Source organism: Loktanella sp. DSM 29012 (assembly GCF_900110705.1).
In the GTDB taxonomy this organism is placed as follows: domain Bacteria; phylum Pseudomonadota; class Alphaproteobacteria; order Rhodobacterales; family Rhodobacteraceae; genus Loktanella; species Loktanella gaetbuli.
Map to the genome: position 1 here is coordinate 170,849 of NZ_FOEJ01000005.1, position 56,724 is coordinate 227,572.

54 protein-coding genes, 1 tRNA gene and 1 riboswitch (2 of these 56 only partly in view) are annotated in these 56,724 nt (G+C 61.4%); of the genes, 29 read left to right on the plus strand and 26 right to left on the minus strand.

The annotated features are described in order from the left end of the window. Window positions 1-318, minus strand: the 5' portion of a protein-coding gene (gene metZ / locus BMX27_RS12540) for an O-succinylhomoserine sulfhydrylase (RefSeq protein WP_090160157.1). Its footprint begins 864 nt before the window's first position; the window shows 318 of its 1,182 coding nt (coding positions 1-318); it begins with the start codon at window positions 316-318; its stop codon lies off the left edge, out of view. Window positions 319-363: 45 nt separating this feature from the next. Then, a riboswitch (SAM riboswitch) is annotated at window positions 364-441 on the minus strand. Window positions 442-552: 111 nt separating this feature from the next. Between metZ and BMX27_RS12545 the strand changes: the two genes are divergently transcribed. Together BMX27_RS12545 and BMX27_RS12550 are read left to right on the plus strand one after the other, a co-directional pair. Then, window positions 553-1,203 (plus strand): glutathione S-transferase N-terminal domain-containing protein, encoded by a 651-nt coding sequence (locus BMX27_RS12545; protein WP_090160158.1) that lies wholly within the window; start codon window positions 553-555, stop codon window positions 1,201-1,203. A gap of 54 nt (window positions 1,204-1,257) precedes the next feature. Beyond that, window positions 1,258-1,587, plus strand: a complete 330-nt coding sequence (locus BMX27_RS12550) for a PilZ domain-containing protein (protein ID WP_090160159.1) — start codon at window positions 1,258-1,260, stop codon at window positions 1,585-1,587. Here the strand turns inward: BMX27_RS12550 and BMX27_RS12555 are convergent. Both BMX27_RS12555 and ftsY read right to left on the minus strand, forming a co-directional pair. Further along, window positions 1,584-2,204, minus strand: coding sequence for an inner membrane-spanning protein YciB (locus BMX27_RS12555; protein ID WP_090160457.1), 621 nt, complete (start codon window positions 2,202-2,204; stop codon window positions 1,584-1,586). The genes BMX27_RS12550 and BMX27_RS12555 overlap by 4 nt on opposite strands. A gap of 25 nt (window positions 2,205-2,229) precedes the next feature. Next, window positions 2,230-3,327, minus strand: coding sequence for a signal recognition particle-docking protein FtsY (ftsY, locus tag BMX27_RS12560; RefSeq protein ID WP_090160459.1), 1,098 nt, complete (start codon window positions 3,325-3,327; stop codon window positions 2,230-2,232). Window positions 3,328-3,429: 102 nt separating this feature from the next. On the opposite strand from ftsY, the gene BMX27_RS12565 reads away from it, so the two are divergent. Next, entirely contained in the window at window positions 3,430-4,311 is an 882-nt protein-coding gene (locus BMX27_RS12565) for a lytic transglycosylase domain-containing protein (protein ID WP_090160160.1), read from the plus strand. Here the strand turns inward: BMX27_RS12565 and BMX27_RS12570 are convergent. Then, the gene (locus tag BMX27_RS12570; protein ID WP_090160161.1) at window positions 4,308-5,993 is read right to left on the minus strand and encodes an NAD(P)H-dependent oxidoreductase subunit E; all 1,686 of its coding nucleotides are present in this window, start codon (window positions 5,991-5,993) and stop codon (window positions 4,308-4,310) included. The genes BMX27_RS12565 and BMX27_RS12570 overlap by 4 nt on opposite strands. A gap of 178 nt (window positions 5,994-6,171) precedes the next feature. On the opposite strand from BMX27_RS12570, the gene BMX27_RS12575 reads away from it, so the two are divergent. Together BMX27_RS12575 and BMX27_RS12580 are read left to right on the plus strand one after the other, a co-directional pair. After that, window positions 6,172-7,188 (plus strand): alkane 1-monooxygenase, encoded by a 1,017-nt coding sequence (locus BMX27_RS12575; RefSeq protein WP_090160461.1) that lies wholly within the window; start codon window positions 6,172-6,174, stop codon window positions 7,186-7,188. Next, window positions 7,185-7,565, plus strand: coding sequence for a hypothetical protein (locus tag BMX27_RS12580; protein ID WP_143056820.1), 381 nt, complete (start codon window positions 7,185-7,187; stop codon window positions 7,563-7,565). Before BMX27_RS12575 ends, BMX27_RS12580 begins: the two co-directional genes overlap by 4 nt. On the opposite strand, the gene xseA is transcribed toward BMX27_RS12580, so the two are convergent. Then, window positions 7,562-8,986, minus strand: a complete 1,425-nt coding sequence (gene xseA, locus BMX27_RS12585) for an exodeoxyribonuclease VII large subunit (RefSeq protein WP_090160163.1) — start codon at window positions 8,984-8,986, stop codon at window positions 7,562-7,564. The two genes, BMX27_RS12580 and xseA, sit on opposite strands and share 4 nt — an antisense overlap. A 71-nt stretch (window positions 8,987-9,057) precedes the next feature. Between xseA and purD the strand changes: the two genes are divergently transcribed. Continuing rightward, complete coding sequence (gene purD, locus BMX27_RS12590) at window positions 9,058-10,320, plus strand: phosphoribosylamine--glycine ligase (protein ID WP_090160164.1); 1,263 nt, start codon at window positions 9,058-9,060, stop codon at window positions 10,318-10,320. 211 nt (window positions 10,321-10,531) lie between these two features. Here purD and BMX27_RS12595 read toward each other — a convergent pair whose 3' ends face one another. The 5 genes from BMX27_RS12595 to BMX27_RS12615 form a co-directional block, all read right to left on the minus strand. Then, window positions 10,532-11,038 (minus strand): CarD family transcriptional regulator, encoded by a 507-nt coding sequence (locus BMX27_RS12595; RefSeq protein WP_056034090.1) that lies wholly within the window; start codon window positions 11,036-11,038, stop codon window positions 10,532-10,534. Between the two features lie 189 nt (window positions 11,039-11,227). Next, entirely contained in the window at window positions 11,228-11,563 is a 336-nt protein-coding gene (gene fdxA / locus BMX27_RS12600; RefSeq protein ID WP_056034093.1) for a ferredoxin FdxA, read from the minus strand. A 50-nt stretch (window positions 11,564-11,613) separates the two neighbouring features. Next, a complete protein-coding gene (locus BMX27_RS12605; protein WP_090160165.1) occupies window positions 11,614-11,988 on the minus strand; it encodes an RNA-binding S4 domain-containing protein in 375 nt (124 codons plus the stop codon). Continuing rightward, window positions 11,985-14,756, minus strand: a complete 2,772-nt coding sequence (locus BMX27_RS12610) for a helicase-related protein (protein WP_090160166.1) — start codon at window positions 14,754-14,756, stop codon at window positions 11,985-11,987. The genes BMX27_RS12605 and BMX27_RS12610 overlap by 4 nt, the downstream gene beginning before the upstream one ends. A gap of 24 nt (window positions 14,757-14,780) precedes the next feature. After that, on the minus strand, window positions 14,781-15,329 hold the full coding sequence (locus tag BMX27_RS12615) for a tetratricopeptide repeat protein (protein WP_256212514.1): 549 nt from the start codon (window positions 15,327-15,329) through the stop codon (window positions 14,781-14,783). A gap of 76 nt (window positions 15,330-15,405) precedes the next feature. Between BMX27_RS12615 and BMX27_RS12620 the strand changes: the two genes are divergently transcribed. From BMX27_RS12620 to BMX27_RS12650, 7 genes are all read left to right on the plus strand, one after another. Continuing rightward, window positions 15,406-15,702, plus strand: coding sequence for an SCP2 sterol-binding domain-containing protein (locus tag BMX27_RS12620; protein WP_056034103.1), 297 nt, complete (start codon window positions 15,406-15,408; stop codon window positions 15,700-15,702). Window positions 15,703-15,706: 4 nt separating this feature from the next. Then, on the plus strand, window positions 15,707-16,642 hold the full coding sequence (locus BMX27_RS12625; RefSeq protein ID WP_090160168.1) for an alpha/beta fold hydrolase: 936 nt from the start codon (window positions 15,707-15,709) through the stop codon (window positions 16,640-16,642). Between the two features lie 153 nt (window positions 16,643-16,795). Next, window positions 16,796-17,818 carry a ligase-associated DNA damage response exonuclease gene (locus BMX27_RS12630; RefSeq protein WP_090160169.1) on the plus strand — a complete coding sequence of 341 codons (1,023 nt, stop codon included), beginning with the start codon at window positions 16,796-16,798 and terminating at the stop codon, window positions 17,816-17,818. After that, window positions 17,815-19,404, plus strand: a complete 1,590-nt coding sequence (locus BMX27_RS12635; RefSeq protein WP_090160170.1) for an ATP-dependent DNA ligase — start codon at window positions 17,815-17,817, stop codon at window positions 19,402-19,404. The genes BMX27_RS12630 and BMX27_RS12635 overlap by 4 nt, the downstream gene beginning before the upstream one ends. Before the next feature lie 3 nt (window positions 19,405-19,407). Next, the gene (locus BMX27_RS12640) at window positions 19,408-20,487 is read left to right on the plus strand and encodes an endonuclease/exonuclease/phosphatase family protein (RefSeq protein ID WP_090160171.1); all 1,080 of its coding nucleotides are present in this window, start codon (window positions 19,408-19,410) and stop codon (window positions 20,485-20,487) included. Between the two features lie 67 nt (window positions 20,488-20,554). Next, complete coding sequence (locus BMX27_RS12645) at window positions 20,555-22,375, plus strand: M3 family oligoendopeptidase (protein ID WP_090160172.1); 1,821 nt, start codon at window positions 20,555-20,557, stop codon at window positions 22,373-22,375. Beyond that, window positions 22,372-22,845, plus strand: a complete 474-nt coding sequence (locus tag BMX27_RS12650) for a GNAT family N-acetyltransferase (protein ID WP_090160173.1) — start codon at window positions 22,372-22,374, stop codon at window positions 22,843-22,845. The genes BMX27_RS12645 and BMX27_RS12650 overlap by 4 nt, the downstream gene beginning before the upstream one ends. Here the strand turns inward: BMX27_RS12650 and BMX27_RS12655 are convergent. The 7 genes from BMX27_RS12655 to BMX27_RS12685 all read right to left on the minus strand — a co-directional run bounded on the left by BMX27_RS12655 (window position 22,842) and on the right by BMX27_RS12685 (window position 29,758). Next, a complete protein-coding gene (locus BMX27_RS12655) occupies window positions 22,842-23,525 on the minus strand; it encodes an NAD(P)-dependent oxidoreductase (protein WP_090160174.1) in 684 nt (227 codons plus the stop codon). The genes BMX27_RS12650 and BMX27_RS12655 overlap by 4 nt on opposite strands. Before the next feature lie 44 nt (window positions 23,526-23,569). Then, window positions 23,570-24,535 (minus strand): Gfo/Idh/MocA family protein, encoded by a 966-nt coding sequence (locus BMX27_RS12660; RefSeq protein ID WP_090160175.1) that lies wholly within the window; start codon window positions 24,533-24,535, stop codon window positions 23,570-23,572. An 86-nt stretch (window positions 24,536-24,621) separates the two neighbouring features. Then, entirely contained in the window at window positions 24,622-25,518 is an 897-nt protein-coding gene (gene rpoH, locus BMX27_RS12665) for an RNA polymerase sigma factor RpoH (RefSeq protein WP_056034130.1), read from the minus strand. A gap of 144 nt (window positions 25,519-25,662) precedes the next feature. Next, complete coding sequence (locus tag BMX27_RS12670; protein ID WP_090160176.1) at window positions 25,663-26,694, minus strand: RluA family pseudouridine synthase; 1,032 nt, start codon at window positions 26,692-26,694, stop codon at window positions 25,663-25,665. Window positions 26,695-26,739: 45 nt separating this feature from the next. After that, a complete protein-coding gene (locus BMX27_RS12675) occupies window positions 26,740-27,765 on the minus strand; it encodes an ABC transporter substrate-binding protein (protein ID WP_090160177.1) in 1,026 nt (341 codons plus the stop codon). Beyond that, window positions 27,735-29,096 (minus strand): sensor histidine kinase, encoded by a 1,362-nt coding sequence (locus BMX27_RS12680; RefSeq protein ID WP_090160178.1) that lies wholly within the window; start codon window positions 29,094-29,096, stop codon window positions 27,735-27,737. Before BMX27_RS12680 ends, BMX27_RS12675 begins: the two co-directional genes overlap by 31 nt. Beyond that, window positions 29,093-29,758 carry a response regulator transcription factor gene (locus BMX27_RS12685; protein ID WP_090160179.1) on the minus strand — a complete coding sequence of 222 codons (666 nt, stop codon included), beginning with the start codon at window positions 29,756-29,758 and terminating at the stop codon, window positions 29,093-29,095. Before BMX27_RS12685 ends, BMX27_RS12680 begins: the two co-directional genes overlap by 4 nt. Window positions 29,759-29,880: 122 nt before the next feature. On the opposite strand from BMX27_RS12685, the gene BMX27_RS12690 reads away from it, so the two are divergent. Genes BMX27_RS12690 through BMX27_RS12710 form a run of 5 tightly spaced genes read left to right on the plus strand, consistent with a single transcriptional unit; the run spans window position 29,881 to window position 34,422 of the window. After that, the gene (locus tag BMX27_RS12690) at window positions 29,881-30,846 is read left to right on the plus strand and encodes a Bug family tripartite tricarboxylate transporter substrate binding protein (RefSeq protein WP_090160180.1); all 966 of its coding nucleotides are present in this window, start codon (window positions 29,881-29,883) and stop codon (window positions 30,844-30,846) included. 1 nt (window position 30,847) lies between these two features. Continuing rightward, entirely contained in the window at window positions 30,848-31,291 is a 444-nt protein-coding gene (locus tag BMX27_RS12695) for a tripartite tricarboxylate transporter TctB family protein (RefSeq protein ID WP_090160181.1), read from the plus strand. After that, window positions 31,291-32,802, plus strand: a complete 1,512-nt coding sequence (locus tag BMX27_RS12700; protein ID WP_090160182.1) for a tripartite tricarboxylate transporter permease — start codon at window positions 31,291-31,293, stop codon at window positions 32,800-32,802. The genes BMX27_RS12695 and BMX27_RS12700 overlap by 1 nt, the downstream gene beginning before the upstream one ends. Beyond that, complete coding sequence (locus tag BMX27_RS12705) at window positions 32,795-34,126, plus strand: acyclic terpene utilization AtuA family protein (RefSeq protein ID WP_090160183.1); 1,332 nt, start codon at window positions 32,795-32,797, stop codon at window positions 34,124-34,126. Before BMX27_RS12700 ends, BMX27_RS12705 begins: the two co-directional genes overlap by 8 nt. Continuing rightward, entirely contained in the window at window positions 34,123-34,422 is a 300-nt protein-coding gene (locus BMX27_RS12710; protein WP_090160184.1) for a DUF4387 family protein, read from the plus strand. Before BMX27_RS12705 ends, BMX27_RS12710 begins: the two co-directional genes overlap by 4 nt. A gap of 12 nt (window positions 34,423-34,434) precedes the next feature. Here the strand turns inward: BMX27_RS12710 and BMX27_RS12715 are convergent. Further along, window positions 34,435-34,511 (minus strand) — tRNA-His (locus BMX27_RS12715). A gap of 83 nt (window positions 34,512-34,594) precedes the next feature. Between BMX27_RS12715 and BMX27_RS12720 the strand changes: the two genes are divergently transcribed. Continuing rightward, entirely contained in the window at window positions 34,595-34,786 is a 192-nt protein-coding gene (locus BMX27_RS12720) for a DUF6324 family protein (RefSeq protein WP_056034162.1), read from the plus strand. A 126-nt stretch (window positions 34,787-34,912) separates the two neighbouring features. Here the strand turns inward: BMX27_RS12720 and BMX27_RS12725 are convergent, their stop codons facing one another. The 5 genes from BMX27_RS12725 to BMX27_RS12745 form a co-directional block, all read right to left on the minus strand. Then, window positions 34,913-35,389, minus strand: a complete 477-nt coding sequence (locus tag BMX27_RS12725; protein ID WP_090160185.1) for an MmcB family DNA repair protein — start codon at window positions 35,387-35,389, stop codon at window positions 34,913-34,915. A gap of 427 nt (window positions 35,390-35,816) precedes the next feature. After that, on the minus strand, window positions 35,817-36,284 hold the full coding sequence (gene nusB, locus BMX27_RS12730; protein ID WP_090160186.1) for a transcription antitermination factor NusB: 468 nt from the start codon (window positions 36,282-36,284) through the stop codon (window positions 35,817-35,819). Then, window positions 36,281-36,808, minus strand: coding sequence for a 6,7-dimethyl-8-ribityllumazine synthase (locus tag BMX27_RS12735; protein WP_090160187.1), 528 nt, complete (start codon window positions 36,806-36,808; stop codon window positions 36,281-36,283). Before BMX27_RS12735 ends, nusB begins: the two co-directional genes overlap by 4 nt. After that, on the minus strand, window positions 36,808-37,938 hold the full coding sequence (gene ribB / locus BMX27_RS12740; RefSeq protein WP_090160188.1) for a 3,4-dihydroxy-2-butanone-4-phosphate synthase: 1,131 nt from the start codon (window positions 37,936-37,938) through the stop codon (window positions 36,808-36,810). The genes BMX27_RS12735 and ribB overlap by 1 nt, the downstream gene beginning before the upstream one ends. A 72-nt stretch (window positions 37,939-38,010) precedes the next feature. After that, window positions 38,011-38,616 carry a riboflavin synthase gene (locus tag BMX27_RS12745; RefSeq protein WP_090160189.1) on the minus strand — a complete coding sequence of 202 codons (606 nt, stop codon included), beginning with the start codon at window positions 38,614-38,616 and terminating at the stop codon, window positions 38,011-38,013. A gap of 149 nt (window positions 38,617-38,765) precedes the next feature. Between BMX27_RS12745 and BMX27_RS12750 the strand changes: the two genes are divergently transcribed. From BMX27_RS12750 to BMX27_RS12760, 3 genes are all read left to right on the plus strand, one after another. After that, entirely contained in the window at window positions 38,766-40,052 is a 1,287-nt protein-coding gene (locus BMX27_RS12750) for a capsule biosynthesis protein (protein ID WP_090160190.1), read from the plus strand. A 289-nt stretch (window positions 40,053-40,341) separates the two neighbouring features. After that, window positions 40,342-41,427, plus strand: a complete 1,086-nt coding sequence (locus BMX27_RS12755; protein WP_177172729.1) for a polysaccharide biosynthesis/export family protein — start codon at window positions 40,342-40,344, stop codon at window positions 41,425-41,427. Window positions 41,428-41,430: 3 nt separating this feature from the next. Next, a complete protein-coding gene (locus BMX27_RS12760) occupies window positions 41,431-43,434 on the plus strand; it encodes a capsular polysaccharide biosynthesis protein (protein ID WP_090160191.1) in 2,004 nt (667 codons plus the stop codon). A 91-nt stretch (window positions 43,435-43,525) separates the two neighbouring features. Here the strand turns inward: BMX27_RS12760 and BMX27_RS12765 are convergent, their stop codons facing one another. Both BMX27_RS12765 and BMX27_RS12775 read right to left on the minus strand, forming a co-directional pair. Beyond that, the gene (locus BMX27_RS12765; protein WP_090160192.1) at window positions 43,526-44,515 is read right to left on the minus strand and encodes a response regulator; all 990 of its coding nucleotides are present in this window, start codon (window positions 44,513-44,515) and stop codon (window positions 43,526-43,528) included. A gap of 745 nt (window positions 44,516-45,260) precedes the next feature. Then, window positions 45,261-47,069: a sensor histidine kinase gene (locus BMX27_RS12775; RefSeq protein ID WP_090160194.1), complete on the minus strand. Its 1,809-nt coding sequence runs from the start codon at window positions 47,067-47,069 to the stop codon at window positions 45,261-45,263. 1,145 nt (window positions 47,070-48,214) lie between these two features. Between BMX27_RS12775 and BMX27_RS12780 the strand changes: the two genes are divergently transcribed. Both BMX27_RS12780 and BMX27_RS12785 read left to right on the plus strand, forming a co-directional pair. Continuing rightward, on the plus strand, window positions 48,215-49,906 hold the full coding sequence (locus tag BMX27_RS12780) for a P-loop NTPase fold protein (protein ID WP_090160195.1): 1,692 nt from the start codon (window positions 48,215-48,217) through the stop codon (window positions 49,904-49,906). A gap of 260 nt (window positions 49,907-50,166) precedes the next feature. Further along, the gene (locus BMX27_RS12785) at window positions 50,167-50,679 is read left to right on the plus strand and encodes a hypothetical protein (RefSeq protein ID WP_218144662.1); all 513 of its coding nucleotides are present in this window, start codon (window positions 50,167-50,169) and stop codon (window positions 50,677-50,679) included. 707 nt (window positions 50,680-51,386) lie between these two features. Here BMX27_RS12785 and BMX27_RS12795 read toward each other — a convergent pair. Beyond that, the gene (locus tag BMX27_RS12795) at window positions 51,387-52,052 is read right to left on the minus strand and encodes a S24 family peptidase (RefSeq protein WP_143056821.1); all 666 of its coding nucleotides are present in this window, start codon (window positions 52,050-52,052) and stop codon (window positions 51,387-51,389) included. A 358-nt stretch (window positions 52,053-52,410) separates the two neighbouring features. On the opposite strand from BMX27_RS12795, the gene BMX27_RS12800 reads away from it, so the two are divergent. The 5 genes from BMX27_RS12800 to BMX27_RS12820 form a co-directional block, all read left to right on the plus strand. Next, window positions 52,411-52,641, plus strand: coding sequence for a hypothetical protein (locus tag BMX27_RS12800; RefSeq protein ID WP_090160198.1), 231 nt, complete (start codon window positions 52,411-52,413; stop codon window positions 52,639-52,641). A gap of 87 nt (window positions 52,642-52,728) precedes the next feature. Continuing rightward, entirely contained in the window at window positions 52,729-53,577 is an 849-nt protein-coding gene (locus BMX27_RS12805; protein WP_090160199.1) for a ParB/RepB/Spo0J family partition protein, read from the plus strand. Beyond that, on the plus strand, window positions 53,574-55,712 hold the full coding sequence (locus tag BMX27_RS12810) for a transposase domain-containing protein (protein ID WP_090160200.1): 2,139 nt from the start codon (window positions 53,574-53,576) through the stop codon (window positions 55,710-55,712). The genes BMX27_RS12805 and BMX27_RS12810 overlap by 4 nt, the downstream gene beginning before the upstream one ends. Window positions 55,713-55,770: 58 nt before the next feature. Further along, complete coding sequence (locus BMX27_RS12815) at window positions 55,771-56,526, plus strand: AAA family ATPase (RefSeq protein WP_090160201.1); 756 nt, start codon at window positions 55,771-55,773, stop codon at window positions 56,524-56,526. Continuing rightward, window positions 56,526-56,724, plus strand: partial view of a hypothetical protein gene (locus BMX27_RS12820; protein ID WP_090160202.1) — the 5' end (the start) only. It continues 365 nt past the right edge of the window; only the first 199 of its 564 coding nucleotides appear in the window; the start codon lies at window positions 56,526-56,528; its stop codon lies beyond the right edge, outside the window. Before BMX27_RS12815 ends, BMX27_RS12820 begins: the two co-directional genes overlap by 1 nt.

Below are 56,724 nucleotides of genomic sequence, written 5' to 3' on the forward strand. Positions count from 1 at the left end.
CGACGACACAACGTGATCGCCCGCCTTGAGCGTGGCCATCAGCGCGCCCGATACGGCCGCCATGCCGGATGCACAGGCAAATGCGTCCTCGGCCCCTTCGATCGCGGCGATCCGGTCCTCGAACATCGCTGTGGTGGGGTTGCCGTAGCGAGCATAGATGAATTCATCATCGCCAGCGGCCTCGAACCGGGCCTGCGCGTCCTCGGCCGTGGGATAGACAAACCCCTGCGTCAGGAAAATCGCCTCGGATACTTCGCCGTATTGGCTGCGGCGTGTGCCTGCATGGACCGCCTTGGTCCGCTTGTTCCAGTTCGACATATCAGGCCCTTTCAAGGCAAAGAAAAACCCCGACACCACAGGTATCGGGGCAAACCCCTCACCCTTTTAGCGGAATGTTTAACGTGGTCCGCAATCCGGCATCAAATCACCACGCGCATCGCATACGCCCGACCGCCCCGTGGGTCAAGCAGGCGGCAGCGTTGCCTCGGGCCGCGTTTTCGCAAATAGTCGGTCGCGCGGCAGGCACGCCGCCGATTGCAGACAGGCTGGACCATGCCGGACCCCATCGACCTTTACTTCTGGCCAACCCCGAACGGGTGGAAGGCCTCCATCATGCTCGAGGAATGTGGCCTGCCCTACGTGACGCATCTGGTCGACATCGGTGCAGGCGACCAGCACGCGCCCGCGTTTCTGGCAATCAGCCCCAACAACCGCATCCCCGCAATCGTGGACCCTGACGGGCCGGACGGTGCGCCGATTTCGATCTTCGAGTCGGGCGCGATCCTGCGCTACCTTGCGGACAAGGTCGGACGCCTGGCGGGCGAGACACCCCGCGACCGGGTCGCGGTGGACCAATGGCTGATGTGGCAGATGGGTGGCCTTGGCCCGATGGCAGGTCAGGCGCACCATTTCCTGAAATTCGCCCCGCGTGCGGGCCACGACATTCCGTATGCCCAGGACCGGTACCGGGCGGAAACCGGGCGCCTGTATGGCGTCATGGACCGGCAGTTGTCGCGCACGGAATTCCTGGCCGGGGACCAGTACAGCATCGCGGATATCGCCTGCTGGGGCTGGGCGTCCCTGTGGCAAGGTCAGCAACAGACGCTGGATGACAAACCCCACCTTGCACGCTGGCTGGAAACGGTCAGCGCGCGTCCCGCCGTCCAGCGCGGCAGAGCCCTGCACGCGGAACTGCGGGGCTAACGCCGCCTTCATCATTTCGACCTAGCGTCTCTCTATAACCGTAGAGGGACCGCCATGACCCAGATTTACCGCCACCACCGTTATCCGACAGATTTTCCCACCATCGCAGGTACGGCCCACGGCAGGTCCAGTGCCCAGATCACGGACATCAATCAGGCAGGCGCACGCCTGCGTGGCCTGATCAACGTCCAGCGTGGCGACCAGATCATGCTGGAGGTGCTGCATCAGCGGATTAGCGCCCAGATCAGGTGGGTCCGGGGCGACATCTGCGGCATACGTTTCACGCAGACCATGGCAACGGCCATCGTCGATACCGTCAGACAATCACCCTCGCGCATTACAGGTTGGCGGCATGTCTCGTCACATCTGCACGAAATGCGCTAGGCGTCGGTTTCCTCGGCATCCTTGTCCTGCTGGATCATGTAGGGTTCCAGCCCCATGATCTGCCAGACCATGAACACCATCATAAGGGCCGGAAAACCAAAGGTTTCGACCTTGACCCAGACATCGGTCGACTGCGTGCGCCACAGGATTTCGTTGAACACCGCGAGAAAGATGAAAAACGCTGTGATCCGCCGGGTCAGCAGCATCCAGCCTGCAGTCCGCATCGGGATCAGTTCGCCCATTACCCATTCCAGATAGGACCGCCCCCGCAACAGCCCGAACCCAAGGATGGCCGCGAGGAACGTATAGACGATGGTGGTCTTCATCTTGAAAAACCGCTCGTCGTTGAAATAGCCCGTCAACCCGCCGAAAAAGATCACCATGACAGCGGTGAATACCTGCATCCGGCTCAGTTTGCCGGTCAGCGCCCACAGGATCGCCATTGCGACCAACATGATCGGCACAAACAGCAGGGTCGCCACGATGAACCCCGAGTAGGCGGTGCCGCCTATGTCAAAGGTGCGTTCATCCAACCGCTGGTAGATGATGAAAAACGCCAGTGTCGGTCCCAGTTCCAGCACCTGTTTCAGCACCGGATTGATCTTGCGTTCACTCATTGACTTGCCTTCCTTGCGGCCTGCATCACGGTCGGTCCAGCCCGACCAATGCTGCGGCAAAATCCTCTGGATCGAACGGTGCCAGGTCGTCGATCTGTTCGCCCACGCCGATGGCATGGATGGGCAGGCCGAACTTGTCCGCCAGCGCCACCAGCACGCCGCCCTTGGCCGTGCCGTCCAGTTTCGTCATCACGAGGCCCGACACATCGGCCAGTTCCTGAAACACCTTCACCTGTTGCAGCGCATTCTGACCGGTGGTCGCATCCAGCACCAGCAGGGTGTTATGCGGCGCATCGGGGTCTTTCTTGCGGATCACGCGCACGATCTTGGACAGTTCTTCCATCAGGTCGGCCCGGTTCTGCAACCGCCCCGCCGTGTCGATCATCAACAGATCAGCGCCGTCCGCCTGCGCCTTGGTCATCGCGTCAAAGGCCAGTGACGCGGGGTCTGACCCCTCTGGCGCGGTCAGTACCGGCACGCCGGCCCGGTCGCCCCATACCTGAAGCTGCTCGACCGCCGCGGCACGAAACGTGTCGCCCGCCGCGATCACGACCGATTTGCCCGCCGCCTTGAACTGGCTCGCCAGCTTGCCGATCGTTGTGGTCTTGCCCGACCCGTTCACGCCAACCACCAGCACCACCTGCGGGCGATGCGCATACAGCGGCATCGGACGTGCGACGGGGTCCATGATCCGCGTCACCTCGTCCGCCAGCAGCTGTTTGATTTCCGACACGGACAGTTTCCGGCCCAAGCGTCCCTCGGCCATGTTGGCGGTGACGCGCAGTGCCGTATCAACCCCCATATCGGCGGCAATCAGCAGCTCTTCCAGCTGTTCGACCATGTCGTCATCCAGGGTGCGACGTACCACCGGGGCCGCATCCTTACCCTTGAACAGCCCGCCAAGGATACCGGGCTGGCTGGCAGAGGCAGGAGGCTGGGGCGCGGGGTCATCCATGACCGGCGCGGGTGGCGTTTGCGGGTCCGGGCGCACATGCGGTTCAGGCGCAGGCACCAGTGTATCCGGCTCTGCAGCACCTCCCTCTGACACGATGGCATCCAGTCCCTCGTCCAGTTTTGACGACGACCGGAACATCTTGTCCTTGAGTTTCTTGAAAAATGCCATCGGGTCCGCCTTGATCAGTTGCACCCTAGCTAGTCCCTCGCGCAGTCAAAGAAAAGAGAGCGACGCTTGACCGGGCCACCTGCACTGGCTCTAACCTGTGGCATGTTGCGTATTGTCCTGTTTCTGATCGCCCTCGCGGGGCCTGCGGCCGCCCAGTCAGAACCGGGCACGATGTGCAGCAGCGGCAAATGGGGGAACGTCCAATGCATCCGACCGGCGCATTTTGCCCACGACACCTGTCAGGCCATCGCGCATTTCGCCGATGAAAATGCACTGCCACCGGGGTTCTTCGCGCGCCTGATCTGGCAAGAAAGCCGCTTTGACCCCAACGCACTCTCGCCGGCCAACGCCCGTGGCATCGCGCAGTTCATCGACAGTACGGCACAGCTGCGCGGTCTGCGTGACAGCCTGAACCCGGCGCTGGCACTCGAACATGCCGCACGCTATCTGGGCGAGATGACCCAGACCTACGGCAATGTCGGCCTGGCTGCCGTCGGGTACAACGGTGGCGAACGCCGCGCCGAGGGGTTGATCGCGCAAACCGCAGGACTGATGCCAGAAACCGTGGACTATGTGCAGATCATCACCGGTCACGCCGCCGAAACCTGGCGTGACGCACCGCCAGCCGACCCTGATTTCAGGCTACAGGGCGACATGCCGTTCCAGCAGGCCTGCGTCGTATTGGCCCGCGACCGCATCATGACCCGCTATCCGCCACCGGAACCCCGGTTTGCGCCATGGGGCGCGCAACTGGCTTTTGGCCGGACGAAAGCAGAGGCAACACGCGCCTACAGCCGCCGCGCCGGCGATTGCGGGTTCGACAGGGGCGGCCGCGCATTGGACCTTGTTTTCGTGCGCAATCGCGTCTCGGGGCGTCAGGGCTACTACATGGCACGGGTCGCCGCACAATCGTCATCTGACGCAAACGGGGTTTGCCAGACGGCGCGTGCTAGCGGTTGCAGCTGTGCCGTCTACAGCAACTAGACCTCGTCCGGAAAGAACTTGATCGTGGACCGAATGGCATTCGGGGCCGCCTGACCCAGCCCGCAGATCGAGGCATCGACCATGACCTGGCTCAGATCCTCAAGCAGATCCTGATCCCAGCGATCGGCCTGCATCAATTTGACCGCCTTTTCGCATCCGACCCGGCAAGGTGTGCATTGCCCGCAGGATTCGTCGGCAAAAAACGCCAGCATGTTCAGCGCCGCCGCGCGCGCGCTGTCCTGATCGGACAGGACCACGACCGCAGCCGATCCGATAAACGTGCCGTAGGGTGCCAGGGTGTCGAAATCCAGCGGCACGTCATCGATCCGTGCGGGCAGCAGTCCCGATGACGGTCCGCCCGGTTGATACGCCATGAACCGGTGACCTGCGCACATGCCCCCTGCCGCGGCGATGACATCGGTGATCGTAGATCCGGCAGGCAGCAGGTAGACACCCGGCACCCTGACACGGCCCGACACCGAATAGTTCCGCAACCCGCGGCGACCGTTCTTTTCCACCGCCGACAAGACCTGCGGCCCTTCACGGCAGACGCGCGCGACCCAGATCAGCGTTTCGACATTATGGACCAGCGTCGGGCGATCAAATATGCCACGCTGCGCGACATAAGGCGGCCTGTGACGCGGAATGCCACGCTTGCCTTCGATGCTCTCGATCATGGCAGATTCCTCGCCACAGATGTAACTGCCCGCCCCGCGCCGCAGATCGACATAGCCCGGCGCGATGATCCCCGCCTGTTCCAGACGCGCCAATTCATCCCGCAGGATCGCGATGGCGGTGGGGTATTCGTCACGCATGTACAGATAGATGCGATCCGCCGCGACCGCCCAGGCCGCGATCAACATCCCCTCGAGGAACAGATGCGGCGTGCGTTCCAGATACCAGCGGTCCTTGAAGGTGCCGGGTTCACCTTCGTCCCCGTTGACGGCCATGTAGCGCGGTCCGGCCTCAGCCCGCACAAAACCCCATTTCTTGCCGGACGGAAAGCCGGCACCACCAAGTCCGCGCAAACCCGATTCTGCGACCTGCGCCTGAACCGCCTCCCAGTCGCCGTCCGACCGCAGGGTCCGCAACGTGTCATAGCCGCCTGCGTCCTGATACGCCTCCAGCCCCTCATATGCGGGTATTTCGGCGTGAGTATGACCTGCATCGATCGCCGCGCGCACCTTGGCCACGGTCGCGTTGTCGATCGCATGATGCCCCAGATGCAGCGCGGGTGCAGTGTCGCAGCGCCCCATGCAAGGCGCACGCACCACGCGCACACGGTCCGCCGGCAGATCGTCGATCAGCGCCTGTTTCAGCGCCTGCGCCCCCGCCAGTTCGCACGACAGCGACTCGCAGATGCGGATCGTCAGCGCGGGCGGCGGTGTCTCACCCTCCTTTACCACGTCAAAATGCGCGTAGAAGGTTGCGACTTCGTAAACTTCGGTCTGGGACAGTCGCATTTCCTCGGCCAGCGCGCGCAGATGGGCAGCAGACAGACAACCGTAGGCATCCTGAACAAGGTGCAGATATTCGATCAACATGTCGCGCTGGCGGGGCCGGTCGCCCAGCAGATCGCGGATCTGATCCCAGGCCAGATCGTCCAGCTGCCGACCCTTGGGCGTGCGCCGCCCCTTGCCCTTGCCGGATTTCCAGACACCCTTGTCCTGATCAAGTGCCATGCTGTCTCTCCCGTGCGCGTTTCCTCGGGAACCTAACCTGCACCCGACCTGTTGCAACATGCAAAAGCGACGGATCATCGGCATCCCGCGCAGCGACGTCGTGTCATGCGGCAATCTGGGCCGCGACAGCGCCCCGCGCCCCATGTTACGTCTTGACCCAGGAAACCCGGACAAACTGATGCCTGCACTTGCGCTCTTCTCATTTGCGACACTGATTCCGCTGCCACTGCTGTTGGCCGGGGCGTTTTGGGGCGGGGTCTGGGTCTGGCTGGCCCTGTTTTACATCAGCGTGTTCACCTACCTGATGGACCAACTGGTCCGCATCGTGCCTGCTGCAGCGCAGGACCGCGAATTTCCGTCAGCCGACCCGCTCAGCATTGTGCTTGCCCTTGCGCATTTCGTCCTTTTGGGACTGGCCGTCTGGTCCATCGGCACTGGTCAGATCGGGCTATGGCAGTCCATCGGCCTGATCATCGCGACCGGACTCTATCTTGGGCAGGTCAGCAATTCGAATGCGCACGAATTGATCCACAAGGGAGCCCGCCCCCTGAACATGCTGGGCCGCTGGATCTATATCTCGCAGCTCTACGGCCACCATACATCTGCCCATGTGCTGATCCATCACCGACTGGTGGCGACCCCGGATGACCCCGCCACCGCACGCCTTGGCGAAGGCTATTGGTCCTATGTGCCACGCGCCTGGTTGGATGCCTTTCGCAAAGGGTATCGCGCGGAAAAGGCGCGACTTGACCGCGTGGGCCGCGGTCTGTGGCACAACCCTTATGTGACCTACGTCGCAGGCGGTCTGGGGTTCTGTGTCGCCGCAGCCCTGCTGGGCGGACCGCTGGGCCTGCTGACCTATCTCGTCATCGTTGTCTATGCGCAGGGCCAGCTGATGCTGTCGGACTACGTCCAGCACTACGGCCTGACCAGACGCATCATCAACGGCAAGCCAGAACCGGTCGGCCCCCAGCACAGCTGGGACGCACCGCAGTGGTTTTCCAGCGCGCTGATGCTGAACGCACCCCGCCACGCGGACCACCACGCCCATCCTGCCCGTCCGTTCCCGGAACTTCAGCTTCATGCGGATGCGCCCAGATTGCCCCGCAGCCTGCCCGCAATGGCAAGCCTTGCGCTGTTTCCGCCGCTATGGCGCCGCGTGATGGACCGCCGTGTCGCCCGCTTGACCGCATGAGAACCGCCGCAGCCATCTTGTGCATGCTGACGGCACCCGCGCTGGCCGATCCCATGACAGGCCCCGAATTCGACGCATATGCCACCGGCCGAACCCTGTCCTTTGCAGCCCCCGACGGCACGGTATTCGGCATCGAGGAATATCTGCCGGACCAGCGCGTGCGCTGGTCAGCGGCCCCCGGCACCTGCGTTGACGGCAGATGGTTCGCATCTGGCGGTGCCATCTGTTTCGTCTACGACGGTGACCCGATCCCGAAATGCTGGGATGTCACACTGACTGAAACAGGCCTGCGCGCGGTCTCTGCGCAATTCGGCACCGTGCTGGTCGAGGCGCAGGAAACCACGCTGTCCTGTCCCGGCCCGGATCTGCTGTCCTAGACAAGCGTGCCTTGCAGATCGTCACCGACCACCATCCGTCCGTCCGCGAATTCGATCTCAATCTCACGGGCCTTGGCGGCCGCCTGCGTGCTGGTCACCACCGCACCGTCTCCTCGGACCACGGCATAGCCCCGGCGCAGGGTCTCCTTGTAACCCACCGACTCGCGCACGCGGTCCAGCGCATCCAGGCGGGAGCGTCGCCGTTCCAGATCGCGTCCTGCCCGGTCCGACAAACGCCCCAGGACATGCACCAGACGATCCTGTGCCCGCCCCATGTCCGGTGCGGCCAATCGGGCGGCCAGCGCATCTAGCCTGCGCCGCTGTTCCGCCACGCCGCGCGCCAGCAGGGCAGGCCGCAGGGCCGCATCGGCCAGTTGCACCCGCTTCTTGTTCGCCGCAGCCCGCAGCGCACCGGGCAATCGCTCGCCCAGATAATCCAGCCGTTGTCGCGGCCCCTGCAACAGCGCTTCGGGTTGTGGCAATCCACGCCCCAGATCGCGCAGACGCTGATCGCGCTGCACTAATCCGGTGCTGACGGCTCGGCTGATCCGCGCGCCCATCTGGTCCAGTCCGGCCTTCAGCTCCATGCGCACGGGCACCGCGATTTCCGCCGCCGCCGTCGGCGTGGGCGCACGTCTGTCCGATACATAGTCGATCAAGGTGGTGTCGGTCTCGTGCCCCACGGCGCTGATCAGCGGAATGGCACTGTCGGCCGCAGCGCGCGCGACGATTTCCTCGTTGAACCCCCACAGATCCTCGATTGACCCGCCACCGCGGGCCACGATGATCAGATCAGGCCGGGGCAAGGCACCGCCCGGCGTCAGCGCATTGAACCCCCTGATCGCCTGCGCGACCTCGGGGGCGCATTTCGCACCCTGCACGGCGACGGGCCAGACCAGCACCTTGCGCGGGAACCGATCCCGCAGGCGGTGCAGGATGTCGCGGATCACCGCACCACTGGGCGAGGTCACGACACCGATAATCTCTGGCAGAAACGGCAAGGCCTGCTTGCGCGCGGAATCGAACAGCCCCTCGGCCTGCAACGCTGCCTTGCGCTTTTCCAGCATCGCCATCAGTGCGCCGGCACCCGCAGGCGTCATGTCCTCGATGATGATCTGGTATTTCGACTGGCCGGGAAATGTCGTCAGCTTGCCCGTGGCGATGACCTCCATCCCCTCTTCGGGCTGCTGGACCAGCGCATTGGCCCGTCCTTTCCAGATGATACCCGACAGCACCGACCGATCATCCTTGAGGTCCAAGTAGACATGCCCGGACCGTGGTCGGGACACACGCCCGACCTCTCCGCGCACGCGCACGTGCCCGAATTCACCCTCGATCGTCTTTTTGACGGCGCCCGAAATATCGGACACCGTGAATTCGGGGGTATTGCCACCGGGGCCGTCGTCTTCGAACAGATCCATCGTTGCTGCCTTGTGATCATGTGACCCACACCCTAAAACGCGGAGCATCAAAGGCCAAGCGGGGGCGCGCAATGAACATTCTGATCCTGGGCAGTGGTGGGCGTGAACACAGCCTCGCATGGGCCATCAAACAGAATCCGAAATGCGACCGCCTGATCGTGGCACCCGGCAACGCAGGCGTAGCGCAGCTTGCCGAATGCGCGGCAATCGACATTCTCGATGGTCCAGCCGTTGCGACATTTGCCGCCGAACAATCCATCGACTTCATCGTGATCGGGCCAGAGGCACCACTGGCAGCCGGTGTGGCGGACGATCTGCGCGCCGCCGGATTTACAGTTTTCGGACCATCCGCCGCTGCAGCCCGCCTGGAATCGTCCAAATCCTTTACAAAAGCGATCTGCGATGCCTGCAACGCACCCACCGCAGCCTATGCGCATTTCACACACGCCGACGACGCCAAGGACTACGTCCGCACCCGCCCGGCACCGATCGTCATCAAGGCAGATGGCCTTGCCGCAGGCAAAGGTGTTGTCGTCGCCGAGACAACGGAACAGGCACTTGCCGCCATCGACGACATGATGGGCGGCCAGTTCGGTGACGCAGGCGCCGAGGTGGTGGTCGAGGATTTCCTGACCGGCGAAGAGGCCTCATTCTTTGTTCTCGTGGACGGGACGACAGTGCTGCCGATCGGCACCGCACAGGACCACAAACGCGCCTTTGACGGTGACACCGGACCCAATACCGGCGGCATGGGGGCCTATTCTCCTGCCCCCGTGATGACCGAGGCCGTCACGCAAAAGGCACTGGACGAAATCGTGCGCCCGACCATGCGGGAAATGGCCCAGCGCGGCACGCCGTTCAACGGGGTGCTCTTTGTCGGTCTGATGATCGACGCAGGCCAACCCAGCCTCGTCGAATTCAATGTCCGCTTCGGCGACCCGGAATGCCAGGGGCTGATGATGCGCCTGGGTGGCCAGGTCCTCGACCTGCTCCAGGCCTGTGCCGAAGGCCGCCTAGACACGCAGCAGGTCCATTGGGCCGACGATCATGCCCTCAGCGTCGTCATGGCGGCAAACGGCTATCCCGGCGACTATGAAAAGGGCAGCGTGATCGCAGCCCTCGACTCCCTGCCAGAGGACAGCTTTCACATGGCCTTTCATGCAGGGACGGCCCGACGTGACGGGCAGACGATTGCCACCGGTGGACGCGTTCTGGCCCTCACGGCACGCGGCGACACATTGCAACAGGCCCGCGACCGCGCCTACGCCATGGTCGATGCCGTCGACTGGCCGCAGGGGTTTTGCCGTCGCGACATTGGCTGGCGCGCGCTCTGAACCGCCGCCTTTAATTCAGGCACCTGCCCGCGCATCATCTTGCCGGAAATACTCCCGCCGGAGGCACCTGCCCCTGCAACCGGCACGACGCCCAGCGACAATGTAATGCCCGCTCAAGCGCCCGGCGATTTTCGCAGAAAATCGCGCCAGACATGGAAAAGGCCGCGTCCTCCCAAACGCGGCCTTCCCCCTCCCCCGGTGTGACGGGCTGTTACGCCGCGCGCCCCACCAGAACCGATCCGATCTCTTCTGCGGCAGCCTTTTCGTCGTTGCCGGCGACAACCGCGATCTCGCGCGTCAGTCGCTCCAGTGCAGCCTCATAGAGCTGTCGTTCGGAATAGCTTTGCTCGCGCTGATCATCCGCACGATGCAGATCACGCACCACTTCGGCAATAGCGATCAGGTCGCCCGAGTTGATTTTTTGCTCGTACTCCTGGGCGCGCCGTGACCACATCGCCTTCTTGACCTTGGCCTTGCCGCGCAGGGTCTTCATCGCGTTGCTGACAACCTCTGGCGTGGACAGCGGACGCATGCCCACTTCCGTCGCCTTGTGGGTTGGGACACGCAGCGTCATCTTGTCCTTTTCAAAGGCGATGACGAACAGTTCCAACTCGAATCCCGCAACTTCCTGCGTCTCGACGTTCACGATCTTGCCGACGCCATGCGCCGGGTAGACGACGAAATCGTTAGGCTGGAAATCTTTCTTCTTCTTGCTCATGGCAGTCCTTTCCATGACCCGACGCAAACATCCCCGTCGGAAATTCCGGCGGGGCCATGCGGATAAAATGTCGGATCAAAACAGTAGCATTGTAGTGATCATACCATAAAAAAGGCCCCAGCGAAAGCGGGGCCTTTTGGACGATTATTCCCATGAAAACATGGGGTCGCAATGCGAATCAGTCGCGAATCATCCGCCTTCGCCGGCAGCCTCGGAAAACAGTTCCATCTTGCCGTCCTTGCCGTCCATCTCCTCGGCACCCGGCAGCGGGTCCTTCTTGGTGATGATGACCGGCCACAGCTCGGAATACTTGCGGTTGAACTCGACCCACTTTTCCATGTCCGGCTCGGTATCGGGGCGGATGGCGTCGGCGGGGCATTCGGGTTCGCAGACACCGCAGTCGATGCATTCATCGGGATGGATCACCAGCATGTTCTCGCCCTCGTAGAAACAATCGACAGGGCACACCTCGACGCAATCGGTGTATTTGCAGGCAATGCAGTTGTCATTGACGATATAGGTCATGCGGTATCACTCAGAATTTGGTTGAAAACTCACTAGGACAGTCGGTTTGGTCATTCAAGCGGGAATGGCCCCTTGGTCGTCATGTCGCGGCGGTCCTTGCCGGTCGGGCGTCCCTTGCCTTCGTATTTCGGGGCGGGCGGACGGGCAACACGTTCGGGCGACATGTCGTCATACAGCGCCTGCGCCTCCGGTGCCGGACCGCGCCTGATACCGCAACCCAGGATTTTCACGACCCGGACCGCATCATCCTGCACGAAGGTCAGCACGTTTCCGGGGCCCACATTGCGGGCTGGTTTCGACACGGGCGTGCCGTCGACCCGCACCTTGCCCCCCGACACGACCCCGGCGGCCAGGCTGCGCGATTTGAAAAACCGCGCATGCCATAGCCATTTATCAAGCCGGATCGTATCGCCGGGCGCGCTCACTCAGGCTTGAACCCCGAAAGCGCTGCAGCAAAGGGATTGTCCGGGTCGATCTTCTTTTCGGGACGCTTGGGTTTTGCGGCAAAACTCTGCGGCTTGTCGGTTGGCGGCTTGCCCTTGCCTTTCGGCTTGCCCCGGCCCTTGCCGGCCGGTTTGTCGCCGCGCGGCCTGTCGCCTGCCGGCTTACCCTGCTGACGTGCCGCACGCCCACCCCAGGTAAAGGTGTAGAACGTTTCCATTTCCGGCGCTGCGGGTTCTGCGGGTTCCGCGGTCTCGACGATTCCGGTCGCGGCATCACCGATCGCATCGCCCTGTGGCGCGGCATCAGTCGCGGCAGTCTCGCCCTCGATCGCATCGGAGGTCGCATCCTTTGCAGGGTCTTCAGCCTTTGGTGCCTTGACCTTGGGACGTTCGCCCGGTTCCGCCTTGTAACCCAGACCCGTCATCAAGTTGGCAAACTGCACCAGCGTCATGCCGGTGATCGACAACATATCCGCCGTCGCCTCGAAACCGCCGCGCGAATCGCGGTCGCGCAGCATGTCGGCCAGCCGTTCCAGCATGTCGATGCGGATCGCACGTTCGCCCGCAGCGCGGTAACCCGCCATCGTGTAATAGCCCTGCGGCACACCCGCAGCCGCAGGCACGGTCACCAGACCCGGTGGCGGGCTTTCGGGGAATTCCGACAGATCGTTGTGCAGCGCCCACAGGACCAGACGCAGACGCGTCGGCGCGGGTTTCAGCAGCAGCGGCATGAAAATGGTAAATTGCCCGAACCGGATGCCATGCTTGCGCAACGCGCCGCGCGCGTCCTGATCCAGCGCCTTGACCTCGTCGGCGACCTCACCACGGGTGATGATCCCGAAATGTTCGACCAGACGGTAGGCAAAGCCCTTGGCCGCACCAGTCAGCGCCGCGTCATTCGCCAGCGTCAGCAGCGGTTCCATTGCCGCGGCCACCTTGCGGTCGATGAAATGCTGCAACCGGCGCTGCACCTTGGCGGCCACGTCCGGACCGGCCTCGTCATCGACGAACACGGTGACTGACGGTTTCAGCGGATCCGATCCCTTGGACAGCTTGCCCACGGCCTGATCGCCCCACATCAAACCACCCTGTTCGGTGAAATCGATCTCGGTGTCGGGTGCGTTGTAAAACCGGTCGGCACGCAGATGAAACTGCGGCGCAAGGGCGGCCACACTGGCCTGCCGCAGGGTTTTCGCCTCGTCGGGCGACCCTGCCTTGTCCATGCGAAACCGAAAGCCTTCCAGCTTGCCGATGAATTCGCCCTCTACCGTCACTTCGCCCTGGTCGTTCACGTCAGCCACAAGGCTCTCCTTTTGTTTGAGCCGGCGCAGCAAGACACTGGTGCGCCGGTCCACAAATCTTTGCGTCAGCGCGCCATGCAGCGCATCCGACAGTCGGTCTTCTACAGCGCGGGTTGCATCGCGCCAATGGTTTTCATCCCGCAGCCAGCCCTTGCGTTGCGCCACATAGGTCCATGTGCGGATATACGCCAGCCGTTTGGACAGCGTGTCGATATCTCCGTCATCCCGGTCGATCCGCGCAACCTGTAGCGCGAACCAGTTCTCGTCCACATGCCCGCTTTGATGCAGGTCGGTGAAAATCCGCGTCAGCAGGCTGGCATGTTCACCGCGACTGATCCCGCGAAAATCGGGAATCCGGCACACATCCCACAACAACCGCACGGACGGGCCGTCATGCGCGCGCGCTGTGATCAGGCTGTCCTCGCTCAGCGCACGCAACGCCGCCAGGTCGTCGCTTTCGCGGACGCGGGTCAGCCAATCGTCCTGGGTATGTTTTTCCAGCGTTTGCAGCAGCCGCTTGACCGACCCGAATTGCAGGTCACTGTTGCGCCACATCAGCTTTTTGACAGGCTGGAACCGATGCGTCGTGATCTGCTCGATCGTGCCGTCATCCAATTCTGACGCCTCGCCCGTCACCCCGAATGTGCCGCTGGCCGTATGACGCCCGGCACGCCCGGCAATCTGCGCCAGCTCCTCTGGCCGCAATTCCCGCATCCGCGTGCCATCGAATTTCGACGTCGCCGAAAAGGCCACGTGTTTGACGTCCAGGTTCAGCCCCATCCCGATGGCATCGGTCGCCACCAGGTAATCGACATCACCGTTTTGATACATCTCGACCTGCGCGTTGCGGGTGCGGGGCGACAGCGCCCCCATGACGACGGCAGCGCCACCCTTCTGGCGGCGCAGCAGTTCGGCAATCGCATAGACATTTTCAACCGAAAACCCGACGATGGCCGACCGTGCAGGCATCCGGCTTAGCTTTTTCGAACCTGTGTGGGTCAGCGTGCTGAACCGCTCTCGGTGAACGAATTCGACGCCGGGCACCAGCGCGTTGATCGCACCCCGGATCGTTTCCGCCCCCATGAACAGGGTTTCCTTCAGCCCGCGCGCATGCAGCAGACGGTCGGTAAAGATGTGGCCCCGTTCGGGATCGGCACAAAGCTGGATTTCATCGACGGCCAGAAAATCGCAGCCCATGCCCGTGGGCATCGCCTCGACCGTGCAGACCCAATAGGCCGCCCGCGGCGGCACGATGCGTTCCTCGCCCGTGACCAACGCCACGACCCCCGGCCCGCGCGCGCGCACCAATCTGTCATAGACCTCGCGCGCCAGCAGACGCAGCGGCAGACCGATCACACCCGTCCGGTGCCCCAGCATCCGGTCAATCGCGAGATGCGTCTTGCCGGTGTTCGTCGGCCCCAAAACGGCCGTGATACGTGAGGGTTGCATGATCGTCCCCGCAGGGGCGGCGCGTCACAGCGACGTGCCATCCAGTTCGACTGACAGACGGTCAATTGCCATGTCGACCCCGTCGATATGCTGGGCAATGTCACGGATTCGCTGATAGACCTCAAGCGCCTCTTGCGGACGGTCCAATTGTTGCAAGATCACCGCCAGCCCGCGCATTGCGTTGAAATGCCGCGGGTTCAGTTCCAGCGCGGTCCGCAGATCATCCAGCGCCAGTCCGATCTGTTCCTGCGCATAGAACGCCGAGGCCCGCAGGCTGTAACCCTGGGCAAAATCGGGGGCATGGTCGATCAACGCACTCAGGTGATCGACGGCCAGCGCAGGGTTGCCATCCGCCAGCGCATCCTCGCCCCGGCGCAGCAACAGATCCATGGCAGGCGACCCGCTGCGCGACCATTGCGTCTCGATCTGTCCGCGAATGCCCTCCGCCTCGGACGGGTCGGCCTGTGCCAGCCGGTCGAACAATGAATCAAGCTCGGCCGTCTGGGCCGCGGCAACACCGCACCACAAGAGTGTCGCAACGACAGAGTTGAAGAAGAGATGATGTATCGACATACCGTCACTGTAGTTTAAAACCAGCCCGATACCAGTGGGCGCAGGCATCCAGCCCCCAAACCGAGGACACATTCCCATGAGCGATATCGTCTCTGCCGCCGTCACCCAGTTGAACGCCAAGATGGATGGCGAATCCTTTGACGGCACCGCCAAGTTCGTGATCGAGGGCGAAGGTGCCCTGATGATCGCAGGCACCGATGTCACTGCCTGCGCCGACGACGCAGAGGCCGACGTGACGCTGACTGCCAGCCGCGACACCTTCGAGGGCATCATGACCGGCGACGAGAACCCCACGGCGGCCTTCATGACCGGCAAGCTGACCATCGACGGCGACATGGGCAAGGCCATGGCGCTGGCCGGGGTGATTTCCTGATCCGATGAGATACGCGCCGCTCCATTCCGATCTTGCCGACGGCCCGGACGCCGGGGCGGCGCATTGGCTGAAAACCACCGACAACAAACAGATCCGCGTGGGCCACTGGGTGAGCGACGCGGATCGCGGCACCGTGCTGCTGTTTCCGGGCCGCACGGAATACATCGAAAAATACGGTCGCGCCGCGCGCGACCTGCGTGACCGCGGTTATGCCACATTGGTGGTGGACTGGCGCGGTCAGGGGTTGGCAGACCGGCTGACCCCCCATCGCGCCACAGGTCACGTCGACCTGTTTTCCGACTATCAAAAGGACGTGGCCGCCATGCTGACCCATGCGCGCGACCTCGGCCTGCCCAAACCGTTCTATCTGATCGCGCATTCCATGGGCGGTGCGATCGGCCTGCGCGCCCTGATCGAGGGTCTGCCGGTGCGCGCCGCGATGTTCAGCGCGCCGATGTGGGGCATCCAGATGAAACCCACGCTGCGCCCGTTCGCCTGGGGGCTGTCATCGCTGTCGCGCAAGATGAATTTCGACACTGCCATGGCGCCGGGCCAAAAGGTCGAGAATTATATCGAACGCATGGCCTTCGAGGCGAACGAACTGACGTCCGACCGCGAGATGTTCGACTACATGCTCAACCAGATCAGCGCTGAACCCGACCTGTCGCTAGGCGGTCCTTCCTTGCGCTGGCTGAACGAGGCGCTGACCGAATGCCGCAACCTTGCGCGGCTGACCTCGCCACGCACCCCCTGCGTGACCTTCCTCGGGACCGCCGAAACCATCGTCGATGCGCACCGTATCCGCGCGCGCATGGCCAAATGGCCCGGCGGCACGCTGGACATCATCGAGGCCGGCAAGCACGAGGTCATGATGGAGGACGCGGACACCCGCGCGCGCGTGTTCGACACCGCCTGCACGATGTTCGACGCCAACACCTGACGCAGGCTCTGCGGCAATGCCGCCCGCGCCGCATCATCTTGCCCCAAATACTCCCGCCGGAGGCACCCGCCCTCACAGGCCCGCGTGTCCGCCTGTCAGGATAAAATCCGGCTGCCATCTCGTCACCCGGACATGCGGCCCTAACTGATCGCCATGGCTGACGTACTGACCTTTACCGACCGGGGTATCTATTGCCCGGCGGGTGATTTCTACATCGATCCGTGGCGACCCGTGGACCGGGCGCTGATCACGCATGGCCACGCGGATCATTCGCGCTGGGGCATGCGCTCTTACCTCGCGACCGAGGCGGCGGCACCCGTCATCCGCCACCGTCTGGGCGACATCACGCTCAATACCATCCGCTACGGCGAAACGCGCCAGATCGGCAGTGCGACCGTGTCTTTCCATCCCGCAGGCCATGTGCCCGGCTCTGCGCAGATCCGGGTGGCGGTCGGCGGTCAGGTCTGGGTCGCCTCGGGGGATTATAAAACCGTGGCCGACGGGCTGTCCGAACCGTTTGAACCCGTCCAATGCGACGCCTTCATCACGGAATGCACCTTTGGCCTGCCCGTGTTCAAATGGACAGCCGAGGATGTGCTGGCCCGCCAGATGAACGACTGGTGGGCCGCCAATGCCGCCGCCGGACGCACATCGATCCTTGGGGCCTATGCCTTGGGCAAGGCGCAGCGCCTGCTGACAACGGTGGACGCGCAGATCGGGCCGATCCTGACCCACGGTGCGGTCGAAAACACCAACGCCGTGCTGCGTGCCCAGGGGATCAACCTGCCCGATACGATCCGCGTGACACCCGATCTGAAAATCGCCGACCACCCCGGTGCCCTGGTCATCGCCACGCCCAGCGCCATGGGCGGCACATGGGGCCGTCGTTTCGGCCCGTCCTCCAGCGCCTTTGCCTCGGGCTGGATGGCGTTGCGCGGGGTGCGCCGCAGACGCGCCGGCGACCGCGGCTTTATCGTCTCCGACCATGCCGATTGGGCCGGCCTGAATGCCGCGATCAAGGAAACCGGTGCCACACGCATCTTCACCACCCATGGCTACACCTCCGCGTTCCAGAAATACCTGTCCGAACAGGGCTATGACGCCCATGTCGTCAGCACCGAATATGAGGGCGAAAGCCTAGATGGTGGCGACGAACCGGTGGTCGAGGACGCATGAAGGACTTTGCCGCCCTCTTTACCCGCGTGGACGAGACGACCAAGACCACGGTCAAGGTCGCAGCCCTTGCCGATTATTTCCGCACGGCCCCGGATGACGACAAACTCTGGACCATCGCCTTGTTTTCGGGCCGCCGTCCCAAACGCCTGATCACAGCCGCACGCCTGCGCGAATGGGCCGCCGAACGCGCAAACCTGCCGCTTTGGCTGTTCGAGGAATCCTATTCCATCGTCGGTGATCTGGCCGAAACCATCGCCCTGATCCTGCCCGATCCGTCCAGCACCGCCGACCATAGCCTGACCCATTGGATCAACGAACTCGCCCGCCTGTCCAGCTTGGACGATGACGCCCGCAAGGCTGGTATCCTTGCCGCCTGGGACAGCCTGCCCACAACCCAGCGGTTCTTGTTCACCAAACTGCTGACGGGTGGTTTCCGCATCGGGGTCAGCCAGAAACTGATGACCCGCGCCCTGGCACAGGCCACGGGCCAGGACGAGGCGGAACTCACGCACAAGCTGATGGGCAACTGGACGCCGCAAACCACCACATGGCACAACCTGATCGAGGCGCATGACCCCACCGCCGATCTCTCACGCCCCTATCCGTTCTACCTCGCCTACGGGCTCGAGGATCTAGACGACCTCGGTCCCGCATCCGACTGGAACGCGGAATGGAAATGGGACGGCATCCGGGGGCAATTCATCGTCCGCGCGGGCGACCATCACCTGTGGTCGCGCGGCGAGGATCTGATGACCGACCGTTTTCCCGAACTCGCCCAGCTCAAGGATTATCTGCCCGACGGCACCGTCATCGACGGCGAGGTGCTGGCCTTTCGTAACGAGGCCCCCCTGTCGTTCAACGCCCTGCAATCGCGCATCGGGCGCAAGACTGTCCCGAAAAAGCTGCTGACCGAGGCCCCCGTGATCCTGATGGCCTATGATCTGCTCGAGGACGCAGGCACCGACATCCGGGCGCAGCCCTTTGCCGACCGCCGCGCGCTGCTGGCCCAGATCGTTGATGCCGTGCCGGACAGCGCGCCGCTGCGCCTGTCCCCCGCCGTCGATTTCGCCGACTGGAAGACGCTGACCGCCCTGCGCGAAACCTCCCGCGACCGCAACGCCGAAGGCTTCATGCTTAAACGTCTGGACAGCCCCTATCTGTCAGGCCGCAAGAAAGGCGACTGGTGGAAATGGAAGGTCGACCCCCTGACCATCGACGCCGTGATGATCTACGCGCAGGCCGGTTCGGGGCGCCGTGCCAACCTGTTCACCGATTACACTTTTGCCGTTTGGCAAGGAAATGATCTGGTTCCGTTCACCAAGGCGTATTCCGGCCTAACCGACGCAGAGTTTCGGCAGATCACCGCTTGGGTGCGGAAAAACACGCTTCAAAAATTCGGGCCGGTCCGGCAGGTAAAACCCGAGCACGTGTTCGAACTGGCGTTCGAGGGCATTCAGGCCAGCCCGCGTCACAAATCCGGCGTGGCGCTGCGATTCCCACGGATGCTGCGCTGGCGGCACGACAAACCCACGTCCGAGGCGAACACCCTCGACGATTTGAAAGAGATGCTGGACACCTACGGATGATGCATGCGTAAATTTTTGATCCGCGTGGTGGGAACGGTCCTGTTCGCGCTGTGCGCAGCCACGTTTCTGCCGTTGCTGACATTCGATACATGGTGGATCCGCTTTCTGGATTTCCCGCGCCTGCAATTCCTCGCCGGTCTGCTGATCAGCCTGGCCCTGTTCGTGACACTGCGCCGCGCCCAACCATCCTGGGGCACGATCCTGACGCTCGCCGGAATCGCAGCCATCGGCCTGCAGGTTGCAAAGCTATGGCCCTATCAGCCCTTGGCCTCGAAAATGGTGGCCAGCGTCTTGCGTTGCGATGCCGATGACCGCCTGCGCGTGCTGGTGACCAACGTGCAGGTGTCCAATCGCAACGACGAAAGCGTGCTGGATATGGTGCGCAGTCAGGACCCCGATGTGCTGGTGGTGCTGGAAACCTCCCCTTGGTGGGACAACGCGCTGGCACCGCTGGATGATCAGTTCGACCATATCATGCGTGAACAGCCCGAGTCCGCCTACTACGGGATGCAAATCTACAGCCGCCACCCGTTTTCACAGGCAAACATGACCTACCCGATGGGCGTCGATACCCCCATGTTCGACGGACAGATTTTGCACCCGACCATGCCGGTCCACCTGCTGGGCGTGCACCCGCGCCCGCCGCACCAGACCAACGGCGGCCAGCCCTCTACCATGCGCGATGCAACCATCCTGCACGCCGCGATGCGCGCGCGCGAAACCAGCGCCGTCAGCGTGATCGCCGGCGATTTCAACCTCGCCCCGTGGGAAGATACCGCGCAGCGCGCGCTGCGGATCGGTGGCCTGCTGGACCCGCGTGCAGGACGCGGCCCAATGAACAGCTACATGGCTGACAGCGACCTGATGCGCTGGCCACTGGATCAGGTGCTGTGGCAAGCTGGTCCTGGCATGCTGGATATGACCGTGCTGCCATCCGTCGGATCAGACCATCATCCGGTGCGCGTCGATCTGTGCCTGTCACCGCTGGTGGACGCGCGCACCATCCCGCTGCAGGACGGCGATCTGGCCGCCGCACAGGACACATTCGACGCCGCCCGCGCCATCGCAAGCCCCGCCGATTAGGCCCCGGTGGGTTGAGTGCACCCGCCCGCAGTCCTATGTCTGTCGCAACAGAAAACAGGATAATCCCATGACCGATGACCGCACCTTTGACGCCGTGACAGAAACCGGCGGCAGCCCGATGGGCGACCTGCCCGAATGGGACCTGACGCACCTCTATCCGGCCACCGACAGTGCGGAAATCAAACGCGACCTCGACTGGCTCGAGGATGCCTGCACCCGCTTTGCCGCCGATTTCGAAGGCAAACTGGCCGACCTCGACGCCGCTGGCCTGCTCGAAGCCGTCCAGCGCGATGAGAAAATCAACGAAATCGCTGGCCGCATCATGTCCTACGCGGGCCTGCGGTATTACCAGATCACCACCGACAACGATCGCGCCAAATTCATGGCCGACATGCAGGACCGGATCACGACCTATACCACGCCGCTGGTGTTTTATGGTCTGGAATTCAACCGCCTGCCCGACGACCACCTCGACACGCTGCTGGCCCAGAACGAAGAGCTGCGCCGCTACAAGCCCGTGTTCGACCGGATGCGCGCCATGCGGCCGCACCAATTGTCGGACGAGCTGGAAAAATTCCTGCACGACCAATCCACCGTCGGTGCCGCCGCCTGGAACCGTCTGTTTGACGAAACAATGGCCGCGCTGACCTTTGTCGTGGACGCCGAAGAACTGAGCCTTGAATCAACGCTGAACCTGCTGACCGACAGCGACCGGTCCAAGCGTGAAGCCGCAGCCATGGCGCTGTCGGATGTTTTCGCGCAGAACGTCAAACTCTTTGCCCGCATCCACAACACGCTGGCCAAGGAAAAGGAAATCGAGGACCGCTGGCGCAAGATGCCGACCCCGCAAACGGGCCGCCACCTGTCCAACCACGTCGAACCAGAGGTGGTCGAGGCGCTGCGCAACGCCGTCGTCGCGGCCTACCCGCGCCTGTCGCACCGGTATTACGCGCTCAAAGCGAAATGGCTGGGGCTCGAGCGGATGGAAACATGGGATCGCAATGCCCCGCTCCCGCGTGAGGACGAACGCCTTGTAGGCTGGGACGAGGCACAGCAGACCGTGCTGGACGCATACGCCGGGTTTTCGCCTGACATGGCCGACCTTGCGAAACCGTTCTTTACCGAAGGCTGGATCGACGCCGCCGTCAAACCGGGCAAGGCCCCCGGCGCATTCGCCCACCCGACCGTCACCACGGTGCATCCTTATGTGATGCTGAACTATCTGGGCAAACCGCGCGACGTGATGACGCTGGCCCACGAGTTGGGTCACGGCGTCCACCAGCGTCTCGCCGCAGATCAGGGCGAACTGCTTTCATCCACCCCGCTGACCTTGGCCGAAACCGCCTCCGTCTTCGGCGAAATGCTGACCTTCCGCAAGCTACTGGACGCGGCCAAGACCCCGGCCGAACGCAAGGTGCTTCTGGCAGGCAAGGTCGAAGACATGATCAACACAGTCGTGCGCCAGATCGCGTTCTACGATTTTGAGTGCAAACTCCACGCCGCCCGCGCCGGTGGAGAACTGACCCCCGATGACATCAACGCACTTTGGATGTCCGTTCAGGCCGAATCCCTCGGCCCTGTTTTCGACTTCCACGACGGATACGAGACCTTCTGGTCCTACATCCCCCACTTCGTCCACTCGCCGTTTTACGTCTACGCCTACGCGTTCGGCGACGGCCTCGTGAACGCGCTTTACGCGGTCTACGAAGAGGGCGACCCCGACTTCCAGTCCAAGTATTTCGACATGCTCAAGGCGGGCGGATCAAAGCATCACAAGGAACTGCTGGAACCATTCGGCCTCGACGCCTCGGATCCTGCATTCTGGGACAAGGGCTTGTCGATGATCGAAGGCATGATCGACGAACTCGAAGCGATGGAGGACGCGTGACCAGCGTCACCCTCGCCCCATATACCAGTGACCAGCGCGACGCCCTTTGCGCTCTGGCGGTCGGCCCCGAGCAGGAACGGTTTTCCAGTCAGCCAAGGCTTCTGCTGAATAGCTCGCAAGACGGGGTCGACGTGCATCTGATCTACGTCGACGCCACGCTCGTGGGCATGTTTCGCATTGATCGCGATTTTTCGCGCGAACACCCGCAGGTGCCATCAGGCGCCTGTGGATTGCGCAGCATGATCGTCGATCAACGCCATCAGGGGCGCGGCATCGGCACCGCCATGATCCGGGCATTGCCCGCCTATATGGCGCAACGCTATCCGCAGGCCACGCAGATTTACCTTACGGTCAACCTGCGCAATCCCGGCGCGCGGCGCAGCTACCTGAACGGTGGTTTCACCGATACCGGCGAACACTACATGGGCGGTGACGCAGGTCCGCAGCACATCCTGCGCATGGGCCTTTAGCCGGTCATATCACGGATCACGGCAGCGACTGATGTGGCCTCTGCGTCCTCTTGCCGAGCCAGCGCCGGAGTCTGCCGCGACCAACTGCCCGTTTCTGCCAGATGCAACATGAAATGCGCCACATCCGCCATGCGCGTGCGCACCAGATGTTGCGGGATCACATCCGGCGTCACCACGTAATCCGCCGTCAGATCGCCCTGCATCAACCAGCCGGGACGCACGGCCGTCCAATCCACGCGCGATGCGCGCAATTGCGCCTCCATCTCGCCCATCTGGTCCAGCACGTTGTGCAGCGCCGTCATGACCGGCACCTTGAAATAGATCGGCCCGCGGTTCTTGGCTTCGACAAAACTGGCTGAAATCACGGCCAGACGGTCGACCTCGGCGGCGTGCATGCCGGCCAGAATATTACTGGTGCCGCGCGTGTACAGTGGTGGCGGGTCCAGCAGGACCTTTGGCGAATTGCCCACCCCCAGACAGGACAGAACCGCGTCACTTCCCGCAAAGGCGCTGGACAGATCGTCCTCCAGCACGTCGGCCTCAATACAGGTCAGCCCCTTGCGCGCGGGCATGTCGGCGCAATCCAGCTCGATCGCGGTCACCGCGTGGCCCTTGTCCAGCGCCTGATCCAGCAAATGCTGCCCCACCGCGCCCTTGGCACCCAATACTGCCAGCTTCATTCATCGGCCCCCATGTTGTTCACCGGGGCCAACACCTGTGACCCTCAGGGGTTCCTTGCCTTGTCGAACACCATGTCCATCATCGCCTGCGTGCCACGACTGAATTCCAGCGGGCAGGCATAATCCGCAACCCCGCGCGCCGCCGCGCCAAAGGCTTCGACCTGCAACACATAATGGTTGGCGGCAGGCCAGCGTTCGACCTGCCGCACTCCGTTCCCCGTCTCCAGCGTCAGCTGCGCCACGTCATAGAGGTTGGCATTGAACGGCGCGGTCAGCGTCAGATGCCCTGCATCCCCGTGAAAGGTGATGGACTGGCGCGGCTGCATCCGCATCGACACCACAGCACCGTAGGTAAAGTCGCCGAAATCCGCAGCCACTTGGGCAAACACGTCGACCCCATTCTCGAATCGCACATCGGCATAGGTCACTCGCTGACAATCGGCCCCGGTCACGAACCGCGCCGCACCAAAGGTATAAACCCCGATATCCGGCAACCCGCCGCCACCGGTTTCGGGGCGGTTGCGGATGTTGTCGACCGCACCTGCGTTGTTGTAGCTGAAAACCGCATCCACATGGGCCAGCTTGCCAATCGCGCCGTCCTGCACCAGCTCGCGGGCGCGCTGGAACTGGGGATGATGCACGATCATGAACGCCTCTGCCGCCAGCTTGCCCGCCTTGTCACCCGCCGCAATCACACGGTCGATTTCGTCGGCCTTCAGCGCGATTGGCTTTTCGCACAGCACATGCTTGCCCGCCTCCAGCGCCTTGATCGTCCAGTCCACGTGCAGATGGTTCGGCAGCGGCACATAGACCGCATCGATGTCGGGATCCGCCAACAGGGCGTCATAATCGTCAAAGACTCGCATTCCTGGCGCAAAGGCACTGAACCCTGCCGCCTTGGCCGGGTCAGAGGTCGCGATCGCCACCAGTTCCGCGCCTTTTGCCGCATGAATGGCAGGTGCCATCCACTCCCGCGCAAATTTCGCAGCCCCCAATATTCCCCAACGCATCGCGCATCCTCCGCATCATCTTGCAAAAAATACTCCCGTCGGAGGCATCCGACGGGAGTAACTCTTAACCGACCCTAGCGAGGGGATCACACGTCCTCAAGCATCCCGCGTTCGGCCGCCAGTTCGCGCATGCGCTTTTGCAGCTTTTCAAAGGCCCGAACCTCGATCTGGCGAATCCGTTCGCGGCTGACGTCATACTGGCTGGACAGGTCTTCCAGCGTTATGGTCTCGTCGTTCAGGCGACGCTGCATCAGAATGTCCTTTTCGCGGTCGTTCAGGACCTGCATCGCCTCGGCCAGCATCTCGCGGCGGCTTTCCAGCTCGTCACGTTCCGCATAATCGCCGGCCTGATCCGCGTCCTCGTCTTCCAGCCAGTCCTGCCATTGCATCGTGCCCTCGCCCTCGGACCCGACGGTGGCGTTCAGGGATGCATCGCCACCGGACATGCGGCGGTTCATCGACACGACCTCGTCCTCGGTCACACCCAGATCGGTCGCGATCCGCTTGACGTTCTCGGGGCGCAGGTCGCCGTCTTCCAGTGCGCCGATACGCGATTTCGCCTTGCGCAGGTTGAAAAACAGCTTCTTTTGCGCCGAGGTCGTGCCCAGTTTCACCATCGACCACGACCGCAGGACGTATTCCTGAATGGCCGCGCGGATCCACCACATGGCATAGGTCGCAAGGCGAAACCCTTTTTCAGGATCAAATTTCTTGACCGCCTGCATCAGGCCCACGTTCGCCTCGGAAATCACCTCGGCCTGCGGCAGGCCATAGCCGCGATAGCCCATGGCGATCTTGGCGGCGAGGCGCAGGTGGCTGGTCACCATCTTGTGTGCCGCTTCCGTATCGCCATCTTCGGCCCAACGCTTGGCCAGCATGTATTCTTCTTCGGGTTCCAGCATCGGAAACTTGCGGATTTCCTGCATGTAGCGGTTCAAGCCCTGCTCTGGGCTCGGTGCCGGTAGGTTCTTGTAATCGCTCATTTTGACTTCCCCTGGATGGCCAATGTATCAGGCCTTAACATGGATATGGGTTGCACGGCTTGGTGTTGCAATCTCATGCGCTTCATAAACCTAACATTTTCTAGCCCGCCCGGTTCCCGTCGCATAGCTGCAAAAATGCACAGTTCAGCCGCGATGATCCAGATTATTCACAAGTTCGATCATATCCTGGGGCAGCGGAGCCTCGAACGCCAGCGCATCGCCGCTGACGGGATGAACAAAGCCCAGGGTCGCGGCATGCAGCGCTTGCCGGGGGAAATTGCGCGCCGCGGCGACACCGGCCTCGCCCACCGACTTGGCCGACAGTTTCTGCCGGCCACCATAGGTCGGATCACCGATCAACCCGTGGCCGCAATGGGCCATATGCACCCTGATCTGGTGGGTGCGGCCCGTTTCCAGCCAGCATTCGATCAGCGCCGCCGCAGCGGGGGTTCCCAGCGGTTGCACGATCCGTGCCCGCGTCACCGCATGGCGCCCCGTGCTGAACGACACCGCTTGCCGCTGGCGGTCAGTCTTGTGCCGTCCCAGGAACGTTTGCACCTTGAGGATATTCGCCGCCTCGAAACTGGTGCCTTTGACCCCGCGCAGGCGCGGATCGCTGGCATCGGGCACCCCGAAACAGACGGCCAGATAGCGCCTCTCCACCGTGTGGGCCGCAAATTGCGCCGCCAACCCCTGATGCGCCTTGTCGGATTTCGCGACCACCAGCAGGCCGCTGGTGTCCTTGTCGATGCGGTGCACGATGCCGGGACGCCTCATGCCGCCGACGCCGGACAGATCATCGCCGCAGTGATGGATCAGCGCATTGACCAGGGTGCCGTCGGGGCTGCCGGGGGCCGGATGCACCACCATGCCCGCAGGCTTGTTCAGCACGATCAGGTCCGCGTCCTCGAACACCACATCCAGCGCGATGTCCTGTGCGGTGATATGGCTCTCGCTGACGACGGGCGTCGTCACGACGATCTCTGCACCCTCTGACAGGCGCTGGCGCGGGTTTGTCTCGACCACGCCATTCACGGTCACGGCCCCTTCGGCGATCAGCGCCCCCAGGCGCGAGCGCGACAGCGTCGCGTCCTGCGGCACATCGCGGGCCAGTGCCTTGTCCATCCGCGCGGGCGGATCGGGCTGGATGGTAAAGCGAACGGTGGTGTCTGACATCGGGCGTCTCCTTGGTGCCGCGCTTAGCGCCCCGCGCGCCGCTTGTCACGGCTGGACGACGGCCGCGGTCCACTCCGTCAGGAACTTCTGGCGCATCATCGGGTCGACATAGACCAGCAGGCCGGGGTCCAGCCGGATCGGACGCAACTGCGGTGCTGCGGTGATCGTCGTATCAGACACCGGCGGCAAACCTGCGTCAGCCAGCAGCGCCTGACCCTGTGGTGACAGCAGGAACGACAGGAACCCGGCACCGGCGGCAGGGTCCGTGCTGGTCACCGGCACCAGCGCCGTGCGCAGCAGGACATGGGTGAAATCGGCAGGCTGGATGACCACCATGCCCGGATCGGGCCGCGCCGCGGCATAGGACCCCAGCACATTATAGGCCAGCGCCAGCCGCCCCGATTGCACATCGTCGATCATCGCCGCACTGGCGGTATACAGCTGCGGGTGCAGACTGCCCGCGACCTCTGACAGTCGCCAGGCACTGTCGGACTGCCGCGCATCCTGCGTGGCAAACAGATAGCCAGCCCCGGACCCGGCGGGATCATAGGTGCCGATGCGCCCGGCAAACCGTTCGGCATTGTCACGCAGCAGCGCCACCAGATCGGCCCGGCTTTGGGGTAGCGGCAGGCCCGCAAAATCGGCCCGCCGTGCGATCATCACCACCGGTTCCTGCGCCACGGCGAACAGGCGGTCGCGCCAGCGCGCCCAGTCCGGCAACACGCCACCGCCGTCAAATGCCCGCGCCGCACCGTCGTTGGCCAGCTTCATCTGCAGATCCATCGCCGATGAAATCACCAGATCGAATGCCGCGCCGTCGCCCGCGATTGCGGCATAGACCTGCTGGCTGTTGGCCACCGTATAACGTACGGTCAAATCAGGCCGCGTTTCCAGATAGCCCGCGATGACCGGGGCGAAAACCGCGGCATCCGTCGTCGACAGCACCGACACGACCTGCGCGCCCGCGCCAAAGGTCGCGACCTCCTCGATCTCGAACGCCAGCGCAGGGCGGGCGAACAGCCCCCCGATCAGGGTCAGTGTCAGCGCAAGGGCAAGTGCAAGGTCGCGCATGTGCCGCCTCCTGGTCTGGGTGAAATCGTGAATGTCCCGCCGCAGGCCCGTGCCGCGTCGCGCACGATGGACAGGCCCAGCCCGGAGCCCACCACATCGCCCACGTTGTCGCCCCTTGCAAAGCGTCCGGTCAGTGCCGCCGCACCGCCCCCGCCCAGCCCGCGCCCCCGGTCGCAGACCGTGACACAACCGTCAGACGTCAGTGCGACCTCGATATCCGTGTCGGCGGTCCCGTATTTCAGCGCGTTGTCCAGCAGGTTGCGCAAGGCGCTTTCCAGCAGCAGACGGTCCGCCGACAGCGGCACCGGGCCCACGGGCAAGTCCAGCACGAACGCCATGTCGCGCATGTCGGCGGTCGGTGCCATCTGGCCCACCAGATCGCGCAGCACCACCGCCAGGTCCAACGCATCCTGGGTGGGCTGGTCGCTGCGGTAGATGACGCTTGCGTGGTCCAGCATCTGCCCCGTCGATCGCGCCGCATTGTCCACCGCACGGATCACGTTGCGCAGGCTGGCCCGCGTCGCGTCGTCCGTTGCCTGCCGCAAGGCTACCTCGGTCTGCATTCGCACCGTGGCCAATGGGGTGCGCACGTGATGGGCGGCTTCGGTGATAAAGGATTCGGTCCGGTCCAGCGCCGACCGCAGCCTCGCGATCAACCCGTTCAGCGCCGCCACCAGCGGCACCAGTTCACGCGGGACGGCACGCCTGACGGGGCGCAGGTCCTGCGGTCCACGTCGGCCCACCGCCAGCGCCAGATCATGCACCGGGGCCAGCACGGACCGCGCCGAAATCAGCGCCAGCACGGCCGCAAGCGCAAAGATGCCAAGGCCCAGTCCCGCCGCCCGGTTCGCCATCTGCGCCGAAATCACTGCCTGCGCGGTGCGCGTCTGGCCCAACAGCACCGTCACATCGACCCGGTTGCCGTCCACTAGCACGGACCGGCCCACGGCCCCGACCCGCACCTGCGCGTCCTGATAGGGGACCGTGTAAAACGCCGGTGTCAGCCCCGGCACAACATCAGGAAGCGGCAGGTCAGGGTAGCCGGTGACGGTCTGGTCCCCCACCAGAATGCGATAGAACACCCGGTCTTCACCCACCGCCCCCAGCATCGAAAACGCAGCATAGGGAATGTCCACGCTGATCCCGTCCGCACCGCCACGCAATTCCTCGGCGATGACGACGGTTGCCGTGCCCAGGACCGAATCCTGCACGGTCTGGATCGCCGCACCCGCCACACCGCGCACCGCCAGATACAGCACCAGCGCCAGCAGGGCCGCCACGCCGATCCCCTGCAACAGCAACCGGCGCCGGATCGAGGCTGGCCGCCTCACCCTTGGGTCAACCGGTAACCGACACCGCGCACCGTCTCGATCCGTGCCGCAGATCCCGACAGCTTCTTGCGCAAGCGCCCGACATAGACCTCGATCGCGTTGTCGCTGACGGCCTCGGACGCGGACAAGAGCCTGTCATGCAGATGCCCCTTGGAGAAAATGCGCCCGGGGCCCGCCATCAGAATTTCCAGCAGCCGCAGTTCGCGGTTGCGCAGATCACGTACGTCGCCCCCCACGGCCACGGTCCCACCCAGCGGATCGAACACCAGATCGGCGTAGATCACCTGCGTCTGCGCCGTTCCGCCGCGCCTGCGCAAAACCGCCCGCACGCGCGCCTCCAGTTCCGCGAAATCGAATGGCTTGGTCACATAATCGTCCGCACCCGTGTCCAGCAGGGCCACGCGGTCGCTGACGCCCGCGCGCGCCGTCATCACGATCACCGGCGTATCGCGCGGCACACGCCTGTGTGCGGCCAGAAAATCGCGCCCGTCACCATCGGGCAGCATGATATCCAGCAGGATCAGGTCATAGCTGGACACCGCCAGATGCGCCTCGGCCTCGGCCAGACTGCGCGCCCAATCCACGCCGTGCCCGTCCAGCGTCAACCGGTCCAGCACGGCCTGCCCCAGATCGGGCGTGTCCTCTACCAGCAAAAACCGCAAAAAGAATCCCTTTCTCTCGCACCGTGACAGGTTAGCGTCAGCTTGGGCGCAAACAAAGTGACCCTGCAAGGGTGTGCCGTGGGAGACAGCACATCCGCAAGCGACATAATGGGAGGAATACCATGTCAAAGACCTTGTTGCGCGCGCTGTCCAGCGCCGCTGTTCTGGCCGTCACGGCCACATCCGCATTCGCCATTGAATGCATCGCACCCGCCAACCCCGGCGGTGGCTGGGACTTTACCTGCCGTCAGGTGGGCAAGATTATGTATGACATCGGTCAGGTTGCCGATCCCGTGCAGGTCACCAACCTTGCCGGTGCCGGTGGCGGTCTGGCCTTTTCCACGGTGGTCAACGAACGCAACAGCGATCCTGACCTGATGGTGGCCGCCTCCAGCGCGACAACGACCCGTCTGGCACAGAACGCCTTTGGCGGTGCAACCGCCGATCAGGTGCGTTTCGTCGGTGCGATCGGTGCCGATCCGGGTGTCATCGTCGTGGCCGCCGACAGCCCCTATCAGTCGCTGGGCGATCTGGTTGACGCCATCAAGGCCGACCCCGGTTCGGTCGCCTTTGCAGGCGGTTCGGCCGTCGGCGGTTTCGACCACCTCAAGCCGCTTCAGGTACTCAAGGCCGCAGGCTTTGATGACATCACCAAGGTCCGTTACATCGGCGTTGACGGTGGTGCCGACGCGATCACCCAGACCGTCGGTGGCTTTACCCAGGCCATGACGGGCGACATGTCCGAAATCGTGGGCTTCATCCCCACCGGCGACATCCGCGTCCTGGCGGTGATGACCGACGAGCGCGTTCCGGGCTTTGAGGATATCCCCACCGCCAAGGAACAGGGTTTCGACGTGCGCGCAGTGAACTGGCGCGGGATGTATGTCCCCAAGGACATCAGCGACGAGCGTTTCCAGAAATGGGCGGTCATGTTGCAGGCGGTGGCTGAATCCGCCGAATGGCAGCAGGCCATGGCCGACAACGGACTGGCACCCTTCACGCTGGTCGGTGACGAATTCCAGGCATGGGTTGACGGGGTCGTCGCGGAAACCGAGGCCCTGTCCCGTGAAATCGGTGTGATCCAGTAAAATGACACGCCCATCAGACCGTATCTTTGGTCTGGTCGTGATCCTGGCGGCGCTCGCGTATATCGCGAGCGCCCTCCAGGTGCAGGCCAGTTTCCTGTCTGACCCCGTGGGTCCAAAGGCCTTTCCGATTGCTGTCGGGATCGTCGCCATCCTCTGCGCCGTCACCATGATCGCGCGCCCTGACGCAGAACCCGAATGGCCTGCCGTGCGCAGCACCCTGGCGATCGGCATCGCGATCGTCGTGCTGGTGATCTACGCCTATGCGCTCAAGCCGCTTGGCTTCCTGATCCCGACGGCCGTGGTCGCCGCGATCCTCAGCTACCAGATTTCCCCCAGCCCCAAGGTGTCGGTTCTGTCAGGCATCGGCCTGTCCATCGGCCTGTTCGTGCTGTTCCGTTTCGTGCTGGGCCTCAGCCTGTTCGGCTTTCCCAGAGGGTGGTTCTAATGGCTGATCTTCTTGCAAACCTGTCGCTGGGCTTTGGCATCGCGCTGTCGCCCTACACGCTGCTGCTGGCGATCATCGGCTGTTTCATCGGCACCATCGTCGGCGCGCTGCCGGGTCTTGGGCCTGCAAACGGTGTCGCGATCATGATCCCGATCACATTTTCCATGGGTCTGGACGCCACCGGCGCGCTGATCCTGCTGACCGCGATCTACTATGGTGCCATGTACGGCGGGCGTATCAGCTCGATCCTGCTGAACATTCCCGGCGATGAACCTGCCATGATGACCACGCTCGACGGCTACCCGATGGCCAAGGCAGGCCGCGCGGGTGACGCGCTGGTGATTTCCGGTTTTGCGTCCTTTGTCGGGGCTTTCCTCGCAACCCTCGGTCTGGCTGTTCTGGCCCCGGCCCTCAGCCGGATCGCATATGAATTTGGCCCCGCCGAATATTTTGCCCTCTATCTGCTGGCCTTCTGCACGCTGGGCGGCATCGCATCGAACAACCAGGCCAAGGCGGCACTGGCCTCTTGTCTTGGCATCGGCATCGCGATGATCGGCCTCGATCCGAACTCTGGCCTGCCGCGCATGACGGGCGGCAACCTGCACCTGTATGACGGCATCGACTTTCTCGTCGCCATCGTCGGTCTGTTCGCAGTGTCCGAGGTGTTCTTTTTCATCGAGAGCAAGGGCAAGAGCGGTGCCGCGGGCATCAAGCTGCGCGGCCGCGTCACGGTCCCCTGGGCCGAAATCTGGACCACCCGCTGGACCATGATCCGCTGTTCTGTCGTGGGCTTTATCGCGGGTGTCCTGCCCGGTGCCGGTGCCTCGCTCGGCAGCTTCATGACCTACATGATGGAGAAAAGCATCGCCGGCGAAAAAGGCAAATTCGGCACCGGAGTCGCCAAGGGCATCGCCGCACCAGAGGTCGGCAACAACGCCGCCGCCGGTGGCGCGCTCGTGCCGATGCTGACGCTGGGCGTGCCAGGGTCCGGCACCACCGCCGTGTTGCTGGCCGTGCTGGTCACGCTGAACATCACACCCGGTCCGACGCTGTTCGTCGAACGCCCCGACGTGGTCTGGTCGCTGATTGCATCCCTGCTGATCGCAAACTTCGTCCTGCTCGCCATGAACGTGCCGATGGTCAAGGTCTTCGTCAAAGTGCTCGAAGTGCCCCCCGCCATCCTCATGCCGGGCGTCACCATGGTCAGCTTTGTCGGTATCTACTCTCTGACAGGCAGCTACTTCGACCTGCTGCTGGTCGTGCTGTTCGGTGTGCTGGGCTACGTGTTGCGCAAACTTGACATCCCCACCGTACCGGTCATCCTCGGTATTCTCTTGGGGTCAAAAATGGAAAAGCAATTGCGCGATGCCATGGTGCTGTCGGACGGCGACTGGACCTACCTGTTCTCCTCCACGATCTCGAGCGTGCTGATCGTGGCGGCCATCGTGGGGTTCATCCTGCCGATCTTCCTGCGGGGGCGGATTCGCAAACCGCAGCGCATCAGTGACTAGGATCCTGATCCCCTCCGGGGCGCTCGGGCTCGGTTACGATCAGACTGCACTTGATCGGGGCGTCGCCGCACGCCCCGATCTCATTGCCATCGACGGAGGATCAACCGACAGCGGCCCCAGCTACTTGGGCCGCGGCCTGTCCAAATACACCCGCGCCGGGACCAAGGCGGAATGGGCCGGTCTGATCCGCGCCCGCCAGGCCGCCGGTTGCCCGCTGGTCATCGGCACCGCAGGCACCTGCGGCACCGACAGCACCGTCGACTGGTTGGTCGACATCACCCGCGAAATTCTGGCCGAAGAAGGCCTGACCGCCACAATCGCCACGCTGAAATGCGAACAGGACCCGGCACAGATCGCAAGAACCACGCTGACCGCCCTGCCCGGCGCACCGGATATCGACGCGGATACCATTGCCGATTGCACGCATATCGTGGCGCTGGCCGGGGCCGAACAGATCATGGCCGCCCTCGACACAGGTGCCGACATCATCATCGCGGGGCGCACCACCGACACCGCGATCATCGCGGCGCTGCCCTTGCAGCGTGGCGATCACGCGGGTGCCGTCTGGCACGGGGCCAAGGTCGGCGAATGCGGCGCACTATGCGCCACCAACCCGCAATCGGGCGTCCTGCTTCTGGACACAGACGCCGACGGTTTTACGGTCACGCCACTTGCTGACGGGGCCTGCGCAACGCCGCACACCGTGTCGGCCCATATGCTGTATGAAAACTCCGACCCGTTCATCCTGCATGAACCGGGCGGCTATCTTGACGTGACCGACGCGACCTACACGGCCATCGATGACCGATCCGTCCGTGTGACAGGTGCCGAATGGCACATAGCCGACGCCTATACCGTCAAGCTGGAGGGCGCGCGCATCGCAGGCTACCAGACCGTCGCCCTCGTCACGATTCGCGACCCGCACTACGTCGCCAACGCCGCGGCATGGTGCGACGATATCCTGCAAAAACACGCAGCCAAGGTCACCGCCCGCATGGGACCACAGGACTACGATTGCCAGCTGCGCATCATCGGCCAGACCGCGACCCTCGGGGCACTGGATCACAGCCCCGCACCCGCATCAGAGGTCGGCGTGCTGGCCATCGTTACCGCCGCCGATCAAACCACGGCCCATGACATCGCCAAACTGCTGAACCCCTACCTGCTGCACCACCCCCTGACCCGGGATGAGGAACAGCCGACCTTCGCCTTCCCCTTTTCGCCACCCGAAATCGACAAGGGTGCCGCCTATGCCTTCGTCCTGCATCATGTCATGACGCTCAAGGATCCGATGGATGCCTTCCGACTGGAGGTACTCGCATGATCGTCCGCGACGTGGTGACCAAGGTCCGGTCCAAGAACGCAGGCCCCTTCTGGCTGACCATCGACATCTTCTGCGGCACGCCCGATGCCTTTGCCCGCATCCGCGACGGGTTGTCCACGGACCGGGTGGCCACAGCCCTCGCCGCCGATCCGGCCGCCATCAAACGCTTTGATATCGCGCCGCTTCACGTCGTGAAATTCTCGCTGCCCCGCCCCACGGTCCAGGGCGCGCTGGACGACCGCGACATGCATGGCGCAGGCTGGGCCCCTCTCATCGCGGAACTCGATCTGAACTGAATGGGGGGGGGATGGTACCACGTCCTGGTCTCGAACCAGGGACCTCTTGATCCACAATCAAGCGCTCTAACCAACTGAGCTAACGCGGCACTGCGGGCGATTTACCGCCCCGCGATCCTGATTGCAAGTCCCGAAAACCTCGCCTAAACCCGTTCCAACCAAGGAGGGACCGATGGGTATCAACGACGAACGCGACGTCGAGGCGAACATGCAGATCGGCCCGACCGAACTGGGCATGGTCCGTCTGTTCGTCAGCGCAGGCAACACAGAGATCCCGATGGATTTCGACCCCGAAGAGGCCGAAGAAATCGCCGAGGAAATCCGCGCCGCAGCCGCAGCTGCCCGCGCCGTCAAACCGCGATAATCCATGCTAGGCCACTGACCGGCACCATTCCTCAGGTGCCACGGCCCTTCTTCTGGTCGAAAATATCCGCCCCGCCGGCGAGGCGTCCCGCACCCTCAATCGGCGAGACGCATCCCGACCGGGTGCCTACACAGCCCCGAACCCGCTGACAAATCCCGGATCACGCGCGGCTTGCGCCCGTACGGCGGCGTGGCGCGCGAATTTCTGAACCATCACCTTGCGCCGCGCCGGGGCCAGCCTGGTTTCAGGCCCCATGCGCAAAATCTCGGCGTCATAGCCATCCGCGATGATCAGCCCCGTGTCATCAGGCAACAGGTCCGTGTCGAAATCCGGCCCGACCGCCCAGAAAAATCGGTCACACCATTCCAGGTAGCCCTGCCATTTGCCGTCCGACATGAAATCCACCCGGCTGGATTTGCATTCCACAATCCAGATTTCACCCTTAGGGCCCAATGCCATGACATCGACCCGCAGGCCGGATGTCGGCACCAGTTCCTCGACCGTCACAAAATCATGACTGCGCATGTGACGCGACACACCACGCGCCAGGATCTGGCCCGGCATCAACCCTTGCGTCGTCAGCGGATCAAGAACATGCGGCATGTCACTTATATGAACAAAAGGTAAACATCGGTCAAGCCGCGACCGATTTTCGCGCCCCGCCCCCTTGCCGCCTTGCCTGCGCCATCATAGCTAGGGGTCAGGCGGGTTTCTGCTCTTCCCGTGCGCATGGGGGCTACATTCCAGTGGCCTTAAGCAAATCCGAGGGCGCTGGCTCTGTTCGGACCCTGGTCCGGTTAACCGGTGCCCACCTGTACATACAGGTCCTCGGGAATAAGCCCTCGCACGGTCGCTGCGGTTCCCGCCACAAAAAGCCCCGGCTTTTTGTGGCGCGTGCGCAAGGCGCGTTTGCATCGCAAATGCGCGGCGGCACCCATCAGCGACGACGCACCACACCAACTCTCCCCGCACCCGGGGCGCAGCCCCGAAAAAGGGGTGGGTGGGCGGGCACCGCCCCCACCCCGGCCGATCAGAACCCGTCCGGCAGCAATTCGTGCGCCATATGGTCCAGCACCGCATTGGTGAACCTTGGCTCTTTTGTTTCGGGAAAGAACGCCCCTGCAACGTCGACGAATTCCTTGATCACGACGCGCGGCGGTGTGTCACCGATGATCAACTCTGCACCGGCGGCACGAAACAGCGCCCGCAATGTGGGGTCGATACGACCCAGCGGCCATTTCGCGACCAAGGCGCGGTCGGTCAGCTGGTCGATGCGGGCCTGTTCGTCCACGGCCTTTTCGATCAGCGCGCGGAACGTATCCACATCACCTTCGAGCATCTCGATATCGTCACGGATCTCGCCAAAGCGGTGATCCTCGAATTCCACGATCACGCGGTCGACGGTCTGGCCAATCGCTTCCATCTGGAACAGCGCCTGCACGGCATAGAGACGCGCTGCAGATTTCATCTTGCGGCGCTGGTTGTTGGACAGGGTCATACGGTCTCGCCGCCTTTTGCGAATGTTGTCGGCGCGAATCCCACACCGGTTTCGCGCGCGCCCCATTTGCGCGTCAATGCGATCAGATGCAACGCCGCCGCAGCGGCACCGCCGCCCTTGTTCTGGCCATCGGCCTGCGCACGTACTGCGGCCTGTTCATAGTTTTCAACCGTCAGGATGCCGTTGCCGATGCACAGCCCCTGCAAACCCAGCAGCGTCAACCCGCGCGAGCTGTCATTGCAGACGGTGTCGTAATGCGTGGTCTCGCCACGGATCACACAGCCCAGCGCCACATAGCCGTGGTAATCGCCCATCCGTTCCGCGATCCCGATCGCACTGGGGATTTCCAGCGCGCCGGGCACCTGCACGACCTCGACCTCGGCACCGGCCGCTTCGGCCACGGCGCGGGCACCGGCCACCTGCTGGTCAAAGATATCCTTGTAATAAGGCGATGCGACGATCAGCAGCCGGACCGGATCGGTAAATTCCGGCAAGGGCATTTCGAAATGGGATACTCCGGCCATCAGCCAATCTCCGATATCTTGCGGGTGCCGACGATTTCCAGACCATAGGCATCAAGGCCCACGACCTTGGGCTGCGGCGAGTTTGTCAGCAGTTCGATCTTGTGCAGGCCGAGTGACGACAGGATCTGCGCCCCCAGCCCGTATTGACGCAGGGTCTGGGGCGACACCTCGTCATCGGCCACCAGTTTCATGTGCAGATCGCGCAACAGGACCAGCACACCACGTCCTTCGGCGGCGATCAGTTCCATCGCATCGCTGAATTCATTGCGACGACCACGCGGGCCGGCACCCACGACGTCCAGCATCGGGTCCAGCGCGTGCATCCGCACCAGAACCGGTTCACCACTGTCCACATCGCCCTTGACCAGCGCGATATGCTCGGCACCCTGGGTTTCGTCGGTATAGATTTTCAACTGCCATTCACCGCCGAATTCAGACGTGAACGTGCTTTCGTCGCGCAGCCGCACCAGGTTGTCATGGCGGCGGCGATAGGAAATCAGGTCGCTGATGGTGCCGATCTTGAGGCCGTGAAATTGCGCGAAGGCCACGAGGTCGGGCAGACGCGCCATTTCACCATCGTCCTTCATGATCTCGCAGATCACGCCGGACGGGTTCAGACCGGCCAGCCGGGCAATATCGACGGCGGCCTCTGTATGACCTGCGCGGACCAGCACGCCGCCTTCGCGGGCGCGCAGCGGAAACACGTGACCGGGTGTCGCGATATCGGCTGCCCCCTTGGACGCATCAATCGCAACCGACACGGTGCGGGCACGGTCATGGGCGCTGATGCCGGTGGTGACACCTTCGCGGGCCTCGATCGAGGTGGTGAAGGCCGTTTCGTGGCGCGAGGAATTGTTGGTCGACATCAGTTGCAGACCCAGCGCGTCGATCCGTGCGCCCGGCAACGACAAACAGATCAGGCCACGGCCGTAGGTCGCCATGAAATTGATCGCGTCAGGCGTTGCCATCTGCGCGGGGATCACCAGATCCCCCTCGTTTTCGCGGTCTTCGTGGTCGACCAGTACGAACATGCGTCCGTTGCGGGCGTCCTCGATGATATCCTCGATCGGGCTGATGGCGTCTTTCCAGTTCACTTCGACTGGTCCGGGCGTCTCAAAGGCTTGCGTCATGGTCTGGTCCTCATGCTTGTGCCGGACCTAGCCCAAGGCCGCCCAAAGGGAAAGACCGCTGAAGCCTGCAGGTCAGCCTTCGTAATCGCGCAGTCGTGCGACATAGCGCGCCATGGTGTCGATTTCGAGGTTGATCGCGTCCCCGATCCGGCTGTCGCCCCATGTCGTCACCTGCTTGGTATGGGGAATGAGGTTCACGCCAAACGTCTGTCCATCGACCTCGTTCACGGTCAGCGAGGTGCCGTTCAGCGCCACCGATCCCTTGGGCGCGATGAAACGCGCCAGATCACCCGGCGCGCGGAATGTCATGCGGGTGCTGTCGCCCTCGTCGCGCATATCGATCAGTTCCGCCACACCGTCGACATGGCCCGACACGATGTGTCCGCCCAATTCGTCCCCGACCTTGAGCGCGCGTTCTAGGTTCAGCCGTTGACCGACCGCCCAACCCTTGCGACCGATCGCGGTCTTGTCCACGGTTTCAGCACTGATCTGCACGTCGAACCAGCCGCGCGGGTCCTGCCCCTTGGCCACGACGGTCAGGCAAACCCCTTCGCAGGCAATGGAGGCCCCGATGTCGATACCGTCCACGTCATAGCTGGTGGCGATTCGCGCCTTCAGGTCGCCTTCTTGTGCGACGGATAAAACCTCGCCGATGTCGGTGACGATACCTGTGAACATTGCGGATCTCCTTCACGCTTGCGCCAGCAGGTAAAGCGGCACACCCCATGTTTCAAGCATCTGACGCGGGTCCGATCCAACTCGGCCCCAATTATGCCTTGTCTGCGTCGTAGGGGTTATCTTAACTCGGATGGATGCAATTGACTTCGATGACTGACCCCAGCGCTCGCCGCTTCTTGTTTTTGCAAGGTCCGCACGGCCCGTTCCTGTACCGGCTGGCCAAGATGCTGCGCGCGGCGGGTGCGCATGTGTCGCGGGTGGGGTTCAATGCGGGCGACAGGGCGTTCTGGTTCGGCGCACCCGGCTACATCGCGTTTCGTGGCAAACCAGAGGACTGGACCGATACGTTCCGTGACATCGTCGTGACCGGCGGGATCACGGATATCGTCCTGTATGGCGACACCCGCCCGATCCATGCGACGGCCGTGGACATCGCCCGCGCGATGGGTCTGCGTATCCACGTCTTTGAAGAAGGTTACATGCGGCCCTATTGGGTGACCTATGAGCGCGGCGGCACCAACGGTCATTCACGCCTGATGAAAATGGATGTGGCCGACATGCAGGCCGCACTCGCCCGGTCCGACCTCGAGGTGCCGACGCCGCCTGCGCATTGGGGCGACATGCTGCACCATGTGTTCTACGGGGCGCTGTATCATTGGTTCGTGATGTTCCGGAACGGCGACTACCGCAATTTTGCCCGGCACCGCGACCTGCCTGTCGCGACCGAGGCCGCACTTTATACCAAACGGCTGATCCTGATGCCGCTGATCGCGCTGGACCGTCGGATCGCCACGCTGCGCATCCGCTACGGCGGATTTCCCTATCACCTCGTGCTGTTGCAGTTGGAACATGACGCCAGTTTTCAACAGCATTCGCCATTTACCCGGATGGAAGAATTCCTGAGCGTCGTGATGGAAGGCTTTGCCAAGGCAACACCGCGCCACCATCATCTGGTCTTCAAGGCGCATCCGCTGGACAATGAACGCAGCCCCACGAAACGGATCATCCGGCGGCTGGCCAAACAGCATGGCGTCAGCGCGCGGGTGCATTTCGTGCGCGGCGGCAAGCTGGCAAAGTTGCTGGATCATGCCCGCACGGCCGTGACCGTCAATTCGACGGCAGCCCAACAGGTGTTGTGGCGGGGGATCCCTCTCAAGGTGTTTGGGGCCGCCGTCTATAACAAGCCGGAATTCGTGTCGGACCAACCCTTACCGGAATTCTTTGCCAGTCCGGATCGTCCCGATAGCCGCGCCTACAAGGATTATCGCCGGTTCCTGCTGGAGACGAGCCAGGTGCCCGGCGGGTTTTATTCCGCACGCGGCCGGCGCCAGCTGATGCGGCAGGTCGTGGACATGATGCTGGCCGAAGACGATCCCTATGACACGCTGGCATCCGGCAAAAACCCGCCGCGCCAGCCGCTGCGTATCGTCAGCTAGAATATATCACGAAACGCTGATGTTTCGCATGCAAAACATATTATGTCATATTTAACAGTTATTTAACTGTTGCGCCCGATCCTTGTATCCCGCATCTGGCGCGAACTGTCGCGGCAACATGGCAACAGTCATTTGCGGCGCGATTCCCGTCATGTACGCGGCAACTTTCTTTTTGACCCTCTCTGCCCTACGATAAAAAGAAAAATTCCGAGGCAGAACAATAACAGGTCGAGGAGACCGAGCCGTGACATCCCTGACTGTACGCCTGTCGAAAGGCGTGGCCCTGATCATGATCCTGGGCCTCATTTCGGCGTGCGCCCTGCCGCGCGTCGGCCCAAACAAACAAGAAATCTTTGCCGGGTCCGTCCTGCGCGAAGGTGATTCATTTGTGCTGACCGTCGATGACCGCGTCAATGCCATCGCAGCTGTGGCCCCCGCGCTGGGGTTTTCTGCGGGTTTTCTGAACGCGGGTGTCATCGGGTCCGACACGATCCGGCCTGGCGATACGCTGGGGCTGACGATCTTTGAAAACGTGGATGATGGTCTGATCGTCCCGCAAGGCGCCAATTCCACCCTGCTGGAAGAAGTGCAAGTTGACGGGGACGGGTTCATCTTTGTCCCCTATGCAGGCCGCATCCGTGCCGCGGGCAACACACCAGAGGCCATCCGCCGGATCATCACCGAACGGCTGGGCGATCAGACACCTGACCCGCAGGTGCAGGTGCGCAGGCTGGCGGGCGACGGGGCAACCGTGTCCGTGGCCGGTGCCGTCAACGCGCAGGGCGTCTATCCGATCGAACGTCCGACCCGCACACTGATTTCGATGTTGGCCGCAGCTGGTGGCGTGTCGATCAACCCTGAAATCGCGCGGGTCAAAATCCAGCGTGGCAGCCACACGGCCGAGATTTTCTATGACGATCTGTACGATAGCCCGCGCAATGACGTGGCGCTGCGCGGCGGCGACAACATCATCGTGAATGCCGATACCCGGTCCTTTACCGCGCTGGGGGCCACGGGCAGCCAGGAACGCGTGCCGTTCGAGACCAAGACGATTTCGGCCATCGAAGCCATTGCAACAGTGGGTGGACTGTCGTCGCTGACAGCCGATCCCACGGGCGTTTTCGTGTTCCGCACCGAACCAGAGGCGATTGCAGAACAGCTGGTTGGTCTGGACCTGACCGGACCGCAGCGGGTCGTCTATGTGCTGGATCTGACCCAGCCCAATGGCATGTTCACCGCGCGTGAATTCGCCATTCGCGACGGCGACACGGTCTATGTGACCGAAGCGCCCTTTGTCCGGTTCGACAAGACGGTCGCCGCCATCACCGGGTCGCTGTCCGCGACCTCGGCGCTGACGAATGCCTCTGGCCTGTAAGTCATGACTGATCTGCCCACGGGCCAGGCCGCCGCAGGGGAAACCTTGCGGCGGCTTTATGTTTACAACGGGGGGTTTCTGACCCAAGCGCGGGTGCGGCGCATACTGGGCCTCGCCGGATGGGATATCCGGCTGGGCATGCCTGGCGCGGACGACCACGTGGGCGTCTGGGGCCATGCGCCGACCGCCCCGCGTGGCGAAGCAGTGGCCGCCCGGCGCGACACGCCCGTCGTGCGGGTGGAGGACGCATTTTTGCGGTCCGTCAGGCCCGGACGGGACGGCGACCTGCCGCTGGGTCTGACGGTGGATTTGCGCGGCATGCACTATGACCCGGCACAGCCATCCGATCTGGAAATGCTGCTGCGGGACAATCCCCTGGACGACAACGTTCTGTTGACCCGTGCACGCGACTGCATGGACCGGATCGCCCGCGCGCGATTGTCCAAATACAACATCCACGACCCGGACCTGCCGGTGCCCGACCCGGGCTATGTCCTGGTGATCGACCAGACCAAGGGCGATGCCGCCGTCACCGCAGGCGGTGCCGACAGCAACACCTTTCGCGAGATGCTTTTCTATGCCCAGACCGAACATCCCGCCGCCCGCATCGTGATCAAGACCCACCCCGAAACCGCGCAGGGCCATCGCGACGGTTATTTCACTGCGGCGGATCAGACCGACAGGATCACGCTGCTGGATGCGCCCTTGTGTCCCCATGCGCTGATGCAGGGGGCCATCGCTGTCTATACCGTGTCCTCGCACATGGGGTTCGAGGCGATCATGGCGGGTCACCGGCCGGTGGTGTTCGGACAGCCGTTCTACATTGGATGGGGCCTGACGGATGACCGCGCGCCACTGGACCGCAGGCAACGCAGGCTGACGCGCGCCCAGCTCTTTGCAGGTGCGATGATCCTGTATCCGCTGTGGTTTGACCCCTATCGCGACCGGCTGTGCCAGATCGAGGATGTAATCGATGCCTTGGCAGCGCAGGCCCGCGCCTGGCGCGAGGATCGCCACGGCTGGCTGGCCCATGGCATGAGCGCATGGAAACGCGCGCCTTTGCAGCGGGTCTTTGGTCAGGTGCAAAAGGTCCGGTTTTCCGGCCCGCCCGACGGTCGCCGGGAGATGATCTGGGCGTCAAAAGCCGCAACGGACAGCGACCATGTGCGGGTCGAGGACGGTTTCTTGCGCTCGCGCGGTCTGGGGGCGGACCTCGTTCCGCCCCTGAGCCTCGTGCTGGACGATCTGGGGATCTATTACGACCCGTCGCGGCCCAGCAGGCTCGAGACGCTGATCGCTGCGGCCCCTGCCCTGCCCGATCACGCCCGCGCCCGCGCGCGTCGGCTGATCGCAACACTTACCCGGGACAAATTGACGAAATACAACCTGCGTGACGGCGCCGTGCCGGATCTGCCCGAGGGGCGGCGTCTCCTGGTGCCCGGTCAGGTCGCTGACGATGCCTCGGTCCGGTTGGGGGCGTCAAAGGTCGCCAGCAATGGCGATCTGCTGCGGGCGGCACGTGCTGCAAATCCTGCCGCGGTGATCCTGTACAAACCGCATCCGGATGTTGTTGCCGGGCTGAGGGACGGCGCGGTGCCCGATGCGGGCGACTGGGCGGATGCGATCATCGACCTGGACGCCGCAGCGGCAATCGACCTTGTGGACGAGGTCTGGACCATGACGTCGGGGATCGGGTTCGAGGCCTTGCTGCGGGGCAAGCGCGTGACCTGTCTGGGGCAGCCGTTCTACGCGGGTTGGGGCCTGACCGACGATCGGGCCATGCCGATCCTGCGCCGCGCCGCGACCCCGACGCTGGAAGAAATGGTGCACGCCGTGTTGATCGACTATCCGCGCTATTTCGACCCGGTCACCGGGCTCGCTTGCCCGGTCGAGGTCGCAGCCGCCCGCCTGCGGGACGGCGGATTGCCCAATCCTGGCTGGCGCAACCGGGCCCTGGCCAAATTGCAGGGTCACTTTGCGGGTTTTGCCTGGGTCTGGCGGCGGTAGGCCTGACCGATGCCGCTGTGCAGGCAGCCAGGGCGTTCCCTGTCCGGTCTGGGTTGGGCTGACCGCGCAGAGGTTGCAATCCGGCCCTAGGTCAGGCGCACAGAACCTGCGTGCGTTCGCGTGCGCGCGCCAGGCTTTCGTCGATACTGCCAAAGTCGCCCGCAGGGCTGCGGAACACGCGTCCAATTGCGATCTCGATCGTATTCAGCCCGGCCGATCCGTGGCGAAGTCCCTGTCGTGACATCTCTTTTTTCACGCGAAACGCGACTTCATTGGGGAATCTGGCATTGTCGGCTGTCGTCTTGATGACCAGAAAACAGCCCGACCCGGCATAGGTGAAATGACAATTCTCACCAACCAGTGCCGTCGACACAACGCTGCTCATCCGGGTGAGAACGGCGACAAATTCCTGCGATGACACGTTTTCATACAAGTCAGATGCATTGCTGACCTTGACCGACACAACACCGCCATGCCGAAACTGACTGCGTTCCATCCGGTCTATGAAATTCCGGAACGTCGGCTGATCCAGATATCCCGGCGTATTTTCAAAACTGACCGGATCCTCGAATTGCAGGCGGAATGGCCCGGACTGACGCTGACATGCCGAAGCGATCTGACGCACGAGCCGGTCTGCCGAAATGATCTGCTGACTGAGCCGCGCCGCCGAATCGATGCGGTTCATCAGATCATCAATCTGAAAAGGCTTTGTGATGTAGTCGTTTGCGCCGGCGGAAAACGCAGTTTCAATGTATTTTCGGTCCGACATCGCGGTCAGCATGATGATCGGTGTCTTGGCATAGACCTGATTTTTCCGGATTTCTGCACAAAGCGCGACACCGTCCATTTCGGGCATCTGGATATCCAGAAGCAAGCAACCGAACGGATCTTTTGCGGATTTCATCATCGCAAGCGCCTCTGTGGCAGACCGCGCAGAGGCGACGTTTTCAAAACCCAAGGCTCCCAGCGCCATGGTCAGGAAATCAATCAGTACCGGTTCATCATCGACCACCAGTATTTTCATCTGGTAGTTGCCCTTGCAGCGTGTGCTGACCTCTTCTTGAAACATCGAAGTCTCCATCTTGCCCACCTTTTCACGCTATAGTTGCAGCATCCTCCGCAAATATGTTCAAACTTTGGCAAGATTGTGGAACGCTGTGGCGAGGCACTTTGTACTGCAGCAACCCGAAGAGAACGGATCAAGCGGACAGATATCCCCGCGACCTTCAAGGCTTGGGCTACCGGGTTGCAGCGTGCGTCGTATCAGCGGCGGAGGTCGGCGGGTCCCGCTTGTGCGAACGGATGTTCATTCTGGCCCACGCCGACCTATCTGATGGGCGGCAACCGCACGAGCATCCGCGTGGGACCGGGTCACTTCCAGTTCATCGCGGACCGGAATCAGAAAGGATCACAAGTCGGCCTGATCATGGCCGCCCGGTGCTGGGTCATGATGTGGGATCTGCTGAAGGCCACGGGCTGGACGCCAGGACCGCTCGTCTCTTCCCCCCGATGCCAGGTGACTTTGCTGCCTGGGGGGCTGCACTCCAAGGAGGCGCTGCATCTCAACCCGTCCTTCACCGACTGGATAATGGGCTGGCCCTGCGGGTGGACCGATCCGCTGCAGCCGGTAACGGCGTGGTCCCACTGGCTGCAGCAAGGGCGTGGCGGTGGTTGAGGGGGTGTTTGTGAGGGCGGAAAGCCGTCATTCGCTGCGAGAGCAGACTTAAAGGGTCAATCAAAGAAAACGGACATTCAAGGCTGAAAGGCAGCACTTCGTGATGTGTACCCTTCGAGACCGAGTCATTCGAGCGGGGAAACCTTGGAGTTCACGCGGAGACTTCTGCCTGTTCGCTATCGTGAAGCGGTATCCTCACGAAGAACGTCGTGCCGACCCCGAGCTCGCTTTCATAGTGAATATGCCCGCCAAGTTCTTGAAGTAAAAGACTGCTGATGTTCATGCCCAGTCCTGTCCCCTCATGAGAACGGGTGGCCGAACTATCAATTTGAGAGAAGCGACCGAAGACTTTTTCCTCGGAGCCAACAGGAATGCCCGGACCCGTATCCGTTATTCGTATCTCCGCAAAGTCTTTTATTCTGGACGTGGATATTGTCACGAGGTCACCATCTCCAGAGAATTTCATCGCGTTTGAAACGACGTTCGCAAGCACCTGCTGAAGCCGGGCCATATTGGTAAGGCAAATACATGGTTCGACAGGATCTACGACCTTGAGGCCTACGTTTCGCGTGAGGCCGTATCCTCTCATGTCTTCAGCGGCGATCTGAACGGCATTCTTCAAATCGACTTTCTCAAATGAGACTTTGAACTCTCCAGAATCCAGTTTTTGCAAGTCGAGCAAGTTGTCGATTAGATTACGCAGGCGACGGGTATTCCGTCTGGCGATCTCGACCCCCCTGGCTGCCTTGTCTGGTAACGCGCCGAACCCTCCCGCATGCATAAGATCCAGGGTGCCGCTGATGGAAGTGAGAGGCGTCCTTAGTTCGTGACTGATTACAGAAACGAGTTCTGTTTGGAGCAACACCGTTGCCTCTGCTTTTTCTTTTGCGGCCTGGAGTTGTCGCGCGGCCTCTTCTTCTCGCGTTACATCAGTCAAATTGATCGTCCAGCCGAGAGGTTTGCGATCAGGATGGACCACATCCTCAATGACCAATGCATTCGCATGATAAGAACGATCCCCCACGATGTGGACAAAACATTGATTGATCCGACCGGCCTTCATTAACTTAGCGGCCAAACCATCAACCATTGCTTTCATCTCTTTCGCGTCGCCGCCGCTTAACATTTCCTTCGCAACAGGATTCATCGAGACCATCCGACCTTTTTGATTGAAAATCATTTTCAAACTGTCTGATGCATAGAAAAAATGTCGCTCCCCAACCCTTTCGGCTTTCATCAACCGGCTATTTATCAAAACCGAACCGTAGGACGCAAAGGAGATCACGATAACGTAAGGAGTAGGGTCGACCCCTGCGACCGTGAAGTCAAAGAGGAGATAACTAATATTGGTGCCAATTGGCACGGCTGACATCGCAAGGATGGCCCCATAGATCGGCTTGAAATAATTAGTCGCCCTTCGAAGCCCGTAGAGAGAGACACCTGTGGCCAAGGCAATCCAACCAAAGTTGTGAGCTTCTATGAGGTAAAACATCCAACCACGATCGGGGGTGATCGAGATCCGGCCATCAACCATGGTCGCTTGGCTATCCAGAGAGATTATCCACTCGTGCCAACCGTTCGTAAGAGCGAGGATGGTGACGCTGAACGTTGGAATGACGACGATCGGATAGGCAAAACGGCGCAAAGGATCCAATTGAACCGGGCCAAATTTTATCAGGAACACGGACCACGCTGCTGCGCAAAGAGTGGTCATAGGCATCGTCATCGTGTACAAGAAAATCTTGTTCAGAGTGCTGACTGTGGCGACCTGCAGGATGGTCATCGCGAGCCATCCCGACACCCCAACATGGGTCATCAGGAAAAAAATGTGACCTGGACCGACAGGTCGGTTCCAAGAGCGGATTGTTTGAAAGACCAGCACGCATAGAAGCAAAAGGCCGAATGCAAAAATTCCGTCGAATTCGAAGCTTTTTATCATCTGGATATCGAGGTATCTCATTGCATCCTAAGGTAGCAAATAAGAGCACAGAAAAAAATGTCATATTTTAGGCGCCGACCGGTTTTCTGAGACTTTCATCCCTTGAGCTTGTGTCTCGGCGACAGGTGCTTTTCCCGTGCCTTTTCTTTTTTGCCCGAAAGCCGTGTTCCACGATCCAGATAGTTTGGACCAGACAAGCGGTGATTGTGTAAATACAGTGATTTCCTACTTTCTCCCGTGCGTCGATATTTCTAACACCGCCCAGCGAAAGCGCGGTCTGATTTTGACGTCATAGAGCCAGGTTAAATGGCCGCATCGGCGACGTGATCTGCAACGCAGCGACAAGCATGTTGCAAGCGCGAAGCGATGCTACGTCAGCGACGACCAAAAAACGAACTTCGCCAAAGTCCGCACACCGACGTTTCGGACTACCAAAATGCTGCGACATGCACGAATGGCTGGTTCGACGGGCCGCGCCGCAGCATGACCGAGACTTGGTGAATGGCAGATTTGGGCCGGAAGCCGCTAGCGGTGCGATTTCGGTCAATTTTAAAACTTCGTTTGCTGCAACATTAACTGCCACGCACTGCAAAACCTGCTGTCACGCTACAGTCACTGTAGGGAAACAAAGAGACTTGCAGTTGCTGGAAGAGAGCGGGTCAAGCCGGAAGACATCGGAAAGGCCCTTTAAAATAAGTCCCTAAGGTCGGATCGATGCCCTTGTCCCTGCAGCGCTGCTGGTTTTGCATATGGCCACTTATGCGCCCTTTGAGGCCCTCAAGGTGACCTGGACCGACCATCGCGCAACGAGTTGGCGATAGCGCCTCAAACCCCATTTAAACAACCGTTCAACGGGTTTCTTGAGGCCCCAATCATCGTCTTATCTGTTTTTCTTCCTCGACAGAAGTGGGACGCGTGCGTCCCACTTTGTAAGATAGGTCCCACTTTACATGATTTGCGTTGGGTTCTTGGACTTTTAAGGCCTCTGCAAATTCTTGAACCTGGGTTAAGTGGGACGCGAATTTTTTTGAAAGCGTCGTTTGGTGAACTAAACTGGTTTGAGGTGACTGCGCTTCGTCATCTATGGTGTAAGAGCCGATCTTGCCGGTAAAGTAACTGGGCAGGCCGAGCATAGGTACATAGCCTGGAAAACTGGAGGATTAGGATTGACCCGAGCTTTAGCTAAGGCGGAGATGCGTCGATTTCTGTCGTCCGGCGAACCCGAAGTCTTAAGCGTAAGTGGGAGGTGGGGCGTCGGTAAAACCCACGCGTGGGATGAGGTATTGGCGGAAGTAGGTACGACCTCACCATTGAAGAAGTATGCCTACGTTTCGGTCTTCGGCCTGCGAAGCTTGGACGACCTCAAGATTGCTATCGTGCAGTCAACAGTTGCGCTTGATAGCGATGAACTAGAGCCGACTGTCGAGTCATTTAGAAAGCACCTCTCTAGCTTCGATGGTCTGAGGAATGCCGGAGAAACGGCGATTAGACGTAGCTTTCCTCACCTGACGAAAGGAGCCTCTGCATTGCCGGTTGTAGGCCACATGAGTGACCTCCTGACATCAGGTGCATCGCTATTAATCCGCAATCAGATCATCTGCATCGATGATATCGAGCGCGCCAGAAGTGGTCTAGAAATCTCTGATATTCTCGGTTTGGTATCTTCCCTTCGGGAGCGAAAGGGTTGCAAAATTGTCCTGATGCTTAACGAAGAAGGTCTTGGGGATCAGACTGAAAAATTTGCTCAGTATCGAGAGAAGGTTGTCGATCAAGCTGTTTTCTTCAGCCCTAGCTCTAGAGAATCTGCAAACGCAGTTTTGAACAGTTCAGGTATAATTGATACCGAACTCGTTGAGCGAGTGGCTATGCTCGGGATTGTAAATATTCGAGTGATTAAACGTATTCGCCGTACTATCACTCATTTGGAGCCGATGTTGAAAGACCGGCACGTGGACCTGTCTAAGGCTGTTGTGAAATCGATGGCACTTTTGGGTTGGTGCGTCTTTGAGCCTGGGCAGGCTCCTTCGTTAGAGCAGGTCCAAGGCGGTGCAAGTTTGTTCAGACCGTTGCCTGACGGTGAGCCCAGTAAAGCTGAAGAAGCGTGGGGTCAAATTTCTAGAGAATATGATTTCTGGTCCTTAGAAAAGCTGGACGAGGAAATTCTAAGTGGATTGCAGCTGGGCGCTTTTGATTTAGATGCGCTTCGAACGGTATTCGATGACTTGGAGGCTCAGTTCGCTGACACGGAAGCTATAAGAGCGATCAATTCGCCTTGGCATCTGTATGCAGACAGTTTCGACGACAACCATCAGGAGGTTGTTCAGGCGTTCGTAAGTTCTGTTGAAGATTACGGCAGAAATATGGAGGCAGCGCAAGCTACTAATATTATTGATTTTTTGAACGAGCTGGGGGAAACGGATGAAGCGGAAAGAATTCTAACCACATATTTGAAAGCGCAGGATGGAAAATCACGTGATTTTTTTGCTGCCTCGCTTCGGAATTTTCATATCAGGGTAGACCAAAGAATTCTGGATGATTTTGAAAGAAGGCTCGATGAAATACCTGTCAACGAACATCCTGCTGATGTGCTTTTGCGAGTTTCAATTAATGAGTTCCGGAGTGACCGTGATATCGCGTACCTAGCGTCTGTTCCTACATCCGAATATTATGATATTCTAAAGCGATTTAAGGGTACTGAGCTTAGCGTCATGGTCAACTTTGCTCTTAAGTCTGAAAATATGGGGTTAGCTATAAGAGGATACTCCAAGATCACAGAGCGAATGAAGGATGCTCTCCGCCAAGTAGCTCAAGAAAGCAGCTTAAATGAACTTCGGGCAAAATTATATTTGAAAAAATGATTTCGTCTTGAGCGGCTCACACCTACAGTCAGCTATGCTCGGACCACACGACCTTACCGATCAAGCGGATAAGGTTGGCTTCGGTAGGTTTGCGGATCTCCATTGCGTGCTCGGGGTTGTCAGATCGGATGAAGGAGTGCGGTGGCTAGCACCCTTACCTTAATTTATACACTCGCCAAACCACTTCGCCTTTGCGCGTTGCCGCGATCCGATGATCCGTCTATCTTTTGCCTATGCAGAAATCGCGTCAGTTTCACGGCTTGTCTACGGGTGTCAAACTTGAGAAACAGGCGCGATCAATCCTCATTCAGGCTCAGGCAATAGCGAAAGCCGATGCAGATGAGTTCGGTCTGCGTCGTGCGGAACACATCGGCATAGAGCCTATGCTTTTGGCGCTATCGATGGAATTTGCGTTGAAGGCTTGGTTTGTTTGGGACCACAACACCCTCAAGACCAAAAGAACCCATGATCTCTTGATGCTGTTCGAGCTTCTTAGCGAAACCAGCAAAGAGCGTCTTGCTCGGCGATTTAGAGAGCAAGTCGCTCCATTCTATCCAGATGGTTTCAATCTGAAATATGAAATCACTGACATTCTGGCTCATCATGCTAACGCCTTCGTTGAATGGCGATACTTGCACGAAAAGCGAAACCACGGGATTTCATTCGACTTCAGTAAATTCGTCGCAACTTTGAAAATGGTACTAGATGAATTTGCAACGCTGTATCGAGAGGAGCCGATAAGCCCGCAGCTTGTGATCCGGCCTGGGCCTTAGTCACCGATGCTTGCTATCATCGCGCGGAAGCTGGAACGACTGCAGGCCTTTTTCTACCACCAGCTATGCCCAGACTACACGACCTTTCCGATCAGGCGGATAAAGTTGGCTTCGGCGGGTTTGCGGATCTCAATGGCGTGGTCGGGGTTGTCGGAGCGGATGAGGAGCTGTTCGTCGTGGGGCTTTCATGACGAACTTGTCCCATAGGGCATCCTTCCATTCCAAAGAAAGGATCACACCATCAGACCATAGGATCAAACACCAAGGCTTTTACCTACCAAAGTGATACGTCTTGTTCATCTTTTGGTAGAGAATTTTTAGGGCTGTTCGATAGTCTTCCGAAGCGTTCAGTTCCCGAACTTGTTCCTGCGAAAGGTTCGCAAAACAGTTATAGGGCCTGCTAAACCGTGGCCGACCTTGCACGGCCAGACCTACAGCTGTCTCTACATCTGGGCGTAGGCCCAAGGTGTCGATTAACGCGATGTAGTTTTCGCCACCGGAGTTTAGATTTGCAAAGTGACAAATGATGACTTGGTCAACGATCGACCTGTCTTGATCAATAGGCCAATCCTTCTTGAACCATTCGATCGCCTGAAAAACGCCTGTGATCAAAACGATAGCCCAAATTACTTTGAAGAGCCGACCCAGCACTCAAGTGCCTCTTCTCGAATTTGGTCGAAATGCGTTTTCCTCATCGAAGGAGCATTTCACCGCCAGCTATGACCCGACCAAACGACCTTGCCGATCAGGCGGATCAGATTGGCTTCGGAGGGTTTTCGGATCTCGATGGCGTGGTCGGGGTTGTCGGAGCGGATGAGGAGTTGGTCGTCGAGGCGCTCCAGGCGTTTGATGCGGGCGTCGCCGGTGACGTCGACAAAGGCATAGACGCTGCGGTCGCGCAGGGTGATCTGGCGTTCGTCCACCAGGACAAGGTCACCGTCGGACAGCGTAGGGCGCATGCTGTCGCCCTGGACGCCGAGGACGCAGCATTTTTCGGCGATCAGACCGGCTGAGGTCATCCAGGCAGCACGAAAGGCAACGGGGGCCAAGGGTGCAGAGTTGTCACCATTCAGACCAGGTCCCGCAGACAGCTTTACGTCGTAGCGCCGGACTTTGACAAAGTCTTCATCATCTAGGCTGGTTGGAGTGTCGTAGGCTTTCGCCAACGAACGGGGCGGGCCAACGTAAAATTCAAGCCCCAGCGCTTGGCACAACGCTTCAAGCTTTTCAGCAGAAGGCGAAGAGCCACGTCTAAGCCCCTGCAAAACACCGCTGTTGTTTTGACCTACAGCTCGCAGTCCGACTTCCGCCTGGGAGAGCCCCAGCTCAGCGCGTCGTGCTTCTAGGAGCGCATATAGATGTTCAGTTTTCACTATGGTGGCAAATTACACTGAAAATACAAATTTGCACAAGTCTGGTCTCGGAAACCGATAGTTTCCAATTTAGTGCAAAATAATATTGACCGCTTAGTGTAAATATGTATTTTCACGGTATGGATACGATACATCTCATCAGGCTGGCCGAACTTATGGCGTCCCACACCGGGCGTTCTGAGGCCACGATCTCAAACAAGGCTGCCGGGCATGCCCTCCTGTTCAAAAGGTTGCGGGATGACTGCGGTTGCACGGTCCGCACGGCAAACCGTGTTGCGTGTTGGTTTTCCAAGAATTGGCCCGCCGATCTGGCGTGGCCTGCCGATGTTCCGCGCCCGTCCAGTAAGGGGAAAGCCGCATGACCTTGGTCTCTTTCACTACGTCACCCGCCGTTCAGATGGCGGCAGATGCCGCAGAGCTGATGACCGAGGAACAGCGCGTGGCCTTTGCCATGCAACTGATCCTGTCGATCACCGCGCCAAGTTGCAGCCAGCATCTGCTGCGCGTGTCAGTGCAAGCGCGGGCGACCGCTGATCAGATTGAACGGACACGTCAGATCGCCAGAGCTGTGAGTGCGCACCATGTATGATCTGCGCACAATCCTGACGGACATTCTTGGTGTCATTGCACTCGCCATCATCCTGATCGGTAGCCTGTTCATTGCGGGTGGCCTGTCATGAGCCGCGCGAAGTACATCCCCACCGTCACAGCACTGTCCCGTTCATCTATCGCGATCCCGAAGGACCGCCTGCGCGAGGTCGATCCCATCGCGATCGGGTCCATCGTGCGGTCAATCGAAGAGCACGGGTTGCTGACACCTATTATTGTGCGACGCCTGCCCAAGGGCCAATTCGAGCTGATCGACGGGGCGCATCGGATGGCCGCGCTCAAGCTGCTGAAACTGGATGATATTCCGGTCCGCTGTTACGAAGGACCAGCCGCCGCGATCCGATTGATCGAGATCGACGCCAACCTTGCCCGCGCCGATCTGAACGACCTTGACCGTGCCATTCACCTTGCCGCGCGTCGTCGTGAATATCTGGCAGAACACCCTGAAACGGCTCAAGGAAAAGCAGGTGCCGTTGTCCGCTGGGATGCAAGTGCCGACTCGGCACTTGTATCCTTCGTGACCCAAACCGAGCGTCAGACTGGCCTTTCGCGGCGTAAAATTTTCAAGCTGATTGAGGCTGGCGAAGCCATCAACAAGGCCATGGCGGCCCGCCTGCACGCGGCCCCTGCCCGCACCACGCTGAACGACCTCTTGGCATTCGCCAAGGCAGACCCTGACCTGCGCGAGGACGCCGTCGAGGCCTTTGCCAACGGTGAGGTCAAGAAGCTGGCGCAGGCGCTAAAACCCGTTCGTCATCGGTCCGTTAAAGACCCGGTTGAACAGCAGTTGATGGCCTTGCGCGATGCTTGGGCGCGGTCCAGCAAAGCAGCCCGCAAACGCTTTGTTGCCATGCAGGCCGATGATCTGACCGCGCTGCTGGACGCCATGAACGACGGGGGCGCTGACCCGCAATGACCCGCGCACCGCAACAGGAATGGTGGACCGCTGCCGAGATCGCCGCCGCAGGGCTGCCGGATATGCCCGGCACCAAGCGCCGCATCAACGCAATGGCACAGCGCCTTGGCTGGGATCGCGCGCCCCAACTGGTGCGCCGTCGCGCAGGGCGCGGCGGTGGCCGCGAATACCATTGGACGCTGTTTCCGGCCCGCGCACAGCAAAAGCTGCTGACCTCGTCCAGCGATGCTGCCCCCCTGCCCGCCGCATCCGACAAGCCCAGCCGCGACGAGGCTTGGGCGTGGTTTGAAGGTCTGCCCGCCAAGGCCAAAGCCGCGGCAGAAGAACGCCTGAAGGTGATCCAGTCCGTCGAGGCCATGGAACAAGGCGGGGCGAGCCGGATCGTCGCGGTCGATGATGCGGCGGCGCTGTCGGACAAGTCGCAGCGCACCATCTTTAACTGGTTCGCCATGATCGACGGTGTGCGGTCCGATGACCGCCTGCCCTATCTCGCGCCCCGTCACCGCGCCGCGGCCAAGGGCAAACGCCGTGCCACTATCGACCCCACGTTCCTTGACTACGTCAAGGCCGATTATCTGCGCCCCGAAGCGCCCAGCCTCAAATCCGTCTACGACCGGGTCGTGCGGATCGCCAAGGCCGAGGGGCTGGAAGTTGCCCCGCTGCATACGGTCCGCCGCCAGATGGACCGTGACATCTCGCCCACCATGCTGACGCTCGCGCGCAAGGGTTACGAGGCGCTCAAACGCATGCGCCCGGCCCAGACCCGCGACAAATCCGCGATGCAGGCGCTGGAAGGGATCAACGGCGACTTTCACCGCTTTGACGTGTTCGTGCAGTTCCCGGCAACGGCGGACGGCCTGCGGGCCGAGATCGCACGTCCACAGTTGTGCGCGTTTCAGGATATCTATTCCGGCAAGCTGCTGGCCCACCGGATCGACCGGACGGCCAACAGCCATTGTGTCCAGCTCACCATCGGCGATCTGATCGAACGCTGGGGTATTCCTGAGCATGTGCTCTTGGATAACGGGCGCGAGTTCGCATCCAAGATGATTACCGGCGGCGTCAAGAACCGCTTCCGCTTCAAAGTCAAAGAGGACGATCCATCCGGTCTGTTGACCAGCCTTGGTTGCGAAATCCACTGGGCCTTGCCGTTTTCGGGTCAGTCAAAGCCCATCGAACGCGCGTTCCGTGATCTATGCGATCGCATCGCCAAGCATCCGGCCTTTGCCGGGGCCTACACGGGCAACACGCCGCTGGCCAAACCTGAAAACTATGGCGAACGGGCGGTGCCGCTGGCGCAGTTCACCCAGATCGTCGACGAAGAGATTGCGGCCCACAACGCGCGTCCCGACCGCAGGTCAGAGATCGCCTACGGTCGCAGTTTCGATGACGTATTCGCCGAAAGCTACGCAAGCGCCCCGATCCGCAAGGCGACCGAAGCGCAGCGCAGGCTTTGGTTGATGGGTGCCGAGGGCATCAAGGTCAACGCCAACACCGGACAGATCAATTTCATGCGCAACCGCTACTGGGCGGACTGGATGCACGGGATCATGGGTCAGAAGGTCGTGGTCCGGTTCGATCGTCAGGCACTGTGGGACGGTCTGCACATCTATTCCAACGCCAACGAATACCTCGGCTTTGCACCGTGCTCGGAAAAGTCAGGCTTCTTTGATGTGGATGATGCCCGCGCCACCGCCCGCGCCAAGCGCGAATATACCAAGGCCGCCAAGGGCGAGCTGGACGCCTACCGTCAGTTGACCGCCCGCGATGTGGCCGATGCCCTGCCACCCGTCGAGATCACGGATGAACCCGTCGCCGCCAAGGTCGTGCGACCGCTCTTTGACAAGGCGCGCGCGCCTGCACCGGCCCCGATCAGTGCCGACGTGCAGGCCGCACAGGCCGCGATGGTCGCCGACCTCGATCAGGCCCGCGCCGCGCGGGCAGTGGAAACAGCAGAACGCGATGGGCGCGAGACATTCATGCGCGCCCGCGCCCTCGAAGAGATGATCGCTGCGGGTGACGCGGTGACCAAGGAACAGCAGCGCTGGTTGGCCGGGTACCAAGGCACCGCTGAATACAGAACCTGGCAAGGCATGGTCGCGGACTTCGGACTTGGGGTCCTGGCCAAAGAATGACCGCCGCCGGGTTTGGGGCCCGGACGGCGGCAAGAGCAACACGAAGGAGCAGTGCAGCATGCAAGACGCAACACAAAATTCGGTCGCCCCGCTACGCAACGTAGCAGCCCTTGTGGCGTTAATCGACAGAATTCAGAACCGGTCGCCAAATTTGCCGGGCATGGGGACATTCTACGGCCCCAGTGGGTTCGGCAAAACTACGGCAGGCATCTACGCCACGAACAAGTTTCACGCGGTGACGGTGCAGGTCAAATCGGTCTGGACCAAGAAAAAGCTGTGCGAGGCGATCCTCGCGGAACTGGCGGTGCCCGCCGCCAAGACCATCGGTGACATGCTGGATCAGATAAGTGCGCACCTGGCCATGACCGACCGCCCGCTGATCATCGACGAGGCCGATCACCTGGTCCAGCGCCGGATGATCGAGATCATCCGCGACATCTACGAGGGCAGTCAGGCCCCGGTCATCCTGATCGGTGAAGAGCTGTTGCCGCAAAAGCTGCGCGAATGGGAACGGGTCCATGGGCGCATCCTCGACTGGGTCGCCGCCGAACCCGGTGACATGAGCGACGTGAACCATCTGGCACGGATTTACGCGCCGGGGGTCGAGCTGACACAGCCCCTGCGCAAGAAGCTGCTGGAGGCGTCCATGAGTTCGATCCGGCGCATTTGCGTCAACCTCGACCGGGTGCGCGAGTTCGCCCAGGTCGAGGGCCTCCAGACGGTCGATGTCAACGACTGGGGGCGCAAGCAGTTCTTCACCGGGATCGCCCCTGAAATCCGCAAGTTCGACAACATCGCGCGGGGGGGACGGTAATGGCCAGCAACCCTTACGCAAACCGCACGCAGGTCAAGTGCTGGAACATGGCCACGACATTGGACCAGTTCAGCTTCCTGGAGCTGGCCGCGAAAACACGGCTCGCCCCCGGCACGGTCACCAAGATCGTCAAGGGCTGGGTTGATGAAGGCAAAGTCGATGCCTGCGGCAAGGGCTACAAGGGACGCCTTTATTTTA

What these genes read in the sequence shown, in the direction of transcription:
- BMX27_RS12545 (WP_090160158.1), top strand. Translation starts at nt 553, where the DNA reads ATGCCGGACCCCATCGACCTTTACTTCTGGCCAACCCCGAACGGGTGG.
- BMX27_RS12550 (WP_090160159.1), top strand. Translation starts at nt 1,258, where the DNA reads ATGACCCAGATTTACCGCCACCACCGTTATCCGACAGATTTTCCCACC.
- BMX27_RS12555 (WP_090160457.1), bottom strand. Translation starts at nt 2,204, where the DNA reads ATGAGTGAACGCAAGATCAATCCGGTGCTGAAACAGGTGCTGGAACTG.
- ftsY (WP_090160459.1), bottom strand. Translation starts at nt 3,327, where the DNA reads ATGGCATTTTTCAAGAAACTCAAGGACAAGATGTTCCGGTCGTCGTCA.
- BMX27_RS12565 (WP_090160160.1), top strand. Translation starts at nt 3,430, where the DNA reads ATGTTGCGTATTGTCCTGTTTCTGATCGCCCTCGCGGGGCCTGCGGCC.
- BMX27_RS12570 (WP_090160161.1), bottom strand. Translation starts at nt 5,993, where the DNA reads ATGGCACTTGATCAGGACAAGGGTGTCTGGAAATCCGGCAAGGGCAAG.
- BMX27_RS12575 (WP_090160461.1), top strand. Translation starts at nt 6,172, where the DNA reads ATGCCTGCACTTGCGCTCTTCTCATTTGCGACACTGATTCCGCTGCCA.
- BMX27_RS12580 (WP_143056820.1), top strand. Translation starts at nt 7,185, where the DNA reads ATGAGAACCGCCGCAGCCATCTTGTGCATGCTGACGGCACCCGCGCTG.
- xseA (WP_090160163.1), bottom strand. Translation starts at nt 8,986, where the DNA reads ATGGATCTGTTCGAAGACGACGGCCCCGGTGGCAATACCCCCGAATTC.
- purD (WP_090160164.1), top strand. Translation starts at nt 9,058, where the DNA reads ATGAACATTCTGATCCTGGGCAGTGGTGGGCGTGAACACAGCCTCGCA.
- BMX27_RS12595 (WP_056034090.1), bottom strand. Translation starts at nt 11,038, where the DNA reads ATGAGCAAGAAGAAGAAAGATTTCCAGCCTAACGATTTCGTCGTCTAC.
- fdxA (WP_056034093.1), bottom strand. Translation starts at nt 11,563, where the DNA reads ATGACCTATATCGTCAATGACAACTGCATTGCCTGCAAATACACCGAT.
- BMX27_RS12610 (WP_090160166.1), bottom strand. Translation starts at nt 14,756, where the DNA reads ATGCAACCCTCACGTATCACGGCCGTTTTGGGGCCGACGAACACCGGC.
- BMX27_RS12615 (WP_256212514.1), bottom strand. Translation starts at nt 15,329, where the DNA reads ATGTCGATACATCATCTCTTCTTCAACTCTGTCGTTGCGACACTCTTG.
- BMX27_RS12620 (WP_056034103.1), top strand. Translation starts at nt 15,406, where the DNA reads ATGAGCGATATCGTCTCTGCCGCCGTCACCCAGTTGAACGCCAAGATG.
- BMX27_RS12625 (WP_090160168.1), top strand. Translation starts at nt 15,707, where the DNA reads ATGAGATACGCGCCGCTCCATTCCGATCTTGCCGACGGCCCGGACGCC.
- BMX27_RS12630 (WP_090160169.1), top strand. Translation starts at nt 16,796, where the DNA reads ATGGCTGACGTACTGACCTTTACCGACCGGGGTATCTATTGCCCGGCG.
- BMX27_RS12635 (WP_090160170.1), top strand. Translation starts at nt 17,815, where the DNA reads ATGAAGGACTTTGCCGCCCTCTTTACCCGCGTGGACGAGACGACCAAG.
- BMX27_RS12640 (WP_090160171.1), top strand. Translation starts at nt 19,408, where the DNA reads ATGCGTAAATTTTTGATCCGCGTGGTGGGAACGGTCCTGTTCGCGCTG.
- BMX27_RS12645 (WP_090160172.1), top strand. Translation starts at nt 20,555, where the DNA reads ATGACCGATGACCGCACCTTTGACGCCGTGACAGAAACCGGCGGCAGC.
- BMX27_RS12655 (WP_090160174.1), bottom strand. Translation starts at nt 23,525, where the DNA reads ATGAAGCTGGCAGTATTGGGTGCCAAGGGCGCGGTGGGGCAGCATTTG.
- BMX27_RS12660 (WP_090160175.1), bottom strand. Translation starts at nt 24,535, where the DNA reads ATGCGTTGGGGAATATTGGGGGCTGCGAAATTTGCGCGGGAGTGGATG.
- rpoH (WP_056034130.1), bottom strand. Translation starts at nt 25,518, where the DNA reads ATGAGCGATTACAAGAACCTACCGGCACCGAGCCCAGAGCAGGGCTTG.
- BMX27_RS12670 (WP_090160176.1), bottom strand. Translation starts at nt 26,694, where the DNA reads ATGTCAGACACCACCGTTCGCTTTACCATCCAGCCCGATCCGCCCGCG.
- BMX27_RS12675 (WP_090160177.1), bottom strand. Translation starts at nt 27,765, where the DNA reads ATGCGCGACCTTGCACTTGCCCTTGCGCTGACACTGACCCTGATCGGG.
- BMX27_RS12690 (WP_090160180.1), top strand. Translation starts at nt 29,881, where the DNA reads ATGTCAAAGACCTTGTTGCGCGCGCTGTCCAGCGCCGCTGTTCTGGCC.
- BMX27_RS12695 (WP_090160181.1), top strand. Translation starts at nt 30,848, where the DNA reads ATGACACGCCCATCAGACCGTATCTTTGGTCTGGTCGTGATCCTGGCG.
- BMX27_RS12700 (WP_090160182.1), top strand. Translation starts at nt 31,291, where the DNA reads ATGGCTGATCTTCTTGCAAACCTGTCGCTGGGCTTTGGCATCGCGCTG.
- BMX27_RS12710 (WP_090160184.1), top strand. Translation starts at nt 34,123, where the DNA reads ATGATCGTCCGCGACGTGGTGACCAAGGTCCGGTCCAAGAACGCAGGC.
- BMX27_RS12720 (WP_056034162.1), top strand. Translation starts at nt 34,595, where the DNA reads ATGGGTATCAACGACGAACGCGACGTCGAGGCGAACATGCAGATCGGC.
- BMX27_RS12725 (WP_090160185.1), bottom strand. Translation starts at nt 35,389, where the DNA reads ATGCCGCATGTTCTTGATCCGCTGACGACGCAAGGGTTGATGCCGGGC.
- nusB (WP_090160186.1), bottom strand. Translation starts at nt 36,284, where the DNA reads ATGACCCTGTCCAACAACCAGCGCCGCAAGATGAAATCTGCAGCGCGT.
- BMX27_RS12735 (WP_090160187.1), bottom strand. Translation starts at nt 36,808, where the DNA reads ATGGCCGGAGTATCCCATTTCGAAATGCCCTTGCCGGAATTTACCGAT.
- ribB (WP_090160188.1), bottom strand. Translation starts at nt 37,938, where the DNA reads ATGACGCAAGCCTTTGAGACGCCCGGACCAGTCGAAGTGAACTGGAAA.
- BMX27_RS12745 (WP_090160189.1), bottom strand. Translation starts at nt 38,616, where the DNA reads ATGTTCACAGGTATCGTCACCGACATCGGCGAGGTTTTATCCGTCGCA.
- BMX27_RS12750 (WP_090160190.1), top strand. Translation starts at nt 38,766, where the DNA reads ATGACTGACCCCAGCGCTCGCCGCTTCTTGTTTTTGCAAGGTCCGCAC.
- BMX27_RS12755 (WP_177172729.1), top strand. Translation starts at nt 40,342, where the DNA reads ATGATCCTGGGCCTCATTTCGGCGTGCGCCCTGCCGCGCGTCGGCCCA.
- BMX27_RS12760 (WP_090160191.1), top strand. Translation starts at nt 41,431, where the DNA reads ATGACTGATCTGCCCACGGGCCAGGCCGCCGCAGGGGAAACCTTGCGG.
- BMX27_RS12765 (WP_090160192.1), bottom strand. Translation starts at nt 44,515, where the DNA reads ATGGAGACTTCGATGTTTCAAGAAGAGGTCAGCACACGCTGCAAGGGC.
- BMX27_RS12775 (WP_090160194.1), bottom strand. Translation starts at nt 47,069, where the DNA reads ATGAGATACCTCGATATCCAGATGATAAAAAGCTTCGAATTCGACGGA.
- BMX27_RS12800 (WP_090160198.1), top strand. Translation starts at nt 52,411, where the DNA reads ATGACCTTGGTCTCTTTCACTACGTCACCCGCCGTTCAGATGGCGGCA.
- BMX27_RS12805 (WP_090160199.1), top strand. Translation starts at nt 52,729, where the DNA reads ATGAGCCGCGCGAAGTACATCCCCACCGTCACAGCACTGTCCCGTTCA.
- BMX27_RS12810 (WP_090160200.1), top strand. Translation starts at nt 53,574, where the DNA reads ATGACCCGCGCACCGCAACAGGAATGGTGGACCGCTGCCGAGATCGCC.
- BMX27_RS12815 (WP_090160201.1), top strand. Translation starts at nt 55,771, where the DNA reads ATGCAAGACGCAACACAAAATTCGGTCGCCCCGCTACGCAACGTAGCA.